The organism is Ruegeria sp. HKCCA4812, assembly GCF_013034245.1.
Lineage (GTDB): Bacteria > Pseudomonadota > Alphaproteobacteria > Rhodobacterales > Rhodobacteraceae > Ruegeria.
Map to the genome: position 1 here is coordinate 113827 of NZ_WQFQ01000007.1, position 54322 is coordinate 168148.

Sequence of the window (54322 nt, forward strand, 5' to 3'; positions counted from 1 at the left end):
GCGAAACGCTTTTTGGGCGGTATTGGGGCTGCATCGAACATCATGCCTGCCTGCATTTCGAACTGTGCTACTATAGGGCGATAGACTTTGCCATTGCCCACGGTCTGGCCCGGGTGGAAGCGGGCGCTCAGGGCGAACACAAGCTGGCGCGGGGCTATTTGCCGACGCGCACGCATAGCTTGCACTGGGTCGGCGATCCGGGTTTTGCCGATGCCGTCAAAAAATATCTGGACGCCGAAGGCCGCGCAGTGGGAGAAGAGATCGAGATTCTGACGGATTACGGCCCGTTTAGGAAATCGAACCCGGAGGAACAGCAATGACTGAACTTTTGTCCGCCGAGACCCGTGGCCCGCTGCTGGATCCGCTGTTCAAAAACGGCTGGACCATGGTCGAAGGCCGCGACGCGATCACCAAGACCTTCATATTCGACAACTTCGTGCACGCATTTGGCTGGATGACGCAAGTGGCGATCTGGGCCGAGAAATGGAACCATCATCCAGAATGGTCCAACGTCTACCGCACGGTCGAGGTGGTCCTGTCCACCCATGACGTAGGCGGCCTGTCGTCACTGGACGCCAAACTGGCCCGAAAGATGGACAGCCTGTGCTAGCGGTCGTTGCCTGACCCCTGGCCACCGGCAAGCGACGCAGCCGTGCCCATCTGCTTGAATTCCGCAGGTGTGACGGTGCCATCGCTGACATCGATGGACCGTGGGATGCCCGTGGTCTTGTTCCCGATCTGGCGCACGCTGCGCGCCGCCGGGTTGATATCCAGACACCGGTTTTCATAGCAGGTCAGGCCAGACGGATTGATCTGGATGCGGGCCTGTCCGTCCGGCCCCGTCACCACGGGAGCTTGCGGAACGTCACAGGCCGCGGCCAGTGCCAAAGCACCCATTCCGATCCATTTCTTCATAGCAAGCTCCTTCAAGCGGGCTTAGTCCAGTTGACCATTGCCGTTCTGGTCTGCCGCGCCGAAATCTTCATTCATCTGTGCATCATATTCCGATCTTGAGATAAAGCTGTCCTTGTTGCGGTCAACATTCTGGAACTGCTTTATGTCCAGAAACGGCTTGGCCTCGGCCTGACCCAGTGTGCCGTTCTTGTCTTCGTCCATGGCCTGAAACGCATAGTCCGAAAAAGCGTCGAACTCGTCTTTGGACAGGAACCCGTCATTGTTTGCGTCGATGGCATTCAATTCTTTTTCATGCAGCTCGGCCACGGTTTCGGCATTGGTGGCCGAGGCCAGGAATGCAGCTGTGAATACAAAAATCGCCCGTTTCATGTCCAATCTCCTCAGCATGCAAATCTTTGGCCTTCAATGCCACCGGCGGCAGCACCGGCTGCGGTCAGGATCGTCTTGCCCGATCCGCCGCCGAACTGGTTGCCGATTGCGCCGCCGATCAAGGCGCCGCCCAATGTGCCGCTGAGGCAGGCAATCTCGTGCTGTCGTGCGGCTTGCTGTTGCGGGGTTGGGGCCGGACCGCAGGCTGCCAAAAGCGCTGCGCCGGTCAGGATGGATGAAAATACCTTAAGTTTCATAAAAATCTCCCCAATTTTGTGCGACGAGTATTCGCGCATTGAGGCAGTGCTTCAAGTTAAATTGGGTTCACGCGGCCCCGGACAGACCGGGGCCGGCCAAATTCAGATCACCTCCAGCAGGCCTTCACCCGCCGAGATCCCGCAGGCACCGGGGTTTTCTTCCAGGTTCAGGGCCGTGATCTTGCCGTCCTCGACCAGCATCGCATACCGTTTCGAGCGCGCGAACAGGCCAACGGGCGGGGCGTCGAAATCCAAGCCGATGGCTTTAGTGAATTCTGAGGCCGCGTCTGAAACCATGGTCAGTCCGGCCGCGGTCGCGCCGGTGGATTCACCCCAGGCCTGCATGACGAACGGGTCGTTGACCGACAGGCACATGATCTCGTCCACGCCCTTGTCGTCGAACTGCTTTTTGGTGCGAATGAAGCTTGGCACATGTGCGGTGGTGCATGTGCCGGTATAGGCGCCGGGCACAGCGAAAATGACAACCTTGCGCCCTTTGGTCTTGTCTGAAATCCGAACTTCCTCCGGCCCGTCGGCCCCCATCTGGATCAGTGTTGCCTCGGGCAGAGTGTCTCCTGTTGAAATCATTTTTCAGCTCCTGTCGTTTGGATTTGCAGAATTGGGCTAAGCCGCAATATAGGTGGTCAAATCATAGAGACCACGGGAAAACTGCGGGGTGGGCAAAGCATGAGCCATATTGTCGTGATTGGCGCGGGTCAGGCCGGAGCGTCCTTGGTGGCGCGGTTGCGCAAGGACGGGTTCGACGGAGAGATTACTCTGATCGGGGCCGAGCCGCATCTGCCGTATCAGCGCCCGCCTTTGTCCAAGGCCTATCTTTTGGGAGAGATGGAGCTGGAGCGCCTGTTCCTGCGACCCGAAAGTTTCTATGCCGAAAACAACATCACTCTGCGGCTTGGCCAGCGCGTGACCGGCATCGACCCCAAGGCCAAAACGGTCACTGTTGGGGATGAAGTCATCCCGTATGACGAACTGGCGCTGACCACCGGGTCAGATCCGCGCCGCCTGCCTGCCGCCATCGGAGGCGATCTGGACGGTGTGCACGTGGTGCGCGACCTGGCCCATATTGATGAGATGGAACCCAAAGTGACCGAAGGCGCCCGCGCGTTGATCGTGGGCGGCGGTTACATCGGGCTCGAGGCCGCCGCCGTCTGCGCGAAACGCGGCGTCAAGGTCACCTTGGTCGAGATGGCCGACCGCATCCTGCAACGGGTCGCGGCGCCCGAAACCAGCGCGTATTTCCGCGCATTGCACAGCGAATACGGTGCCGACATCCGCGAAGGCGTCGGGCTGGATCGTCTGATCGGCGAAAATGGCCGGGTTGTGGGGGCCGTGTTGACGGACGGCACGACGCTGGACGTTGATTTCGTCGTGGTTGGTGTGGGCATCACCCCCTCTACCCAACTGGCCGAGATGGCAGGGCTCGAACTGGACAACGGCATCAAAACCGATGCCCATGGTCGCACGTCTGATCCGTCGATCTGGGCGGCGGGCGATTGCGCCTCTTTTCCGCATGGCGAAGGGCGTATCCGTCTGGAAAGCGTCCCCAACGCCATCGACCAGGCCGAAATCGTGGCGCAGAACATGCTAGGCGCGGCCAAGGATTATGTGGCAACCCCATGGTTCTGGTCGGATCAGTACGACGTCAAGCTTCAGATTGCGGGCCTGAACACCGGATATGACCGCGTGGTGACCCGCAAGGGCGAGGGTCAGACCGTGTCCTTCTGGTATTACAAAGGCGACAGGCTGATTGCTGTGGATGCGATGAATGATCCGCGGGCATACATGGTCGGCAAGCGATTGATCGAAATGGGCAAGACCGCTGATCCCGAAGTCGTGGCAGACCCGAACGCGGACCTGAAACCGCTGCTCAAGGCGTGAGGATCATAGCCGGAGAATTCCGGGGCCGCGCCCTCGCCCCGGTCGGCAAGGGTGATGCGGGCGCGCATCTGCGCCCCACCACCGACCGCGTGCGTGAAAGCCTGTTCAATGTGCTCAACCACCAGATCGATTTTGACGGTTTGCGGGTGCTGGATCTGTTCGCGGGAACCGGTGCGCTGGGGCTCGAGGCGTTGTCGCGGGGGGCGTCGCATGTCACCTTCGTCGATGACGGGCGGGTGGCCCAGGGGTTGATACGCAAGAACATCGACCTGACCCGCAGCGCCGACCGTACCGACTTGGTCCGCCGCGATGCGACCCGGTTGGGCGACAATCCCGGCGCGCCTTATGATCTGGTTTTTCTGGACCCGCCTTACGGGAAATCCATGGGGCAGAAGGCCGTTGCCGCCTTGGCCAATGGCTGGGTCGCGGATGATGCATTGTTGGTTTGGGAAGAAAACGCCCCGATGCAGGCGCCGGCCGGATTTAAATTGCATGACAGCCGCAAATATGGCGACACGCATATTTCCTTGATGTGGAAAGGCGTTCCAGATTGAAACGCGCTGCGCGGTTTGGTGCGGAACATGGGTGGACGATGACGGGAAAGCCTTGATAGGCCGAGCGCGAGGCAAATCAGGGATTCCATATGCACGATCTTGTCATTTTCGACTGCGACGGCGTTCTGGTGGACAGCGAGTTGGTCTCGAACCAGGTGCTGGTGGACAATCTGGCGCAACATGGCCTGCATCTGGCGCTGCATGAATGTATGTCCCTGTTCGTGGGCGGAACCATGGTGGGTGTGCGGGACAAGGCCTGCGCGATGGGTGCCGTTCTGCCCGAAGACTGGATAGATCAGATCTATGCCGAAACCTATGACCGCCTGCGCGCAGGTGTGCCATTGGTCCCCGGTATCGCAGACCTGCTTGCGGGGCTGGATCAAAAGGGTATCCCCTGTTGCGTCGCGTCGAATGGCAGCCCGGACAAGATGAAGATCACTCTGGGTCAGAACGGGCTTTGGGACCGTTTCAAAGACGTGATGTTCTCGGCCCATGTGCTTGGCACCGGAAAGCCGGACCCAAAGATGTTCCGCCTGGCCGCCGAGCACTTTGGCGCAACGGCTCCGGTGGTGATCGAAGACAGTCACAGCGGTGTCACGGCGGCGATCCGCGCCGGCATGCGTTGCCTTGCTTATGCGCCTCATGGAGGCGGTGAAAAGCTGGCGGATCTGGGGGCCGAGGTGATCACGGACATGTCACAGGCGCATGGGTTGTTGGGACTTTGACCCGCGTTTGTGCTAATGTGCACGCATGGACCGCACCCTGACACCTTTTGCCTGGACCTTTTCAAGCGACACCGAAGCCGCTGCCGGCCCCGAGCGCAAACCCATGCGCGCGCCGGTCTTCATCCACGACGCGGTCACGCCGTGGGCGGACGAAACGATCCTGCTGAAACTCCTCCGCGAACAGGCCGCGGATCAGGAGGAATAGGTCGGGTGAAACTTGCCAGCGGGTGACATGGTAAAGATATCGACCCCATCCGAGGTGACGCCCACAGAATGTTCGAACTGTGCCGACAGCGATTTGTCGCGGGTCACGGCTGTCCAGTCGTCGGCCAGAGTCTTGGTTTCGGGACGACCCAGATTGACCATCGGTTCGATGGTAAAGAACATACCCTCTTCCAGAACCGCACCGGTGCCCGGGCGACCATAGTGCAGCACGTTCGGTGGCGCGTGAAACACACGACCCAGACCATGACCGCAGAAATCACGCACGACGCTCATCCGATGTGCTTCGACATAGGACTGGATGGCATGGCCGATGTCACCAAAGGTATTGCCCGGCTTGACCATCTCGATGCCCTTGAACAGCGCGTCATGGGTCACCTGGATCAGCCGTTCCGCCTTGCGCGGCAGCTTGCCCGCCACATACATGCGCGAGGTGTCGCCAAACCAGCCATCGACGATGACGGTGACGTCGATATTCAGGATATCGCCGTCCTTCAGCTTTTTCTCACCGGGAATACCGTGGCAGACAACGTGGTTCACGCTGATGCAGCTGGCGTGCTGATAGCCTTTGTAACCTATGGTGGCCGAGGTCGCACCGGCGTCTTCGACCATCTGCGTGATCAACCCGTCAAGTGCGCCGGTGGTTTGACCGGGAAACACATGATCTGCAATATCATCCAGAATCCGCGCAGCCAGCGCCCCTGCCGCGTGCATCCCGGCAAAGTCACCTTGTTCATAGATGCGAATGCCGTCCTTGGTCAGGCGGCCACGATGCTCTTTCATCGACGCTAAGCTCCAAATGTTGCGCGCAGCATTCCTTTTACGCTGCTTGTGCAGAAAGTACCAGAGGGCGCGCGTTCAGACTGCGTAAACCATGCGAGAAACTTGGTTCCGTTGGCTCAGGATTCAAGAGTAGGGGCTGCATTGCAGCATCTCGGGCCCCACCGCCTCGACTGCAATCCGTACGGCTACTGGCTTGGACACTTTTCACGGCAGGCGGATCAGTATCTAATGATTGCACTTTTTCTTGAGAAAATCAGGGAACCGGATGCATGTCACAGAAACGAGAATTGATCTCTAACGGAAACCCCATGGAAAGCATCGTTGGGTTCAGCCGAGCGGTTCGGGTCGGGAACTTCATCGCGGTCGGGGGAACCGCACCAGTCGATGCTGAGGGCAACACAGTGGGTGTCGGCGATGTCTATCTGCAAACCAGACAGTGTTTCGAAATCATCAAAGATGCGCTTGAGCGTGCCGGGTCAGGGCTGCACGATATTGTCAGAACGCGTGTCATCCTGACCGAAATCGAAAACTGGAAACAGGCGATCGAAGCCCGAAAGCTGTATTGTCTGGATGCTCGCCCTGTAGATACTATCATGGCCATCGAACGATTTGTGAGTCCCGAGTGGCTGGTCGAGATTGAGGTTGATGCGGTCGTTTCGGACTGACTCAGCCGGCCAATATCCTCACCTCGGTCTGCACCCAAACCCCCGACGGCGTTATCCGCGTCCCGCAAACGATCCGTTCCACCCCCTGCGCCTGCGCGACCTCAAAGGCCGCCGCATAGGCCGGATCAATATCTGCGGCCAGCGCAAACCGGTCGCAATCGGTTCGCTGAACCAAATACAGCATGATCGCCCGGTGCCCTTGTGACGCCATCGCGGCCAACTCGCCCAGATGCTTGGTGCCACGGGCTGTGACGCTGTCGGGAAACTCGGCCAGTCCGGGCTGGCGTGACAGTGTCACGCTTTTCACCTCGACATAGGCATCCGGCAGGCCCGGCCCCGTCAGCAGGAAATCGATGCGGCTGTTGCCGCCGTATTTCACCTCGGGCCGGACGGTGCCATAGGCGGCCAGTTCGGGAATCTCACCGGCTTCCAAAGCAGCCCGCAGCGCCCGGTTCGGGACCGAGGTATCGACCCCGGTAAAATGCCCGTTTTCATGATCCACCAGCCGCCATCCGAATTTCAGCTTTTTCTTCGGATCGTCGTTGGGTTCCAGCCAAATCTTTTCGCCGGGCTCGGCCAGCCCCATCATCGACCCCGGATTGGCGCAATGGGCCGTTACCTCACTTCCATCCTCAAGCCTGCAATCAGCCAGAAAGCGTTTGTAGCGGCGGATCAGCCGGGCGGGGACAAGAGGGGTTTCAAATCGCATGGTTCAGGGCCTATACCTGCCCCTGAGGACGATCAAGAGGGGACAGTGCCATGGCCAATCCAACCGCAGCGATGCTGGTGATCGGGGATGAAATCCTGTCGGGTCGCACCCGCGATGCGAATATGCATTTTCTGGCGCAGGAACTGACCAAACACGGCATCGACCTGAAAGAGGTCCGCATTGTCAGCGATGACGCCCCTGCCATTGAAGCGGCCGTCAAAGCGCTGTCCGACGCCTATGACAATGTCTTCACCAGCGGCGGCATCGGCCCGACCCATGACGATATCACGGCCGATTGCATTGCCCGCGCTTTCGACACACCCATTGATGTGCGCGATGACGCGCGCGCGCTGTTGCAGGCCTATTACGACAAATCCGGGCTGGAACTGAATGCCGCCCGCCTGCGCATGGCGCGTATTCCGGACGGGGCGACGCTGATCGAAAACCCGGTTTCGACGGCGCCCGGGTTCACGCTTGCGAATGTGCATGTCATGGCAGGTGTGCCGTCGGTTTTTCAGGCGATGGTGGCGAGCGTTTTGCCAACATTGACCGGAGGCCGCCCTTTGCTGTCGCAAACTCTGCGTGTGGACCGCGGAGAAGGTGATATCGCCGCAAACCTGGCGGCCTTGGCCGAAGATTTCAGCGACCTGTCCATCGGGTGCTATCCGTTTCAGATCAACGGTGCCTTCGGGGCCAATGTGGTTGTGCGCGGCACCGACGGAGGCCGGATCGACGCGGCCACCACTCGCCTGGCGAAAGAGCTTGAGCTTTGAGCAATAACTGGGCGGAAATAGTCGACGGAACCTGGCCCGCCGCACGCTATCAGCGGCTTGGCCCGTTTCTGCTGCGTGAGGGGCAGGGCGGAGGGTCGCGCGTGTCTGCGGCCAGTGCATTGGGCCCGGCCGATGAAGACGATATCGACGCCGCCGAGGCCGCGATGCTGGCCATGGCGCAAAAACGCATCTTCTGCCTGCGGCCCGGGGATGAAGCCCTGGATGCAATGCTGGCCCAGCGGGGATACGACATTCTTGACCCGGTCAACATATATGTCTGCCCCGTCTCTCGGCTGATCGATCAGCCGATCCCACCGGTCATGGTGTTTTCAATCTGGGAACCGCTTGAGATCATGCGCGAAATCTGGGCCTCGGGCGGGATCGGACCCGAGCGGATCGCGGTGATGGAACGTGCCAAGGGCCCCAAGACAGGATTTTTGCTGCGTCACAACGACAAACCCAGCGGCGTGGCTTTTGTGGCGATGCATGCAGACACTGCGATGGTCCACGCGCTGGAAGTGTTGCCCGAACACCGTCGTCAGGGATTGGGCCACTGGACCATGCGCGCGGCGGCATTCTGGGCGCGTGATCACGGTGCGCAGAACCTCAGCGTGATCTGCACCAAGGCCAATGAGGGCGCCAACGGTCTTTATCGTGCCCTCGGGATGGAGATCGCGGGCGAATACCATTACCGTCATCTTGTCTGAACCGAAGAGGCCGCCGTGACACAAAAAGACATGCCTACCGCGCTGAACCTGCCCATGGTCGATCCGCTGCCGCCGGAAACGCAGAAATACTTTGATATCTGTGTCGAAAAACTGGGCATGGTGCCGAATGTGCTGAAAGCCAACGCATTCGATATCGACAAGCTGAACGCCTTCACCGCGATGTATAACGACCTGATGCTGGCTGACAGCGGGCTGACCAAACTGGAACGCGAGATGATCGCGGTCGTCGTCTCGTCGATCAACAAATGCTTCTACTGTCTGGTCGCCCATGGGGCGGCGGTGCGTCAGCTTTCGGGCAATCCGCAACTGGGCGAAATGCTGGTGATGAACTATCGCGTCGCCCCGCTGGTGCCGCGTCAACGGGCGATGCTGGACTTTGCCGCAAAGATGACTACCGCCAGCGCCGAGATTGAAGAGCCCGACCGCCAGCGCCTGCGCGATGCAGGCTTTTCCGACCGCGACATCTGGGACATCGCCAATGTCGCCGGGTTTTTCAACATGTCAAACCGGGTGGCCAGCGCGACGGCGATGGTGCCCAACGAAGAATATCACGCACAGTTTCGATGATCCGCGCCGCCGCCCTTGCTGCCCTGCTGATGACAGGACCTGTTGCCGCGCAGGACCTGACCCTGCCGGCCAGTGCCCGACAGATCAGCGACCGAACATCGCCACTGGACAGCTATGACCTGCCGACGGGGCCTTATGCAAATGGCTCGGTTCCCGCAGAAACGCGCGAAGGGCGCGTGGAACGCTATACGTGGCGGCTTCAGGCTGGGTCGAGCACGACATTGCAGCTGCTGGCACCGTTGCGGGATCAGATCGAGGCGCAGGGCTACAAGATCCTGTTCGAATGCGACGCGCGGGTTTGCGGTGGTTTCGACTTTCGCTTTGGCACCGAGGTCGTGCCAACCCCGGACATGTATGTCGCCATTCAGGATTACCGTTTTTTGTCGGCCACCAAGGGGCCGGTTGCCCTTAGCCTGCTGGTCAGCCGCAATCCCCCGGATGGCTATGTTCAGATGATCCGGGTCACACCCCAGGACGCGCCGGACCCGGACCCTGTGGTGGTCGAGCAAGCTGTGGAAGGCTCGGTCGGGGTGTTGGAGGCCTTGGCGACAACGGGCCACGTGATCCTGGATGATCTGCATTTTCCGACGGGCGAGGTTGCCCTGGGCGAAGGGCCGTTTGACTCGCTGACCTTGCTGGCCGGATACTTGACCGACAACCCGAACACACGCCTGGCGTTGGTGGGGCACACTGACGATACCGGTGCGTTACAGGCAAATATTGCGGTCAGCAAAAGCCGGGCCGAGGCGGTGCGAACCCGCCTGATCGATGCGCATGGCGTGGCACCCGCACGGATCGAAGCGCAGGGTGTTGGCTATCTGTCTCCGCTCACGTCGAATGCAACTCCGGAAGGGCGCGATCTCAACCGTCGGGTCGAAGCCGTATTGCTGGTCAACTGACCCACCACAGGTACAGCGGCAATCCGACGGTGATGTTGAACGGAAACGACACCCCCAGCGACAAGGTCAGATAGATCCCGGCCTCGGCCTTTGGAAGGGCGATCTTCATAGCGGCGGGAACCGCGATATACGAAGCCGAGGCTGACAGCACCATGAACAGGAACAAGCTGCCCTGTGGCAAGCCTATCACGGCACCTACCGCCCAGGCCATAAATGCGCCGATCAGGGGCATCAAAACACCAAAGGCGAACAGGCCAACCGACAGCTTGTCTCGGTTGCTGATCAGGCTGCGCCCTGCCGACAAGCCCATATCCAGCAGAAACAGGCACAGAATTCCGGTGAAAGGCGTCACGATGAAAGGCGCGATCATCTGCATGCCTTCACCACCGGTGATGGCTCCGATCAGGAAGGCACCGGTAAGCAGAACGATCGAGCCGTTGGCCAGCAGATCGCGCCACAGCTTGTCATCCTTGACGCCATTGCTTCCGGTCTTGTGTGCCAACCAAAGCGCCGACAGGATTGCGGGCACCTCCATCGCAGCCGCAACGGCCACCATGAATCCGTCATGGGTCAGCCCCACCAGATCCAGCAGGCTGGTGGCTGTAACAAAGGTGACGATCGAGATCGAACCATAGTGCCCTGCCACCGCCGCCGCGTTCAGCGCATCCAGGCGTGTCATCACCCTGAGCAGGCCAAAGGCCACGAAGGGGATGGCAAAGGACAAGGCGACACCGCCCAGCAGCGTCAGGAACAGTTGCAGGTGAATGCCATGCGCGGCCAGACTGGCACCGCCTTTGAACCCGATGGCCAGCAGCAGGTAAAGCGACATGAACTTGGCCGCGCCCGCCGGAATGGACAGGTCACTGCGCACAAAGGCCGCCAGAAGCCCAAGAGCAAAAAACAGTATGGTCGGCACCAGCAGGTTGCTGGACAGTGTCTCGATCACTCCGGGCATAATTAACTCCTGATCCCTCGTTTTCGGGTTAGGTGCCTTGCAAAACTGATTTCGCCAAATACTATCTTTCTAAGTTATAAATAGTTTTAGGCTATGCAATGCGCCCGACACTACGACAGTTGGAATACATCGTTACGGTCAGTCGCCTTGGGCGATTCAGTTTGGCAGCCGAGGTGCTGAATGTCAGCCAGCCCAGCCTGTCGACGCAAATTGCGACTGTAGAACAAGAGCTTGGCGTTCGGATCTTTGAGCGTAACCGTGGTGGTATCCAGGTGACGGCGAAGGGAGAAGAGTTCATCTTGCGCGCACAGAAGATCCTGGCAGAGGTCAAGGACCTGCGCCACGCCATGTCGAACGATATGCCCGTCGGAGGACGATTGCGACTGGGGGTTTTGCCTTCGATCGGGCCTTATCTGTTGCCGCAAGCCATCAAACAGGTGCACCGGATTCGCCCCGGATTGCGCATTGCGGTGCGCGAGGAAAACACACTGGATCTGGAACAGGGTCTGAAATCCGGTCGATTTGATCTGATATTGTCCACGCCCGAAGACCATCCGAATACCGTGCAACACCGGTTGTTCAACGAACCTCTTTGGGTCGCCGTTGCCGTCGATGACGTTCTGGCGCGGGATTTGCAGGGTGTCAGTGCCACCGATCTTCAGAACCGGATCTTCCTCACCCTGGATCAAAGCCACCGCCTGTCGCGCATCGTCTATGCATTGGCGGCGGAATGCGGTGGGGTTGTTTCGGATGAGTATGAAGGCACGACGCTTGATTCCATTGTTCTGATGGCGGCTTCGGGTGTTGGTGTTGCGGTACTGCCTGATCTTTATGCTCGCAGACAGGGGATCTACCGCGACGAGGTGCGCTTGCGACCGCTGTCCATCGCCAATGCAAATCGCGATATCGCCCTGTTGGCACGCAGTTCCGAAACCCCACCGCCGGGTCAGAATGTGCTGACGGACAGCTTGCGCACTTCCGCCCGGTCCATGGGACTGTCAGTAATCGACCCGTAAAAAAAGGCCCGCACATTTACATGCGGGCCAAAGGTTGGTCTTCAGGGAGAAATTACCAGTCCATCGGACCCTTCCCGTGGAAGGAATCAACGAGGAAATCGATGAAGGCCCGCACTTTGGGTTGCGTAAAGCGGCCCGGCGGGTAGACAGCGTAAACGCCTTGAACTTCGTCAGGCAGGGACGGCATTGCATCGACAACCAGCCCGGCCTTCAGGGCTTCAGCGTAAAGATAGCTGGGCAGATATGCGATACCCAGGCCGGAAACCGCTGCGTTCAACAGGGATTGGCCATCATTGACACTCAACCACCCGGCGGTACGAACCTGACGTTTTTCGCCGGAGGGCGCGGTCAGTTTCCAGACATTGCCCGAGGATTGGCTGGAATAATGCAGCAGCTTGTGTTCGTTCAGATCATCGATCTTCTGCGGCCGGCCGAACCTTTCGACATAACTGGGCGCGGCGACCATGCGTTTGACCGTCTCGGTCAGTTTGCGGGCGCGCAGTGTACTGTCTTCCAGCTCACCAATACGCACGGCCACGTCAAATCCTTCGGAAATCAGCTCGACATAGCGGTTGTTCAAAACCATGTTCACAGTGATGTCGGGGTAGGCTGCAAGGAACTCGGACAGAACAGGTGACAGGTGATTGACGCCGAAATCCGTGGCAACGCTGATGCGCAAAAGACCAGACGGGGCCGATTGCATTGACGTGACCAGTGAATCCGCTTCTCCGGCATCATTCAACACGCGCCGCGCGCGGTCATAATAGGCCAGCCCGATTTCCGTTGGTGAAACCCGGCGCGTGGTTCGGTTCAACAGCCGTGCTCCCAGGCGCGCCTCAAGGCTTGATACGTGTTTGGACACAGCTGATTTGGAGATGCCCATCTTTTTGGCCGCATCGGTGAAGCCACCCTGGTCCACCACATTGGCGAAGGCTTCCATTTCGGTCAGTCGGTCCATACTCGTTCCCCAGATCTTGATTTCCGTCCTGACTATGGCGCTGAATCTGGGCGGAAACGGGGCAGACATGGGATAATATCAGGGATTTGAATCGGATCGTTTGCGTATGGGAAACGTAGAAACAGTGGTTTCCAAACGCGCCTCAGGCATTGTGATGCTGTGTTTTTCAGACAATCGCGCTAAGATCTCACATTGAGAATGGCATTTTTGTGACCAGGGAGGAGATCATGAGAACCTTTTTCGCCATTGCTGCGCTTTGCCTTTCGGTGGGCTTTGCGCATGCCGGAGGAGAGACCCCATCGAATCCTGATGCAAAGGTCTATTTCGTCAACCTGTCGGATGGCGATACCGTACAATCACCGGTCACGGTTGTCTTTGGCCTAAGCGGCATGGGCGTCGCGCCCGCCGGAACCGAGAAAGAAAACACCGGGCACCACCACCTGTTGCTTGACCGTCCTCCGCTGGGTGAAGGCGAGGATGGCGCGGATGAGTTGGCCAATGGTTTGCCCGCCGACGATAATCACATGCACTTCGGAGGCGGTCAGACCGAAGTAACGCTGGATCTGGCGCCGGGCCAACACACCCTGCAATTGGTTCTGGGCGACGCCGGGCATGTGCCGCATTCCCCGCCGATTGTATCCGAGGTGATTACGATCACCGTTGAATAGCCGCAGGCCCTTGAAACCGTCCGTTCGGTTCATGTGAGGGAAAGGCATTTACATTTTCGGCGCACTTAGTGAATCTGCCTGCATTTGCAGGGGGTAATAATGTCGCTGGAATTCTTCATCACATCATTGATTGTTGTTTTGCTGCCGGGTACCGGCGTCATCTATACTTTGGCTGTCGGTCTTGGGCGCGGGTTTCGTGCAAGCCTTGCCGCAGCCTTCGGATGCACACTTGGGATCGTTCCGGCGGCCTTGGCCAGCATCATCGGACTTGCAGCCTTGCTGCACACCAGTGCCGTCGCGTTTCAACTCATCAAATATCTTGGCGTCTTGTACTTGTTCTACATGGCATGGGGTATCCTGAAGGACGGCGGTGCCATGGATGTCGCGGCGGAGAAATCCGCAAAAAGCGACTTTGGAATTGCCGTGACAGGAACGCTGATCAACGTTTTGAACCCAAAGTTGTCGCTATTCTTCCTGGCCTTTCTGCCTCAATTCCTGCCGGCGAATGCAGCAAATGCAGGAATGGAACTGGCCAAACTGGCGCTGGCCTTCATGGCCATGACATTTGTTGTTTTTGTCGGGTATGGCGCATGCGCCGCACTGGCGCGGGACTATGTGATCCGACGCCCTGCTGTGATGGCGTGGATAAAGCGGTGTTTCGCAACCGCTTTTGGTGCCTTGGGTGCAAAGCTCGCGCTGTCGGACTGAAGACACTCTGAACGAGTGGCTTCAGAACTCTGCGGCAAGGCGTGTGCCCTGATTGATCGCGCGTTTGGCGTCAAGTTCCGCGGCCACGTCCGCGCCGCCGATCACATGCGGGGTGATCCCGCGTTCGATCAGCGCGTCGGCCAGCGACCGCTCGGGCACCTGTCCTGCACACAGAACGATCGTATCCGCCTTGATGACGGTCGGATCGGCGCGCTCTTCTCCGAACGAGACATGCAGCCCCTCGTCGTCTATGCGTTCATAGTTCACGCCGCCCACGAAGTTGACATCCTTCATCTTCAGCGTGGCGCGGTGGATCCAGCCGGTGGTCTTGCCCAGCCCCTTGCCATGCGCCTGCTTCTTGCGTTGCAACAGCGTGACCTGCCGCTTGGGCGCCTCGGGCTGCGGGCCTTCGGGCGCCAGGCCTGCGCGGTGCTGCTCGGGGTCGGCGACGCCCCATTCCTTCATCCACAAGGGCAGGTCGGTGGTGGGCGAATGGCCTTCCTCCAGCAGGTATTCCGACACGTCGAAGCCGATGCCGCCCGCGCCGATCACGGCCACCGATTTGCCCACCGGGGCCTTGTCGCGCAGCACGTCGATATAGTTTACGACATTGTCGCTGTCCTCGCCCGGGATCTGCGGGTCGCGCGGGTTGACGCCCGTGGCGATCACCACCTCGTCGAACCCGACCAGATCGTTGGCGCCGACTTTGCGGCCCAGTTCGACCTTGACGCCCAGATCGTTCAGCATGGTGCGGTACCAGTCCACCAAGCCCCAGAACTCTTCCTTGCCCGGCACCTGCTTGGCCATGTTCAGCTGGCCGCCGATCTCGTCGGCTTTGTCAAACACGGTCACGTCATGGCCGCGCTCCGCCGCCGTCATCGCCGTGGACAGGCCCGCCGGCCCCGCGCCCACGATGGCCACGCGCTTGGGCGTGGCGGCCTTTTCGATCACCAGCTCGGTCTCGTGGCAGGCGCGCGGGTTCACCAGGCAGGAGGTCAGCTTGCCGCTGAAGGTGTGATCCAGGCAGGCCTGGTTGCAGGCGATGCAGGGCGCGATCCTGGCCGAGTCACCTGCCATCGCCTTGGCTACGAAATCCGCATCCGCCAGCATCGGCCGCGCCAGAGAGACCATGTCGGCACAGCCCTCGGCCAGCACCTGCTCGGCCACTTCGGGCGTGTTGATCCGGTTCGAGGTGATGACCGGAATCCCCACCTTGCCCATCAGTTTCTTCGTCACCCAGGCAAAGGCCCGGCGGGGCACCGATGTGGCGATGGTTGGAATCCGCGCCTCGTGCCAGCCGATGCCGGTGTTGATGATCGTGGCCCCGGCCTTTTCGACCGCTTGCGCCAGTTGCACCACCTCTTCGAAGGTCGAACCATTGGGTACAAGGTCGATCATCGACAGCCGGTAGATGATGATGAAATCGGTGCCCACCGCCTCGCGGGTGCGGCGCACGATTTCCAGCGGCAGGCGCATCCGGTTCTCATAGGACCCGCCCCAACGGTCTGTGCGCTTGTTGGTGTGGGTCACCAGAAACTGGTTGATGAAATACCCCTCGGACCCCATGATCTCGACCCCGTCATAGCCCGCCTTTTGGGCCAGCACGGCGGCGTTCACGATGTCGCTGATCTGCTTCTCGATGCCGTCCTCGTCCAGTTCGTTGGGGGGGAAGGGCGAGATCGGCGACTTCACCGGGCTGGGCGCCACGCATTTCGGCCCGTAGGCATAGCGGCCCGCATGCAGGATCTGCATCGCGATCTTGCCGCCCGCCTGATGCACACGGTCGGTGACGACGGAATGATTGGCCACGTCCTTGTCGCTGGTCATCATTGCAGCCCCCGGCAGGACCGAGCCTTCGAGGTTCGGCCCGATGCCGCCCGTGACCATCAGCGCCACGCCACCGCGCGCGCGGGCGGCATAGAACTCAGCCACCCGGTTCCAGTCGCCGGTTTCCTCCAGCCCTGTATGCATCGAGCCCATCAGGACCCGGTTCTTCAACGTGGTAAAGCCCAGATCCAGTGGTGCCAGCATGTTTGGGTACACAGTCATGGCAAAACTCTCCCTCCTGAATTTGCGTGATAGATTGACGTTCGCGTAAACTTTGTCACGCGAAACCCCACGTCACCCTCTTTGCTGTTGCGCCGGTGATTGCTAGAGGTGGGCGAAACAACACGATGAGGCCGCGCATGACCCCCGAAGAAATTGCCAAACTGCCCTATCGCCCCTGCGTCGGGCTGATGCTGATGAACGATCAGGGCCAGATCTTCGTCGGTCAGCGCAACGACCGGTTCGAGGACGCCTGGCAGATGCCACAAGGCGGCGTGGACAAAGGCGAAGACCCTCGTGATGCGGCCTTGCGAGAGCTGTGGGAAGAAACCGGTGTAACCGGCGATCTTGTGGAAATCGTGGCCGAGACCGAGGGCTGGCTGCCCTATGACCTGCCGCATGACATCGTGCCCAAGATCTGGAAAGGCCGGTATCGTGGGCAGGAGCAGAAATGGTTCCTGATGCGGTTTCTGGGAACCGACGACCAGATCGACATCCAGACGGATCACCCCGAGTTCACCCGCTGGAAATGGCAGGACTCCGATCGCCTGATCGCCGAGATTGTGCCTTTCAAACGCGAGGTCTACGAGCGCGTCATGGAGGCCTTTCGTGGGTATCTGCGCTAAAAAGGGCTGCGACAGCTCCGTGCCGGCGTCCCGACTCAGGCATTCTGTTTTGCGTAGACAGGCGTGCCGTCGGGCTCATAGCCGATGACCCCCGGCTCCCACCACCAGATCGGGTTTGCCTTGAAACTGTCGCGCGCATCCAGCCGGTCGAGCAGCGCCGAAACCTTGCCGTATTGGTCCAGTTTCAGGTCGACACCAAGCGGCCTTGCCTGCACGAAACGCACATGGGCGGCCAGAAAGATATCCTGCATCGACAGGTAGCCCGGCACGAAACCACCCTCGTCGCTCAGCCGGTCCTCCAGCCAGCCCAGGATGTGCGCCAGCTTTTCGGCCGACCGCTGAAGATGCGTGCTCTGGTCCACGCTCACGCCGGACCATTTCATTTGCGAGATGGTCGTGGCCGCGTTGCCGAAGGTCTGGATGGTCGAGAAAACCAGCTTGTCCTGCCACTGCGCGTCCGCGGGCCGAAAGGCAAAGGGCGCCAGTTTCGGCGCGGCCTGCGGCCTGTCCGGATAGGTCGACAGCAGGTATTCGACGATGGTGCCGCTTTCCCACAGCACAAGATCGCCGTCCCAGAATGTCGGCACCTGTAATGTCGGAGTCGCCTGCGCGCGTTGCTTGGCGCTGGGCGTGGTGATTTCCTCTCGTCTTTCGTAATCCAGCGAAAGTTCGTCCAGAACGATCCTGACCGCCCTTGCAAATGGCGATCCCGTCGTGAACAGCAGTGCTCTCATGACAGCCCCCCCTTTTTGATGCGAAAAGCATAACGCTGTCAGAGCTAGCCCTGCCAGCAAAAAAAAGGGGCGCCGCGGCCCGGTGTTCAGGCCGCGCTTACAGGGTCGAACCGCGTTTTTTTACCGGAGAAAGGCGCGTGAAACCCGCGTCCTCAAACCAACCCTTCTTCCCTCAGCAGCTCCAGCATGTTCGCCTCGGGGCGGGGGCCGATATGGCTGATGACCTCGCGGGCGCAGACATTGCCGATGCGGGCGCAGGTCTCGTAATCGCGTCCCGTCGCCATGCCGAACAGGAACCCGGCGGCAAACTGGTCGCCGGCACCCGTTGCATCAACGGGGACGACCTTCTCGACCGGTACGTCAATGCGAGCATCACCGTTCATAACCGTCACCCCGTCACCCGAGCGGGTGCAGACCACCAGCGGGCAGATCGCCGACGTGCGCCGCAGCGCCTCTTCCAGGTCGTCGGTCTCGAACAGGGATTTGATCTCGGCCTCGTTGCCGATCACGAAATCCAGCTCGTTTTCAATCAGCAGCAGGAAATCCACCCGATGCCGTTCCACGCAGAACGGGTCGGAAATGGCGATCCCGGCTTTGCCGCCACCCTTGTGACAGGCACGTGCGGCCTCAAGGAATGCCGCCTTGCCTTTTTCCTTGTCGAACAGATACCCCTCGAGAAACATGATCTGGCTGTTTCCTGCGACCTCATCGGAAACGTCCTGAGACGACAGTTCCGAGGAAATGCCCAGATAGGTGTTCATCGACCGCTCGCCATCAGGCGACACAAAGATCATCGAGCGTGACGTCGGCAATTCGCCACCCGGAACAGGCGGGTTCACGAAGTCGACGCCATCTTCGTTCATCGCATCTGCATAGAACCGGCCCAGAGCGTCATCGTGTACCCGGCCGATAAACGCTGCATCCAGCCCAAGAGCGCCTGCGCCCGCAATTGTATTAGCTACTGAGCCGCCCGGCGTTTGAACTCGGCTTTCCATCGAGGCGTACAGCACCTCGCCGCGTTCCTGTTCGATCAACTGCATGATGCCTTTTTCGATGCCCATCAGCTCCAGAAAGCTGTCATCGGCCTGGGAAATCACGTCCACAACGGCATTTCCGATGCCGGTCAGTTGATAAGTCTTCATAGGGTTTTGTCCTCGAATTGGCAGAGATCACGGATGATGCAGGTCGGGCATTGCGGCTTGCGCGCCTTGCAGTGGTACCGGCCATGCAGGATCAGCCAGTGATGCGCATGAAGTTGAAAGTCAGCGGGAATATTGTCTTCGATGGCGCGTTCGACCGTGTCCACATCCTTGCCGGGGCAAATACCGGTGCGGTTGCCGACGCGAAAGATATGGGTGTCCACCGCCTGCGCCGGTTGCCGCCACCACATGTTCAGAACCACGTTGGCCGTCTTGCGGCCCACACCCGGAAGGGATTGCAGGGCAGCCCGGGAATTGGGAACCTCGCCGCCATATTCGTCAACCAGGATACGGCTGAGCTTGATGACGTTCTTGGCCTTCTGGCGGAACAAGCCAATGGTTTTTATGTGCTCGATCAGGCCGTCCTCGCCCAGATCCAGCATCTTTTGCGGCGTGTCGGCGATCTTGAACAACTCGCGCGTCGCCTTGTTGACGCCCGCATCCGTGGCCTGCGCCGAAAGGGCCACGGCGACGACCAGAGTATAGACGTTCACATGCTCCAGCTCGCCCTTGGGTTCCGGGTCGGCCTCTTGAAAGCGCGTGAAAATCTCGCGGATCGTATGATAGTCGAGTTGCTTTGCCATCCGGGCCTTAATGCCGTCCACCGCGCCCTGACACAAGCACAAAGCCAATGCGCAAGTTCCGGGTCGCGGCAGCGTGGCCGTCGCGCTATGGTTTTGTCAGATGATGAGGTGGAACCATGAACGTCCAGACCCCAGAAAGCGGTTATCATTACAACGTCATGCGCCGGGCAATCGAGTTGATCGATCAGGGCGGTGAAGGCCTGAGCCTTGATGAACTGGCCCGCCAGATGGATATGAGCCCGGCCCATTTCCAGCGTTTGTTCTCGCGTTGGACCGGAGTGTCACCGAAACGGTACCAACAATACCTGACGCTGGGCCATGCGAAAGCATTGTTGCGTGAACGGTTCACGACATTGGAAACGGCCCACAATGTGGGCCTGTCCGGCAGCGGGCGTCTGCATGATCTGTTCCTGAAGTGGGAATCGATGAGCCCCGGCGAATATGCCCGCAAGGGCGAAGGCCTGACGATCTATTGGGGGTGGTTCGAATGCCCGTTTGGCCCTGCGCTGGTCATGGGGACCGACAAGGGCATCTGCGGCATCGCCTTCGGTGCCGAGACCGGCGAAGAGGCCGCGATGGAAGACATGATCTCGCGTTGGCCCAAGGCAACGTTTGTCGAAGATCCGATGCGCCTGCGTCCTTGGGCGCTGAGTGCTTTTGGCGCTGCCAGCGACCGGTTGGAGCCGACACCGCTTTTCCTGATCGGATCACCTTTGCAAATCAAGGTGTGGGAAGCGCTGATGCATATCCCGACCGGGCAGGTCACGACCTATTCCGAGATCGCCCAGCGAGTCGGCTCGCCGCAAGCCGTTCGCGCCGTGGGAACGGCAGTTGGCCGCAACCCGGTCAGTTGGTTGATCCCCTGCCATCGGGCATTGCGCAAATCAGGGGGTCTGGGGGGCTATCACTGGGGCTTGCCTGTCAAGCGTGCCATGCTGGCCTATGAGGCGGCGCAGGCAGACGCCTGATTGACATACGGCCCGGCCGCTGCCAAAAGGCACCTCAGGTTCGGGTCCCCTGCCGTTCGCGGCCATTGGCTTTGGTGAAACCCGGTTTGAAAAGCATCTGTTGCCCTTTCCCGGCGCGCGGATGGAAATGCGAGCCCCGTCCTGACTTCGCGCCCGTTCAAGGAAACGAGGCACATGATGACACGATCCCGAACCATTGCTCCGGTTGAAGAGCTGAAAGCGCAGGCGAAACGCCTGCGGGAAGAATTGAAAACGAAGGGCGTTTCGCTGTCGCACAGTGCGGCGTTGGAACTGCTGGCCCATCAGCATGGCGTTCGAGACTGGAACACCTTGCACGCAATTGCCGGAAACCGGATGCATCTGCGCGTGGGTGATCGGGTCGAAGGGCGCTATCTGGGTCAGGCGTTCACGGCCGAAATTCGCGGTATGACCATTCTTGGCGATGGCGCGCGTCGCCGAGTGACCCTGCATTTCGATGCGCCGGTAGATGTGGTGCGCTTTGACAGCTTTTCTGCATTTCGACAGCGCGTCACCGGCGAGATTGGGTGGGACGGTCAATCCCGGCGCCGCACGTCCGATGGCGTACCCCAGCTTGTGGTACGTCCCCTATAGGGGGTTGCGGGCGGGGCCAACCGCGTTGCCCCGCCCGATCTGTCTGCTTAGCAGGTAAAGTTACTCTGCCGCCCAACCACCGACAGCTTTGATCTCGAGGAAGTCCTCAAGCCCAAAGACGCCGCCTTCACGCCCGTTGCCGGATTGCTTCATGCCGCCGAACGGTGAGCCCGCGCTGCGCGATTGTCCGTTCATTTCGACCATGCCCGACCGCAGCGCCCGCGCCATGCGATTGGCACGCGCGCTGTCCTGCGTCTGAACATAGTTGGTCAGGCCATAGGGTGTATCATTGGCGATTTCGACAGCCTCTTCTTCGGTGTCGAAGGGGATCATGGTCAGAACCGGGCCAAAGATTTCTTCGCGGGCGATGGTCATCTGGTTGTTTGCATCGGCAAAGACCGTGGGGCGGACATAGTAGCCCTTGTTCAGCCCCTCTGGCCGTCCCGTGCCGCCTGCGACCAGCCGCGCCCCTTCATCGATGCCCTTCTGGATCAGGTCCTGAATCTTGGTCCACTGAACTTCATTCACCACCGGTCCGATATGGCGGCCTTCCTCTGAGGCAGGGCCAACCTTGACCATGTTTGCGACCTCGGCCGCGGTTTCCACAGCCTTGTCATAGATCGGGCGTTGCACCAGCATCCGGCTGGGGGCGTTGCAGCTCTGGCCGGTGTTTTGCATCATGTGCAGCACCCCACGCTTGACCGCCTTATCGTCCGCGTCCTCAAAGATGACGTTGGCGCCTTTGCCTCCAAGCTCAAGATGTACTTTCTTGAGGGTATCAGCCGCATTTTTGGAAATCGCGGTGCCTGCGCGGGTCGAGCCGGTGAAGCTGACCATGTCCACATCCGGATGGCCCGAAAGTTGCGAACCAACACCCGCGCCGTCGCCGTTGACCAGATTGAACACACCGGGCGGGAAGCCTGCCTCGTCCATCATCTCGGCAAAGATCATCGCGTTCAGCGGGCTTTGTTCCGACGGTTTCAGCACCATCGTGCAGCCCGCAATCGCAGCAGCCCCAACCTTGAGCGTGATCTGGTTCATCGGCCAGTTCCACGGCGTGATCAAAGCGGCAACGCCAACCGCCTCGTAAATGATGCGATCATTCGGCGCATGATCCCCCAGCGGGCGTTCAAATTCGAACGCCCTGGCGGCGCGGATGAAGTTCTTCAGGTGATAGATGCCGGCGCCCGCCTGCGCCGAACGCGCCAGATCGATCGGGGCGCCCATTTCCAGCGACATCGCCTGCGCCAGATCCTCTGCCCGGGTTGCATAGAGTTCGACCAGTTTTTCCACCAGCGCGATGCGGGTTTCCACTGGCGTGGCCATCCAGCCCGGTAGGGCGGCCTTGGCCGCGGCAACGGCCGCATTCGTGTCGGCTTCGGCGCCAAGCGAGATCACGGCGCAGGGGTCTTCGGTCGACGGGTTGATGACCTCGAAGTCATTGGGCTGCGATGGGGCCACCCACTGACCATTAATATAGAAATCCCGCTTTTCGATCATCCTGAGCCCTCCTGAAGGTCTGCCTGAAACCGGCTGTTCGGGGCCACTCTGTCACCCATGCACAGGCTGAGCAATAGTGAATTTGATCAAATTATTTTCGGGCAATGCCCACGAAATCCGTATCGCCAGGCGCGATGGACGGTTTAACCTGCACACAAAGTGATTAGGTTCCAAACAACCGATTCAGGTTTTTCACAGAGAAGGAGATGCCCCATGGGTTTGCGTATCAACGACACCGTTCCGAATTTCACGGCAGAAACGGATCAGGGCACCATTCAGTTTCACGACTGGATTGGCGATAGCTGGGCCATTCTGTTCTCGCACCCAAAGGATTTCACACCTGTTTGCACCACCGAGTTTTCGGCCGTTGCGCAGTTGAATGACGAATGGGCCGCGCGCAACACCAAGGTGATCGGCGTATCGGTCGATGGTGTCGAAGACCACAAAAAGTGGAAGAAGGACATCGAGGAATACGGCAAGGCCAAACCCGGTTTTCCGATCATCGCCGATGACGGTCTGGCTGTGTCCAAGGCTTTCGACATGCTGCCCGCCGAAGCATATCTGCCCGATGGCCGCACACCGGCTGACAGTGCCACGGTGCGTTCGGTCTTTATCATCGGACCGGACAAGCAGCTGAAGCTGTCGATGACCTACCCGATGACCGTGGGCCGGAACTTTGCCGAAATTCTGCGTGCGCTTGACGGTTTGCAGATGTCGGCCAAGGGCGTTGCGACACCTGCCAACTGGGTGCCGGGTGAAGACGTGATCATCCCGCCAACCGTGTCGAACGAAGACGCCAAGGCCAAGTTTGGCGAGTTCGAAACGATCTTCCCCTATCTGCGCAAGACCAAAGCGCCGTCGTAAGCCGGTTGCCGGGTCAGGGGGGCTGTCTGCCCCCCATCGTGCCCGCTGGCACGATTCCCCCCGAGGATATTTTTTCGCCAGATGAAGCAGGCGGTTGTTGCAGGTCGGGCGACCACTGAAATGTCCTGCGCGTGCTGTATTTTCGGGGTTTTCCGGGTGCCCCCGCGCCTGAGGCGCGAAGGCAAAGAGGGGCAGGAAACCGAAGAGAAACCTGACACCCGAAGCAATCAGAAATTATGGCGAAGTCCGAAATTGATGCTGAAAGTATCCAGATCGTCCTCGACGCTGCCGGTCAAAGCTCCGTTGGGGGCCAGGCGCTGCGACGAAACATCAAAGGCACGGGCGTAACGGGCATCAACGGTGAACGCTGTCGACGCGTTGATGTCATATGCCACACCGGCGATCAGCTGGGCGGCCAAGGTGGTGTCGGTGTCGTCCAGCGCCACACCCGGTCCGTAAGAAAAATCCAGATCCGAATAGGTGGCCCCCAGACCAAACCCGGCAAACGGTGTCAGCGCGCCGGCCTGTTTGAAATCGAACAGCAGATTGGCAAATAACGAGGTCTGCGTGACGTCGCCCGAGATATTGCCCTCGGGCCCCGGACCATTGCCGGTAAAGTTCACACCATCCACGTCACTGTCGCGATAAGACAGTTCCAGCTCGATCCGCGTTCCGATGATATCGTTGGACCATTGCGGGATTTCCTGGCCTATCGCGAGGCCCAGTCCGAAACCTGCGCCGAATTCGGCATCGACCGATTGCGTCGCGCCACCGATCGTCCCGGTGAAATCGCTGTCCTGTAGCTGGCTGTAGCCGATGAAGCCGTGAATATAGGTGCCGTCGCCCAGGCTCTGCGCGGCAAGCGCCGTTGCGCTGATCGCCAGAGCCGAAGAGGCGAGAATGAGGCGCGTGAACATAACCATCTCCAGTGTTCCAAAGTCCGCATGCCATGGATGTGGACGAGGCTGGCCCAAAAAGAAAGGCGCCGGGCCTTCACTTCGTTTCACAGGTTTTTAGGAATGTGTGAGTGAATAGACACGAGGTTCTGGCACTGTTTCAGGGCACATCCCTGACCAAGGGTTCTGACAGGAGTTCGTCGACAAAAAAACTGAGCAACTGCACCCTGCTGGAAACGCCCGCCTTTCGATAGACCGCAGCGCTTTGGGCCTTGATCGTCCCTTCTTTCGTCTGTCGCATTCCGGCGATTTCCGCGATGGAAAGACCCTTGATCGTCAGCATGGCGACGTCACGCTCAGCATCACTGAGCTTCCACTCGCTGAACTGGGTTTCGATGACCTGGGCAAAAGCCCCTTGCGCCACTTGCAGTTGCCGCTGCATGTCGCGCACCCGTCTGGACTGGGAGCGGATCAGGGCGATCGTGGCGCTCAGGCCGCCAACAAGCGCCAGCGACAGAAACAGCTCGAACGAATGAAGGTGACGAAACCCTGCGCCGTCGCCGCCTGTCCAATCCAGCACCGCATCCGTCATGAAAAAGGCGGCGCAGAGGGCCTGCACCACCAGAAGGAGCCAGAGCAAAGACGTTTGAGGTACTTTCATGCGGCCCCTTGGACGTTGCAGGTTCAGTCGTCGTCCTCTTCGAGCTCGATGGCCGTCACCACCCCGTCCGTGTCAGACAGAACCAGTTCAGTTTCCACGCCATCCTTGGTGAGTTCAACCTCGATCTTCCCACCTTCGAATTCGATCTCTTCGATCTGGTACCCCTGGGCTTCAAGCGCCGCGCGGATATCGGCTTCGCTTGTGCCCAGTTTGTCGCCCAGTCCGACATTGGCCAAAGCAAGAACCGGTGCGGTTGCGATCAATCCCGTCAGTGTCAGCAGTTTCAAGGTTTCCATATCGCATCTCCTTTTTTGCGTTGTGGCGATGCGGTCGAACTGGGGATGGCAGCGGACACCTGCGATTGGTTTTTGGTTGAAACAGGGCGAATGGAACCAAGGTTTATGCCATTTGCGGCCGTTTGCGCGCGTCAGGTTCAGATTGCAATCAAGTTGTGATAGTTTGTTTTGCGGAAACATACGGGCATGTGACCAACGATGTCGGGCTTTCTGACTGTCCTGAACAGGAGAAAACCATGGCTTTTACAGATTGGTACGTCGAGGGAGAAAGCTTCGGAAACTGCAACTGCGGCTATGCCTGCCCCTGCCAGTTCGAGGAATTGCCGACGCATGGCGATTGCCGCGGCTTCGAGGTGCTTGAAATATCCTCCGGATATTTTGGCGAAACGGATCTGAGTGGAACCAAGGCTGCGTTGATCTATGCATGGCCAGGGCCAATATTCGAGGGTGGCGGCGAAATGCAGGTGATCGTCGACCCCGCGGCGTCACCGGCGCAGCGCGATGCGCTGGAAAAAGTCTTTCACGGCGAAGAAACCGAAGAGATGGCAACCCATTGGTACGTGTTCCGGGCCATGTGTGAGACGGTGCACGACACGCTGTACCTGCCGATCGAGCTTGAGATGGATATCGAAGGACGAACGGCCAGTGTTACTGTTGGCGACGTTCTAAAGTCGACCGGGCGCCCGATTCAGGCCCCGCATGGTGGCGGCGAACACCGTGTACGTATCGATATTCCCGGTGGGATCGAATTCACCATTGCCGAGATCGGCAGCGCCTCGACCCGAGCCGATGCGGCGATCAAACTGGATCTGAAAGACAGCTACGGCCAGTGGCACCTGTTGAAACATGGCCCCGGTGGCGTCGCGCACTGACCTGCGGTCAGGCGGCTTTCGCGGATTCATTGGGGCGGACCTTCCAGCCCGGAACCGCCAGATCCGCCGACAGCACCCGGACTTCGAAAGGTTTGAGGACCGGCAATGCGGTCGAACCGTAACTGCCTTCACCATTGGCAAGTTCCGGGAACAGTTCGAACAGCTGGCTTCGGGTGGCGGGTGCCATTGCCCCAAGGCTGGTGTCGCCGGGGAAAAAGGACTCGGACCAGATTCCTTCGACATTCACCAACTCATGCTGATCAAAGAGGATATGAATGTACTCCACCCCAAGTGCGGGCGTTTCCTGAACGATGGTATGCCCATTGATCAGCCCCTTTGCGGGGGCCAGCATCGCTGCTTCGCAATGCATAAGCTCCATCATGGTCGACGTCACGGCAATCCGGTGCTGTGGGGAAATGACGAGATCGCGGCTTGGGCTGTTCGGCCCGAAACAGCCCGCCTTGATCCGTACAGGGGACAGGTGCGTGTTTCGCCGCAACTCAGCCGCGGACAACCGGCGCTTGCCGATCCAGCGGACCGGGCGGGCATGGCCGCCGGCGGTGATGACCGGGTCGCCGGGCTCCAGCGCCTCGACCCGGCGCAGCCCAGTCGGTGTCTGGATCAGAGATCCTGTGGTGAAACACACGAAAGAAGGCAAAGTGTCATACGCGGATGGCGGCGCGGTGCCGGCAAAACTCGTATCTGAAATCGTGTCGTTCAGTTCGGCCTGACCCGAAGTGACTATGATGTAACGCGGGTTTGAAAACTGGATCAGGATGAACGTGACCGGCGCGCCATCGACCGTTCCTGTGTAGTTTTCGAAAGTACTGAAATTCTGGGTCGAGCCGGAAAAGCCGGGAAGAGACCCGAGGTCAAGTTGCGAGCTGCCATCCGGGTCGGGATCTTGCAGCAGAGCGTCATTATCCGTGACGTCGACCGAATACGCAGCAGTAATATCAACACTGCGGTTGCTGAACGGGTCTGCGCTGATTTCGTAAACAGTAATCGATGCCACGGTCGAACAGCTTCCTTGAAAACGGCAATATCCCCCTTAAGGTTGAGCTAATACACGCAATAAGTGTTAATAATTGATTTACCAAAGTTGCGGCGCAGTTAACCGTCCTACTGCCGCGCAAACAAAAAGGCCCCGGATGAAACCGGGGCCTTCCGCTTTGGGTCAGAGGGGCAGATTACTCTGCGTTTTCCTCTTTCTTTTCTTTCTTTTCCGGAACGATCTCTTCGCCGGTCTCCTGATCGACGACTTTCATCGACAGGCGCACCTTACCGCGATCGTCAAAGCCCAGAAGTTTGACTTTGACTTCCTGACCTTCTTTCAGAACATCCGACGGATGGTTCAGGCGGCGGTTTTCGATCTGGGACACGTGGACCAGACCGTCGCGCTTGCCAAAGAAGTTCACGAAGGCGCCGAAATCGACGATCTTGACGACTTTGCCGGTATAGATCTGACCTTCTTCAGGTTCTGCCACGATCGAATGGATCATGTCATAGGCCTTCTTGATCGACTCACCATCGGGCGAGGCGATCTTGATCACGCCATCGTCGTTGATGTCGACCTTGGCGCCCGAAACCTCGACGATCTCGCGGATGACCTTGCCGCCCGAGCCGATCACTTCGCGGATCTTGTCGGTCGGGATGTTCATGGTCTCGATGCGCGGGGCATGGACAGAGAAATCGTTGGTCTCGGACAGGGCTTTGCCCATCTCGCCCAGAATGTGCATCCGGCCTTCCTTGGCCTGTGCCAGGGCGGTTTCCATGATCTGCGGCGTGATGCCGGCAACCTTGATGTCCATCTGGAGCGAGGTGATGCCGTTTTCGGTACCCGCAACCTTGAAGTCCATGTCGCCCAGGTGGTCTTCGTCACCCAGGATGTCGGTCAGAACAGCGTATTCACCGTCGTCTTCCAGGATCAGACCCATGGCCACACCGGCAACCGGCGCTTTCAGCGGAACACCCGCATCCATCATCGACAGCGAACCGCCGCAGACAGAGGCCATCGAGGACGAGCCGTTGGATTCTGTGATCTCGGACACCACGCGAATGGTGTAGGGGAAATCGGTCGGCGCAGGCAGAACCGCCTGAAGCGCGCGCCATGCCAGTTTGCCGTGGCCGATCTCGCGACGGCCGGGCGAACCAACGCGGCCAACTTCACCCACCGAATACGGGGGGAAGTTGTAGTGCAGCAGGAAGTTCGATTTGAAGTTGCCGTGCAGCGCGTCGATGAATTGCTCATCGTCGCCGGTGCCCAGCGTGGTCACGGCCAGCGCCTGTGTTTCACCACGGGTGAACAGGGCAGAACCGTGGGTCCGGGGCAGAATCGAGGTTTCCGCAACGATCGAGCGGACATCGGTGGTCGAACGACCGTCGATCCGCTTGCCGCCCCTGACGACGTCGCCGCGCAGAATGCCGGCTTCCAGCTTTTTCATCGCGGAACCGAGATTGCCGTCTTCCAGCTGCTCTTCGGTCAGCGCTTCTTTGATCGCTTCGCGGGCGGCGGCAACGGCGGCGGTGCGCTCTTGCTTGTCGGTGATCGCGAAGGCGGCGCGCATCTGCTCTTCACCGGCGGCCTTAACGGCGGCATAAAGCTCGGAGTAATCCGGCGCCTGGAAGTCAAACGGCTCTTTCGCGGCTTCTTCCGCCAGCGAGATGATCAGGTCGATGACCGGTTGGATCTGCTCATGCGCAAAGTTCACCGCACCCAGCATTTCCGCTTCGGACAGTTCGTACGCTTCCGATTCCACCATCATCACGGCGTCTTTGGTGCCGGCCACAACCAGGTCCAGACGCTGTTCGGGGTTCAGGCGCAGGTCCTGCATGTCGTCCACGGTTGGGTTCAGGACATATTCACCGTCGGTGTATCCCACGCGGCAGCCCGCGATCGGGCCCATGAACGGTGCGCCCGAGATGGTCAGAGCAGCCGAAGCAGCAATCATCGCAACGATGTCGGGATCGTTGACCAGATCGTGGCTCAGCACGGTACACATCACCAGGACTTCGTTTTTGAAGCCGTCAACAAACAACGGACGGATCGGACGGTCGATCAGACGCGCGGTCAGCGTCTCTTTCTCGGTCGGGCGCGCTTCGCGCTTGAAGAAGCCACCCGGAACCTTGCCGGCGGCATAGTATTTCTCTTGGTAATGCACGGTCAGCGGGAAAAAGTCCTGACCGGGCTTCTGTTCCTTGGCGAAGGTCACGTTGGCCATGACGCTGGTTTCGCCCAGGGTGGCAATCACGCTGCCGTCAGCCTGACGGGCAACCTTGCCGGTTTCCAGTGTAAGCGTTTCCTCGCCCCACTGCATCGATTTCTTCGTTACATCAAACATATGCGTATCCTAGATGGGAGCACTCCCGCCCCTGCGGGTCTCCCGTTTTGCGTGGCGGCCCCATTGCCGCCGACCCCAATTTATCTTCCATTCGAGTGCCGGGGTCAGGGCACAACGTCTCAGATACCGCGCGCATACATGAGAATGCGTTGGAAGGAAAGCGAAACTGCATCGGATGGCCGTTTCATGCCGGGACTGGCTAATGCTGCCACCGGGTGCAAAAGTTTCAAGCCCGAACAACGATCAACTTATCAAGTCGCTGTTGGTTCTTCAGGTCCGGGGTTACGGGAACCCGGAACAGCATGTAGCGCTAACATATCCGCAATCGAATGCATTTTGTAAAAATATGAAGGCAGTATAAGCTCTTATCACTAAGCCTGCGGTCGAAATGACGGAAACGCGCCAAGGGGGTTAACTAACTCATTCCCGTCCGCCGACCGAATACCTTGGCGTTTGCAGACAGCGAACAGAAGGGCAATCGAATGGCACAAACAAAGAAGATGCTGGATCCGGACCCCCGGATTTACGACTTCGAAACGGAATATGAACTGGGGCAGGATAACGTCCGGCCGTTTGGCTTGGACATTCACAACCCGGTCTTTCTGATCTCGAGTATCATGATCTTTGCGTTCGTTCTGATCGCATTGGCCAACCAAGAGGCCGCAGCTACGTTTTTCGGCTGGCTCCGGCCTTGGCTGACCAGCACGTTCGATTGGTTTCTGGTCCTTTCGGTAGATGCAATCACCCTGTTTTGCCTCGTTCTGATCATCCTGCCCGTCGGCAGTGTGCGGATCGGCGGCAAGGACGCCAAGCCTGATTATTCCTACGCTGGATGGATCGCGATGATGTTCGCCGCCGGTATTGGTATCGGTCTTTTGTTTTTCGGTGTGATGGAGCCGGTCTACTACAACTTTGCCGAAGACGGGAATGCGCGCCCACTGGGTATCGATATCGCTGTTCCGGGCAATGAGTATATCGGCGTTGTTGGAACCATTCACCATTGGGGGCTGGAAGGCTGGGCGGTTTACGCCGCAGTCGGCCTGAGCTTGGCGATCTTCAGCTATAATCTGAACCTGCCCCTGACTTTGCGTTCGGCCTTCTATCCAATTCTGGGTGAACGGGTCTGGGGCTGGTGGGGTCATATCATCGACACGTTGGCGGTTTTTGCCACGTTGTTCGGATTGACCACATCGCTCGGTCTGGGTGCTCAGCAGGTTGCCGCTGGCCTTTACGAGGTTTTTGGCATCGAACCCAGCCCCACCGTCGTGGTTCTGCTGATCATTGGCATTACGTTGATCGCGCTGGGCTCGGTTTTGCTGGGCATGGATGCGGGCGTCAAACGGCTGAGTGAGATCAATATGGTCATGGCCGTGGGGCTGTTCCTTTTCGTCATCGCTGTAACGGGCATTGGCACCGCCATCGCGCGGTATTTCAACGTGATGACTGATTACGTGCTGCACCTGCCCGCGCTGTCGAACCCGTTCGGACGAGAAGACACCAGCTATTTCCACGGTTGGACGACCTTCTACTGGGCGTGGTGGATCGCATGGTCACCGTTTGTTGGCATGTTCATTGCCCGCATTTCAAAGGGCCGTACGGTGCGCGAGTTCGTAATCTGTGCGCTGCTGGCGCCAACAGCCGTCTGTGCCCTGTGGATGTCGACCTTCGGTGGCGCGGCCATCGACATGTTGAACGCAGGCGGAGCAGAAGGTGTGCGCGCGACCGTGATCGACAGCTACGCCCCCGAGGGAGCGCTGTTCGGTTTCCTGAAGGAGCTGCCGCTTTACGGCATCGTAGCCCCGATCGCCTTAGTCCTGATCGTGATCTTCTTCGTCACTTCGTCTGATTCCGGATCTTTGGTGATCGACACGATCACCGCAGGCGGCAAGATGGACGCACCCGTGGTTCAGCGCGTGTTCTGGTGCACTTTGGAAGGCTTGGTTGCCATCGCATTGCTGTTGGGAGGCGGTCTTTCCGCATTGCAAGGCGCGGCGGTTTCAACCGGCATCCCCTTTACGCTTGTGGTTCTGATAATGTGCTACTGCCTGTGGCTGGCGTTGAAATCAGAAAAGGCGAAAATGTAGAGCCGAAGATTTTCCATCAACGAGACGCCCGCCGATTGGTGGGCGTCTTCGGTTTTGTGGAGCCTGCATAAAGTAAAGAGATCTGCGCGAAGTCTTGACCGGAATTTTACACCCGTCAGCGCGAAGAAAACCGCAAGGGCCGGGCGCTGCGCTTGATGCCGGATGCCGAACACCCGGGCGCAGGATGTCAGCAAGGCAGGGAAGCTGCCAACTTTACGCTGGCCTGGAAACTTGCCCGCTTTGCCGCATGTTCCGGAATATTGCTATTGCGTTGACATTGAATACGCAGAATAGGACGTTCACGCGAAGAAAACCGCTTTGGACCACCCTTCGGAGGAATGAGTGTCAATTGTTGATGTCCTGGCTGCGCGACTGATCGAAGATGTCAAATCCAATGACCTGTCAGGTAGCTTTCTGATGCTTGGGCGGCAGGATTGGATTGGTGCGCGCCGGTCTGCGTCCGCCGCATTGTTCAGGGAAACCTTGCAGAAATACCTGCCCGGAGTGGCCGAAGCTGACCTTTGCAACCCGGATGATGGATATTCGGAAACGTTCTTTCGAAAGCTTGGGTTCTCGGAAGTGGATTCGCTGGATTTTTCGGATTTCGAAGGTGCGAGCATCGTTCAGGATCTCGCGGGGGACTTGCCTGAAAATCTGGTTGGTCGGTTTGACGTTATCTATGACGGTGGAACATGCGAGCACGTGTTCGACTTGCCGACCGCCTACCGGAACATCGACAAGATGCTGAAGCCCGGGGGTGTGTTTATCGCGCATTCGCCATCGAACAACTGGATCAATCACGGCTTCTATCAGATTTGCCCAGAGATCGTGTACGGCTTTTGGGTCAACGCCATGAACTATGAGGCTCTGAAATGCGTGTGGCAGCCATTGAGGCCATACGCCGCCCGTGACGTGGTGAAGATGACGGATCCCAACAAGACAAAGAAACGTCCGCGACCGCTGGGAACTTTTGGTCCGGGATTGCCTGTTCTTCTGGATTATGTGGTTCGAAAACCTGTTGCCGGCACCAAGACAAGTGCAAGTGTGTCGCAAAGTGACTATGCCACGCGCTGGGAAAACACGCAGAAAGCTTAGAACCAAGTGCCGCAACGGACATTCCCTGACGGCCACGGAATGCTCAGCTGCTCTGGCAAGTTAAGAGGGATGTATCGCTTACGGCGGATCCAACGGAAAACGCCCGCCGGTTGGCGGGCGTTGAACCGGAAAACCCGGTTTCAGGTCATTTGCAAAAAAGCGTTTAGCGGCGGATGCCCAGCTTTTTGATCAGGTCCTGGTAACGCGCTTCTTCTTTGCCTTTCAGGTAGTCCAGCAGCTTGCGGCGCTGGGCAACCATCTTCAGCAGACCGCGACGACCGTGGTTGTCTTTCTTGTGGGTCTTGAAGTGCTCGGTCAAAGTGGTGATGCGCGAGGTCAGGATGGCAACCTGTACTTCAGGCGAACCGGTGTCGCCCTCTTTGGTTGCGAATTCTTTCATGACGCGTGCTTTTTCTTCAGCAGTGATCGACATCGGGGTCTCCTTCAAAGGTTAGAGTTAATGGCGCAGGCCGGGATGTCGTCCAGCACAGGCCCATGGAGAAAACCGCACCGATTCCGATGCGGATGGGCGCGTATAAGCGCATTTTCACCAAATGGCAAAGGGAATTTGCGGGCTCAGACCATCTGCCCGTACTGGGCCAGTTGCGCTTCGGTGATCAATTGTATGTCGGCCACCGTCATGCCTTGAGCCCCGTATACCTGCGCCACTTCCTGACCGTTGATCATGACCCGGGTCAAGTTGGCGTTTTCAGCGTCGGGTTCCACCTCGATCTCCGGGTCAGCCTCATCCTCCCAGGTGACAAGCAGCTTGTCCTCACCGGGTTGGAATCCCATGACGGTCACGTCTTCGTCACCCGGGCTCAGCACGATGTCATCAGCGCCCTGCCCACCGTTAACCACATCCCCGCCGCCTGCCACAATGGTGTCGTCACCGGCGCCCCCATTCAGGAAGTCTTTTTCGGCTGCGCCTTCTTCGAGGCCAAAGACAAAGTCATCGCCGTCGCCGCCAAAGACCGTATCTTCACCTGCGCCACCGTTCAGGGCATCGTCTCCGAACCCGCCCTGCAACGCGTCATCATCGGCCCCGCCCGTCAGAGTATCGTCGCCCTGACCGCCATAAAGTTCGTCTTCGCCTTCGCCGCCATCCAGGGTGTCGTCCCCGAAATGGCCGAACAGGGCGTCGTCCCCCTCATTGCCGAACAGAAAGTCTTCATCCGCCTCTCCGTGCAGAACATCATGACCCTGACCGCCCGAAATCGTGTCTGCATCTTCGCCCCCGTGCAGAACGTCATCGCCCTTGCCGCCGTCGATGGTATCATCGCCGCCAAACCCGTTGATCTGGTCGACACCGTCCTGCCCGGTGATCTGGTCAGGGCCATCGCTGCCGGCAATCACCAGGTCTCCTTCGAATTCAGAGATTACGGTGCCAGTGGACTGGGTTTCGATGTCGGGATTTACCGGGTCTTCGACGTTTTCGCCAATCTCAAGAAACTCTCCGGTGTCGGGTTCCGTTTCCGGGTCCTCGTTGGGGCCGTCCTCTGAAACGTCGTCGTCTTCGATCAGCATGTCGCTCATCGCGTATGCGGCACCGCCGATGGCGGCGAGTCCAATCAATCCGGCCAGAAACATGACACCTCTCCGATCGCAGAATGCTCCGAGGGTGAACATCCCATGCAATCGGCAATCGGGTCAAATCTAAGTTATTGAAATGGTTAATACTTTATCACCATTGCTCGGGCTGTTGGCTGTAGGCGATATAAAGCGGGTGCTTGGGGTGACCGTCTTTGGTCAAACCCAGATGGAACAGCGGCTGGCCGGTGTTGCGCAGCAGGGTTTCCACCGCCGGGCCCCGATCCAGATGCGCACCATGGGTGCCCCAGGCGGCGATGACCTGATCGGCCCACCGAACACCTTCCAGAATGGCGGCGTCATTTTCCGGGCCTACCGGATCGGCAGCAGCGCGCATCTTGCGCGGATCGGTGTCGCGCCAGGCAAAGATGTTGGTCACCTGAAACGCGCCGAACCCCAGCGCCCGGGCACGACGTTCGCAGCGTTCAACCGTCGGGTCGTTCTGCACTTCGGTCGCGGTTGACGGGTTCAACATGACAAACAGCGCCTTGCGCCCTGCCGGGTCCCACACGCGGGTCAGACTATAACGGTATTTTTCGCAGTCGGAGTAGATGGCGGTCGAGGGCGCATCGCCCTTGGTGTGCGTTCGGGTGATCATGCCTTTCGCCTAACACGTGGTTCAGGCGGCGAACACCCGGCTGGGATGCAATTCGCCCGATTTGTAAACCCCCACGGCCACGGCCTTGCCATCCAGCGAGGCCCATGCCTCGTCGCCGTATTCAACATCCGAGGCCAACACCATGCCCGGGTTGCCATTGCGCAGGCGGATTGCGCCGTCGGGGGTGCATTTGAGCTCTGGCAGGTCGGACAGGCCGGCTTCCAGCGGGTGCAGATAGTCGTCCAGCGCCGTGGTCTTTGCCATTTCGTCGATCTGTTCGATGCTCAACCCGTTTTCGGCCTCGAACGGTCCGGACCAGATCCGGCGCAGTTCCCGGACGTGGCCGTGGCATCCCAGCGCTTCACCCAGATCGCGGGCGATCGAGCGGACATAACCGCCCTTGCCGCAGGTCATCTCCAACACCACGTGATCCGGGTCGGGGCGATCGACAAGGATCAGTTCCTCGACCCAAAGAGGACGGGCTGTCAGTTCCACGTCTTCGCCGTCGCGGGCCAGTTTATAGGCGCGCTGGCCGTCGATTTTCACGGCGGAAAACTTGGGCGGAACCTGCATGATGTCGCCCAGAAACGGGGTCAACGCCCGCTTGATGTCTTCGTCTGACGGGCGAGCATCGCTTTCGGCAATTACTTCGCCCTCGGCATCGTCAGTGTTGGTGGCCTGGCCCAGACGGACAGTGAAGGTGTAGGCTTTCAAAGCATCCGTGATGTAGGGAACGGTTTTGGTCGCCTCACCCAGAGCCACGGCCAGAACGCCGGTCGCTTCGGGGTCAAGCGTGCCCGCATGGCCCGCCTTTTTGGCATCCATCGCCCAGCGCACCTTGTTGACCACAGCGGTCGACGTCATGCCTGCGGGTTTGTCCACCACCAGCCAGCCGGAAATGTCGCGACCCTTGCGTTTGCGTCCCATATAGCACCTTCAATCTTGCTGAGGCGCGCGACCTAGCGGATCGCCATCGTCCTGTCAATTTCAAGGTGCGTCTTCGACCACACCCACGATCGGCCCCAGCGAAAACCCGACATCGGACCGATTGTTCGCGCGGTCATACATGCGAGAGATATTGCCATCGAAGAACAGCGCATTCGGAGTTTCCAGCACGTCGCGGAACAGACGGCCGAATTCGTGGAATGTGACGTAATCTTCGGAAATCGCAAACACCGCACGGGTGCCATCGGCGCTGGTGCCCACCCCGTTGCGCACATAGAGCGAGGTCGAATCGGGCAGGAACCGGGGGTGCAGTTCACCATCGATCACCAGCATCGGGCCGGATTGGCTGGCGAACCGGCAGTCGGGGGCCCGATCGATGAAATCCAGCGTCTCGAACACGTCAGCGCGGCCCTCGCGGATGCAAAACACGCCGTTGGGCAGCAGGCCAAAATTGCCGGGGCCGGGGTTGGAGATAACCCGCATGACCTCTTTGCCGTTCTCGACATAATGGCCGACGGGCGAACGGTCATCGTGGTACATGCCCGCGTTCATTGCAAAGGCCAGACGCTTGCCGCTGGGGGCCAGCGCCTCGTTCACCGACGAGAAATGCCCCAGCAGATCCCCGTTTTCGTCGTTGAGAAACAGGCGCAGGTCTTCGTTTTCCGCGTCGACCTCGCAGACGGTATAGCGCTTGTCATCATGGGTCAGCTTTTCGCAAGTGACCGCAGAGGCTTGCGCGGCCCAGACAACCGCGCCCAATGTAACGAATGCCCGGATCACTCGTCCAGATCGCGGCGCACCGCGTCCTGTTCGAACATGCGGCGGGTGTCGTCCAGACGATCGAACGTGTCATCAAGGCGGAACCGAAGATCGGGCGAGAATTTCAGGCCGACCTTTTTGCCAACCATGCGCCGCAGTTCACTTTTGTTGCGGGCGAGCAGATCGATCACGTCCTCCTGCCCTTTGCCGCCCAAGGGCAGCACATAGGCGGTGGCGATTTTCAGATCGGGCGAGGTGCGCACCTCGCCCACTGTGATCGACATGCGGTTCAGGTCGGGGTCGTGGACATCTCCGCGCGCCAGAACCTCGGACAGGGTGCGGCGGATCAGTTCGCCGACGCGCAGCTGTCGTTGGGACGGGCCGGGGCCATCGTGGAATTTGTTCTTTGCCATAATCCCCGATCTAAGCGCAAACCGGGGCTTTGCCAAGCGGGCGCGAACGGGGTAGGAGGCTTTGAGCAGTTTGCAGCAAGGGAATACCGCCATGACCCATATTCCGGGTATCGTCATCACAGGGGCTTCGGGCCGTATGGGGCAGATGCTGATCAAGACCGTAACCGACAGTGATCAGGCACGTCTGGTCGGCGTGGTCGAGCGCACGGGGCATGACTGGGTCGGTCAGGATGTGGGCGAAGCCATGGGTGGCCAGGCGCTGGGCGTCAAAGTTACCGATGACCCGCTGGAAGCTTTTGCGCAGGCACAGGCGGTGATCGACTTTACCGCGCCCGAGGCGACGCTGGACTTTGCCGCTTTGGCCGCGCAGGCGCGTTGCGTGCATGTGATCGGCACGACCGGCATGACGGATGAGCAGATCGCCGCGCTGGAACCGGCCTCGCGCCACGCGGTGATCGTGCGGGCAGGGAACATGAGCCTTGGCGTCAATCTGCTGGTGCAACTGACCAAGAAAGTCGCGGTTGCACTGGATGAGGATTTTGATATCGAAATCATCGAAGGGCATCACCATCACAAGGTGGACGCACCATCCGGCACCGCGCTGATGTTGGGCGAGGCCGCCGCGGAGGGGCGCGGCGTCAAACTGTCGGATGTGGCCGACCGGGGGCGGGATGGCATCACCGGTGCGCGCAAGCGTGGTGACATTGGCTTCCACGCCATTCGCGGCGGCGACATCGTTGGTGAACATGACGTCCTGTTCGCCGCGCCCGGCGAGCGCATCGTCCTGCGCCATCTGGCCAGCGACCGCGCGATTTTTGCCCGTGGCGCGCTGAAGGCGGCGCTGTGGGGGCAGGGGAAGGCACCCGGCCAATATGACATGGTGGATGTGCTGGGTCTGTGAGCCATAGACGAAGCGGTCGCCGACGCTAAGCTTTGATTCATGAGGATTCGGCGCTCTGGACTGGCAACCGGCATTTTGCTTGCGGTGTTTTACCTGACACTGTTGCCATTCGTTGCGCATGGCGTTGGATTGATCGGCAAAGGCCTGTCGCAGGACGCCGCCCGGCGCAGCTATTTGTTCGCTGATGGTGAGAATGTCGGCAATGCCGCGATGTTGGTACACATTCTGGCAGGAACTTTTCTGGTCGCACTCGTCCCGCTTCAACTGTTGAAGGGGCTGCGGCTCAAGTACAATCGATTTCACCGTATGATGGGAGCCTGTCTGGTGGCGCTGGCTTGGATCACCGGGCTGGCGGGCATGATCTATATTCCCCTGCGCGGAACCATCGGTGGGCCGCTGATGTCTGCCGCCTTTTTTCTGTACGGGCTGTGTCTTTTCACGGCTGCGCTGATGGTGGCGCGCAGGGCTTTGGAAGGGGATCGCGCAGGCCATTGGGCATGGGGATTGCGGCTGTTCTGGCTGGCGTTGGGGTCGTGGCTTTACCGAGTCCACTATACGCTTTGGTACCTGCTGACCGGAGGGGTGGGGTCAGAGCCCGATTTCTCGGGCCCTTTTGATCTGGTGCAGAATTTCGCTTTCTTTGTGCCTTATCTGCTGGCCGTGCAGATCTGGATTGCGCGCCGGCGCCAGAGGCATCAGGGGGCGTTGGTCACAAATCCCTGACTTTGTCCGCCCGCAGCGGGCAGGCCAGATAAACGCCGAACTCTTTGCCGATATCGGCGCTGACCCGCGCGTGGACCCGGCCCTGACGATCCAGAAAACGCTGGTTGTCCTCGACTGGGAAAATCCCCTCGTGCCAGATGCCGGGATGGATATAGAGCCCCTTTGACCCGTCACACCAGAATGCCACCACCTTGTCCGGGGTCAGATTGTCGCCAGGCAGGGCCGCGGGCACGATGAAGGGCTTGTTGTCCAGCGGCCAGAACATCTGGCCGCCATCGGGGTGATAGTTCATATGCCACAGCAACACCTGATTCCGCGGGGCCGTTTGTCGGTCGGTTTGCGCCTGCTGAGGGTCGGCGGACCAACCCAGCACGTAATGGCCTTTGACCGCCTCGTTCTCACCGTAAAGCACGTCACCCTGCCAATCGCATTTGAACGTGCCTTCAACCCAGCCGCCTTCGTCACCCGTGCCGTCGTCAATCGGTCGCCAGCCCTGCTGCGGCCAGCGTACGATCTTGATTTCAAAGGTTTCGGGGTCGCCGACCAAACAGCCGTACCCCCTTACCGTGCTGTCCGTCGCCCGGATCAGGGGAACCTCGTGCCACGGCAGGGATGGCTTGGAACTGGCCTCGAAGATGTACTCGGGTGCGGTCATGATGCCCCCAGGTGTTTGTCGACCATGCGCTGCACCATCGGTGCGAAATGGGCGAAATCCGGTGTCTCCATATCCGCCCGTTTGCCGGCCTCATCCAGATACCGGACCTGAATGATTTCTTTCAGGTTCGGATTGGATTCGAAGGCGGCGACTTCTTCGGCGCTCATCGGGCCGCCTTGCAGTTTCAAGGTATGGACCGAGGCGGCAGAGAGGCGGTTGAAATATTCGGGCTTGGTGGCGCAGAGATACCGTTTGGCGGCCACGTGATAGCGGCAGCAATCGGTGATGACCGAAGGGAAGAACTGTTCCAGCACCTCAGCACCCGCATCTTCGTGGTGGCGATCTTCGGTATCATCGGGGTGGTAGGTCCCGAATTCGGATGTGAAATGGCCGATATCATGCAACAAGGCGCCGACGATGATCTCTTCAGGCTGGCCGTTCTGTTCGGCGATGGTGGCGCCTTGCAGCATGTGCTGGGCCATGGTGACGGGTTCTCCAAGATATTCCTCACCACCACGGCGTTCGAAGATATCCCCGATGAAGGCGACGATATTGTCCCGGTTCAGGGTCGAGAAATCGGGCTTCATTCCGCTGCCTCCGGCTGCGTCATCTCCATCGCCGCCAGTGTGGACAGCAACCCGTCCTTGTCGGCATAGCATCCCTGCAACCAGCGCGAACCGGCACCGGAATAGCCCAGCCGTGCATGCAGGACACGGGTGTTGTCGACGATGAAGCTTTCGCCCGGCTCCAGTTTGAACGACACGCCCATGGCCGGGTCGTCGATGATCTCGCCCAGTTGGCGGTAAGCTGCGTAATAGGCTTCCATCCTGTCGAAAGGCACGTCCACGAAAGGCGCTGAGGAACGGTTGTTGAAGCGGATGCCAACCAGTTCGCCATCCGGCGACAATTCGATCATCGGACGGCGGGACCGCAGGCAGACACCGTCTGACCCCTTGTATTCAAACCGCGCCGGGTAGCCTGCCAGCAGCGCAAAACCTTCGGGGTTCTGCGCACGCAGCTTTTCGGCAGCGCGAAAGCCATCGACCACGATCGAGTCGCCCCCTTCGGCGCTGTTTTCCAGACAATAGAGGATTTGCAGCGTCGGCACAGGGTCGCGATAGGGGTTGTCGGTGTGGGCCTGCAAGCCAAGCCCGGTATAGGCGAGGTTGGTCGGGTTCACTTCCGTCCGAACCTCGAAATAAGGGCCATAGTTGGTTTCGCGGACATAGCCGAACAGGTCGGCCACTTTCAAAAGCGATTCCGGTTCGGTTGGCCCGCCCGTCAGCTTGGCAAAGCCGTAACTCGCTACAGACGCCAACCAGTTGCGTTTGGCCGCAGGGCTGGCATGAACCTCGTTCCAGTCGCCAGAGGGTGCGGCGATCCGGCCTTCCCAGGTGATGATGCCGGGGCCGGTGCGGCCCAGCGTGTCGTCCCGTTCGCAATCATAGTTGTGTTCGGCCAGCCATTCGGCCGGGAAAGTAACGGTTTTGTCTTCGGGCTGGAACGTGACCTGAAGGCCGCCCGCGACAACCTCGGCTGAACTGACCGAGATGTCAGCAGGGATATCGCCGATGGTGATCAGCCGCTGGCCGTTGCCCGGGGCCCGGGTTTCCGGGTCCAGCGCGTTGTCGCGCAACCAGACGGCGTGAAAGCGGGCTTGCGTTCCTGTGTCGAACGCGACGGTGACGACCGAAGTGTCATGGGTGGCGGTGCGCAGCATTTGGGGTCTCCTGTTCGGCGCGAGCTTTGGTTGAGCAGATACGCTGTTCATGGCATTACGACAATTAATCCTTATTTCGGCTGAGGCTTGGAAAATCTAATGGCTAAGAAAAAGATCGGGCTACCGCCACTGGACTGGCTGCGCGTGTTCGAGGCCGCCGGGCGTCTTGGTGGGTTCTCGGCGGCAGCCAAGGAGTTCGGGCTGACGCAGGCCGCTGTCAGCCAGCGGATCGGCAACCTCGAAGCCTGGCTGGGCCGATCCTTGTTCGTGCGCGAGGCGCGGGGCGTGTCACTGACGGTCGAAGGTGAAAGCTATCTGCCCTTGGTGCAGGACAGCCTTCGCGCGCTGGAGCGCAATACCGAGGACCTGTTTGGCAAATCCCCGCGTGAGCTGCGCGTGGCCGGCTTGTCGTCGAACATCCACGCACTGGTTCTGCCTGCGCTGACCCGGTTTCACGAGATGCAGCCAGAGGTTCGGGTGATGACCGACTCGGTCGCGCGCCGGTCGTCTTTGGACGAAGAACGAACCTGGCTGCAAATCCGATATGGTCGGGGCATCTGGGCCGGGCGTGATGCCGACCTGATCGCGCCTGAGGTCCTTGCCCCCATGGCGCCGCCGGGTGTCGACTGGGGCGCTCCATTGATTGACCTGCGCGGAGAACGCCCCGGCTGGAGAGAATGGAGCCAGAAAAACGGCCAGCTGGACCTGCCGCAATCAAAAATCAGCTTTGATTCGATGGAACATGCGATTTCGGCTGCGCGGCGCGGCATGGGTGTGGTTTTGGGATCTGTTCCCTTGGCCCTTGCCGACCTGCAAGAGGGGCGGTTGCGGCGGCTGGACTTACCCGAATTGCACACCAAAGACGGGTACTGGCTGACCTGGCCTGAAGACCGGGCGAAGTCCAGAAAACAGCGTGCCCTGATCGAGGATTTCCTGAATGCGCTGCGTGGTTGACCGTTCAGAAATCGATGGCGATGCCCTTCTTTTCCCAGTCACCATAGCGGGCCGGATCCGGTCCGTCTCGGCCACCCAGCTCTTTCGGCAATTCCCGGGCCTCGGCTTTGGCTTTGCGGCGGCGTTCTTCCGCTTCGGCCAGGGCGCGCTGGGCGGCGGGGGGCAAGTCTTTGCGGTCGTCACTCATGACATCGGGTTCCTTTCCTTGCGCAGTCTTGATATACGCCCGCGTCCGCCATTGGCAATGCGGACGCAGGTCACATGAAGGCGGTACAATGTCTAACAGCGCGACAGCAGCACGGCGCAGCGCAATCTATCTTTTGGATCAGGTTCTGGGCGAAGGTCGCCTGCTGGCCGAGTGTCTGGCGGCGGGCGCAGTGGATCGGTTGGAACCCGAGGATCGCGCGCGGGCCCAGCGACTGGCGTTGGAAACACTGCGTGGGCTGGAACGGGCCGACCGCCTGCTGGCCAACCACCTGAACCGAACACCCGCTCTGACGGTCCACAACGCGCTGAGACTGGGTGCGGTCGAGCTTTGCAACGGCGAAGCCGCCCATGGCGTCGTCAATTCCATGGTCGAGATCGTCAGCCGTTCGCGCAAGCATGGTCGCCTCAAGGGGTTGGTGAATGCCGTTCTGCGCAAGGTTGCGGCAGAAGGCCCCGAGGCGTGGCCGAAGATGCGCGTTCCGCGTTTGCCGGACTGGTTGCGTGAACCGCTGATCGCAGCGTGGGGCACGGATGCCGTAACCGGAATCGAGCAGGCACATTTCGCGGGTGCGCCACTGGACCTTAACTTGAAACCCGGGGCGGAAGGCCCTTCAGGCGAGATCCTTCCGACCGGGTCGGTGCGGTTGCACAATGCGGGTCAGGTCTCGACCCTGCCGGGGTACAAGGCCGGAGACTGGTGGGTGCAGGATGCGGCGGCCGCATTGCCGGTTCGCCTTCTGGCCCCGAAGGCGGGCCAGAAAGTGCTGGATCTGTGTGCGGCGCCGGGTGGGAAAACGATGCAGCTTGCGGCCGCAGGGGCTGATGTCACGGCACTAGACGTATCGGACTCACGGATGGAACGGGTGCGCGAGAACCTTGCAAGGACCGGCCTCAGGGCAAAGGTCATCGTGGGCGATGCGCTGGAACACGAAGACCGGTACGACGCGATCCTGCTGGACGCGCCGTGCTCGGCCACGGGTACGATTCGCAGGCATCCTGACTTGCCGTTTGCCAAGGACGGTTCGGAATTCGGCGGCCTGATCGAGCTCCAGTCGCGCATGTTGGCCCATGCGTGGGGCTTGCTCAAACCCGGTGGGCGTCTGGTCTATTGCACGTGTTCCCTGCTGCCGGACGAGGGGGAAGTTCAGGTGGAAGAGGCGCTGGACATGTATTCGGACATGAGCGTGGATCGCGACGCGCTGAACTTACCCGGTGTCGAAACGGATTGGATCACCGAAGAAGGCGGCTTGCGATTGCGCCCGGATTATTGGCCGGATCGAGGTGGTATGGACGGGTTCTATATCGCGTGTCTGACCAAAACCGTCTGAACGCACGCTTTTCGATGACTTGACGATCGGCGCGGTCTATCGTTGGGTCTCAAGCGCCAGCAGAGCGCAAGGGGCAGAGTAACACGCGTCATGTCGAAATCAGACACCATGGCCAGTCGGTGGATGCGGTTTCAGAACCGTTTCTATGCGCGCCTGAGCCAACGGCAAAAGGCGGTCACAGGGTTTGTTGCGCAACCGGATCCGCGCTCGGTGGGTTCGTTCGCACGTGGCCGGCAACTGGTTGCCGGAAATCTGTTGTTCGCCGGCTATCTGGTCGAGGCCGAAGATACCGGGCTTTGGGATGTCACCGCCCCCAGTGCCGGCTTTGACGAAGAACGTCACGGCTTTGCGTGGCTGGATGATCTGGCCGCGGTCGGAGACATGCGTGCGCGGGAAAAGGCGCAGCGCTGGGTCTGGGGATGGATAGAATCTCATGGCCGCGGGCAAGGGCCCGGCTGGGCGCCTGATCTGACCGGACGTCGGGTGATGCGCTGGATCAACCACGCACTTTTTCTGCTGCGAGGGGCGGATGAAAAACAAAGCAAACTGTTTTTCCGCTCGCTGGCCCAGCAAACATGGTTCCTGTCCAAACGCTGGCATGCCGCAACCCCGGGACTGCCCCGGTTCGAGGCGCTGGCCGGACTGGTACAGGCCGGGCTGGCGCTGGAGGGTCTGGAGCGGATGGCCGACCCGGCCCTGCGCGCCCTGGCCGGGGAATGCGACCGTCAGGTGGATGCGCAGGGCGGAATACCAACCCGCAATCCGGAAGAATTGCTCGAGGTGTTCACGCTGCTCAGCTGGACTTCGGCGGCGCTGAATGATCTTGGTCGCGGGACGCCTGCCGCCCAGGCCAATGCGATCAAACGGATCGCGCCGACCTTGCGCAGCCTGCGCCACGCGGATGGGGCCTTGGCGCGGTTTCATGGTGGCGGGCGCGGTGTCGAGGGGCGACTGGAACAGGCCCTTGCCCAAAGCGGCGTCAAACACAAGGCGGCCACCGAATTGCCGATGGGCTATGCCCGTCTGTCGGCTGCACGCACCACGGTGATCGTGGATGCCAGCATACCGCCGTCGGGGGCGGCCTCTTACAATGCGCATGCCTCTACTCTGGCGTTCGAGTTGACCTCGGGGCGGCGGCCGCTGATCGTGAATTGCGGGTCGGGGGCCAGTTTCGGGCTGGAATGGCGCCGCGCAGGACGGGCGACGCCGTCGCACTCGACGCTTTGCCTGGATGGGTTCTCAAGCGCCCGGCTGGCCAACCCGGTGCCGGGGCGTGAAGCGCAGGCGCTGGTGGACGCACCACAGGAGGTGCCCGTTGATTTCGAGGATGCGTTCGAGGGGATCCGCTTTATGGCGGGGCACGATGGATACGCAAAGGTCTTTGGTCTGACCCATGCGCGGACCTTTGAGTTGCGATTTGACGGGCGCGAGCTGACGGTCGAGGATATTCTGCTGACGGCGACCGACAAGGCAAAGCGTCAATTTGACAAGGCGATGGACGCTTCGGGCCTCAAAGGCATTGGCTATGACATCCGGTTTCACCTGCATCCGGATGTCGATGCGGCGCTGGATTTGGGCGGTGCGGCGGTATCGATGGCGCTCAAAAGCGGTGAAATCTGGGTTTTCCGCCATGACGGCGTTGGAAAATTGTCCGTCGAGCCAAGCGTTTACCTTGAAAAAGGGCGTTTGAAGCCACGCGCGACAAAACAGATCGTTCTATCCGGGCGCGCAATGGAGTATGCGACGCGCACCCGGTGGACTCTGAGCAAGGCACAGGACACAGCCTATGCCGTGCGCGATACGCATCGGGACGAGCCCGAGTTAGACTGACGCCAAAAGGACCTTTGGACCCATGACCGATCTTCACCCCGTGCGCCGCGCGTTGCTTTCCGTATCCGACAAAACCGGGCTGATCGAGCTGGGCAAGGCGCTGGCCGAGCGCGGGGTCGAACTGCTGTCGACCGGCGGCACGGCCAAGGCGCTGCGCGATGCAGGGCTTGTGGTGAAGGATGTCAGCGAGATCACCGGTTTCCCCGAGATGATGGATGGCCGGGTCAAGACCCTGCACCCGATGGTGCATGGCGGGCTGCTGGCCCTGCGCGACAACGACACCCATGTCGCAGCCATGAGCGAACACGGCATCGATGCAATCGATCTGCTGGTTGTGAACCTGTATCCGTTTGAAGCAACCGTGGCCAAAGGCGCAGGTTACGATGAGTGCGTCGAGAATATCGACATCGGCGGTCCGGCGATGATCCGCGCGGCGGCCAAGAACCATGCGTTCGTAAACGTGGTCGTGGACGTTGAAGACTACGAAAAACTGCTGGGCGATATGGATCAGCACGAAGGCGCGACCTGTCCGAAATTCCGCCGCAAGCTGGCGCAGAAAGCCTATGCCCGTACGGCTGCCTATGACACGGCAGTGTCCAACTGGCTGGCCGATGCGCTGGAGCTTGAAGCCCCCAAGCGCCGCGCGTTTGCCGGTGAATTGAAACAGACCTTGCGCTATGGCGAGAACAGCCATCAGCAGGCCGCGTTCTACACCGACGGCACCAATCGGCCCGGTGTGGCGACCGCGATCCAGCATCAGGGCAAGGAACTGAGCTACAACAACATCAATGACACGGATGCGGCCTTTGAACTGGTGGCCGAGTTTGACCCCACCGAGGGCGCCGCCTGTGCCATCATCAAACATGCCAACCCCTGTGGCGTGGCCAGGGGTGCAACCCTGCTTGAGGCCTACAAGGCTGCCTTCGACTGCGACCGCACCTCGGCCTTTGGCGGGATCGTGGCGTTGAATCAGCCCCTGGACGCCGAAACCGCGCAGGAGATCACCGGGATTTTCACCGAAGTCGTGATCGCTCCGGGCGCATCGGATGAGGCCAAGGCAATCTTTGCCGCCAAGAAAAACCTGCGCCTGCTGACGACCGAAGCTCTGCCGGATGTGACCGCCGGTGGGAAAACCGTGCGTCAGGTGGCCGGCGGGTTGCTGGTGCAGGACAAGGACAATGGCTTTGTCGGTTTGGATGATCTGAAAGTCGTGACCAAGAAGGCCCCGACCGACGAACAGATGCGTGACCTTTTGTTTGCCTGGAAAGTGGCAAAGCACGTCAAGTCCAACGCCATCGTCTATGTCAAAGACGGTGCCACGGTGGGCGTCGGCGCGGGCCAGATGAGCCGTGTGGACTCGGCCCTGATCGCCGCCAAGAAAGCCGAACGCATGGCCGATGCGCTGGGCTTGGCCCAACCGCTGACCATCGGTTCGGCCGTTGCGTCGGACGCGTTTTTCCCCTTCCCTGACGGCCTGATGGAAGCGGCCGAGGCAGGTGCAACCTGTGTGATCCAACCGGGTGGGTCCATGCGGGATGACGAAGTCATCGCCGCCGCGGATGAGGCGGGCCTGGCCATGGTCTTTACCGGCATGCGCCATTTCCGTCACTGATGCGGTCACGCCTGCTTCTCTGGGCGGCGCTGGCCGCCTTTGCGATCGACCAGATCAGCAAATATCTGGTCGTTCATGTCATGCGCGTGGCCGATCAACCCGGCGGCATTGATGTTGTACCGCCGCTGCTGGTGTTCAAATACGGCGAGAACCGGGGAATCAATTTCGGCCTCTTCCAAGGAAATTCAGAGGCTGCGCGCTGGATTCTGATCGGTATTTCCGTGGCGATCTGTGTCGGCGTGCTTGTTTGGCTGGGCCGTGCAGCCCATTCAGGTCTGATGCTGTTTTGTGGCGGCCTGCTGATCGGCGGTGCGCTGGCGAATGTGGTGGATCGGGTTCTTTACGGCTTTGTTCTGGATTTCCTGAACATGTCCTGTTGCGGCATCAACAATCCGTTTGTTTTCAACCTCGCAGATGTCTTCATATTTGCAGGAGCCATCGGGCTGGTGCTGTTTGACGGCAAAAAGGCCTCGTGACGCGCGGAATGATATGCGATAAAAGCGCCTGAAAAAGGCTGGAGACACCAATGCGGATGCCGCGCGCCCTATTTGTTTTGACTGTTGCCGCTGCGGTTGCGGCGTGTTCGAATCCCGGTCTGCGGGATCTGGAGGCTCCGGGCCCGGGGCCGGATGAGTTTTCGGTGCTGCCGGTCAAGCCGCTGACCCAACCTCAGGACTATGCCTTCTTGCCTGCACCCACGCCGGGTGGCGCGAATCTGACGGATCCGAACCCAAATGCCGATGCGGTGGCTGCGCTGGGCGGAAATGCTGCTGCGCTGAACCCGAACGCGGCTGTGCCATCCTCGGATGCAGCGCTTGTCACGGCCTCCAGCCGCTATGGTGTTTCCCCCGATGCGCGGCAGGTGGTCGAGGCTGATGACGCCGCGTTCCGCAAACGCCGGGGGCGCTGGACCGGCCTGCGTCTGTTCCCGGTCGACCGCTATGGGCAAGTTTACGAAAAACAATCGATCGATCCGTTCGCGGAAACAGAAGCCGCCCGTCGGGCCGGCATCGAAACTCCTTCTTCGCCGCCGGGTGAATAATTCTTAACTTTCCGTCATCGGGCTTGAACCCGGGCCGCGTCACCGTAGTTTGAATACCAGAAACGAAACGGAGGATGCCCTATGGTTCGGGCCCTGGCCTTGTCGGCTGCCCTGATCGCTGCCGCCCCGGTATTTGCCGAGGATGGGAAAGAAGCGGTTACCACATTCACATTGGACAACGGCATGGATGTCGTCGTGGTCGAAGACCACCGTGCCCCAGTCGTGCAGCATATGGTCTGGTACCGGGCCGGATCCGCTGATGAGCCGATCGGATCATCCGGCGTGGCGCATTTCCTGGAACACCTGCTGTTCAAAGGCACCGACACGCTGGCCCCGGGAGAGTTCTCTGCCACCGTCGCTGCCAATGGAGGTAACGACAACGCCTTCACTTCGTATGACTATACAGCCTATTTTCAGCGTGTCGCCGCCGACAGGCTAGAGCTGATGATGCGGATGGAATCCGACCGGATGCGGAACCTTCGGCTGAGCGAAGAGGACATTCTGACCGAACGGGACGTGATTCTCGAGGAACGCAACCAGCGCACCGAAAACAACCCGCGCGCCCTGTTCGGCGAACAGATGAGTGCGGCCCAGTATCTGAACCACCGCTACGGCGTGCCGATCATCGGCTGGATGCACGAGATGGAGGATCTGGACATGGAGGACGCGCTGTCGTTCTACCAGACCCATTATGCGCCCAACAACGCCATTCTGGTGGTCACAGGTGATGTCGATCCCGCTGAAGTCCGCGCGCTTGCCGATCAGTATTACGGTGTGATTCCCGCCAACCCGGACCTGCCCGAGCGGGTTCGGTCCCAAGAGCCGCCGCAAACGGCCGAACGTCGCCTGACCTTCAAGGACCCGCGCGTCGCCCAGCCTTACGTTCAGCGCAGCTATCTGGCCCCGGAACGCGATCCGGGCGAACAGGAAAAAGCGGCGGCTCTGTTTCTGCTGGCCGAGTTGCTGGGCGGCAGCACGACGTCTTACCTGAACGAAAAGTTGCAGTTTGATCAGCGAAAGGCCGTCTATGCCGGTGCGTTCTATCGCGGTGTTTCGCTGGATGACACGACCTTTGATCTGATCGTCGTTCCGGCCGAGGGTGTTTCCCTGCAAGAGGCTGAAGACGCCATGGACCAGGCCGTGGCCGACTTCATCGCCGAAGGTGTGAACGAAGACGATCTTGAGCGCATCAAGATGCAGCTGCGCGCCGCCCAGACCTATGCGCGCGACAACGTGGACGGCATCGGCAACCGCTATGGCCGGGCCCTGACCAGCGGCCTGACGGTCGAAGATGTTCAGGCCTGGCCCGACATCCTTCAGGCCGTGACCGGGGATGAGATCATCGCCGCGGCCCGCGAAGTTCTGCAACCCGAGGCGTCGGTCACCGGTTGGCTGATGCGCGATGACGAGGTGACGCAATGAAACGGTTTGTTGCAACGCTGATTGCCTGCCTGGTCGCCCTGCCGGCTTTGGCCGAGATCGAGATCGAAGAAGTGACCTCGCCCGGCGGCATCAAAGCCTGGCTGGTCGAGGACCATTCCATCCCATTCACCGCGCTGGAGTTACGCTTCCGTGGTGGCACGTCGCTGGACGACCCTGACAAACGCGGCGCGGTCAACCTGATGAGCGGGCTGATCGAAGAAGGCGCGGGCGACATGGATGCGCGGACCTATGCCCGCGAGCTGGAAGCTCTGGCGGCTTCGTTCCGATACAATGCCGGCGACGATTCAGTCTCGATTTCCGCGCGTTTTTTGTCCGAGAACCGGGATGAAGTGGTCGATTTGCTGCGCACGACGATCCACGAACCGCGTTTTGATCAGGATGCGGTTGATCGGGTGCGCGCCCAGATTCTGTCGGGCCTGCGCTCGGACCAGACTGACCCGAACGAAATCGCAGGCCTCACCTTTGCGCAGATGGCCTACGGCGATCACCCCTATGGATCCGAAGGGAAAGGCACCATCGAAAGTGTCTCGGCTCTGACCCGCGATGACGTAGTCGCGGCTTACGAAGGCGTGTTCGCCAAAGATCGTCTGTACGTGGGGGCCGTCGGCGATATCACGGCAGAGGAACTGGGTACCCTGCTTGATACCCTGCTTGGCGACTTGCCGGACACCGGCAAGCCCATCCCCGGCAAGGCCGAGGTGAACATTCCCGGCGGCGTCAGTGTTGTCGAATTCGACACGCCTCAGTCCGTGGCCTTGTTCGGTCAGGCCGGGATTGATCGGGATGACCCGGATTTCTTTGCGGCCTTTGTTCTGAACCATATTCTTGGCGGCGGCGGGTTTGAGAGCCGGCTGATGCAGGAGGTGCGCGAAAAGCGTGGCCTGACCTATGGGGTCGGGACCTATTTGGTGCCCAAGGATCTGGCTTCGGTCTATCTTGGGTCCGTGTCCTCGGCCAATGACCGTATCGCCGAAGCCATCGACGTAATTCGCGATGAATGGGCGCGCGCGGCCACCGAGGGTGTGACGCAAGAGGAACTTGACGACGCCAAGACCTATCTGACCGGCGCCTATCCGCTGCGGTTCGATGGCAATGGTCAGATTGCCTCGATCATGGTCGGAATGCAGATGGAAGGCCTGCCGATTGACTATATCGCCACCCGCAATGACAAGGTGAACGCGGTGACATTGGAAGATGTGAACCGCGTTGCTGCCGAACTGCTTGACCCGGACGGTCTGCACTTTGTCGTCGTTGGCAAGCCGGTGGGCCTGGAAACAACGAACTGAACCTTTTGGGGTAAGCTGCGGCTTACCCCTTTTTCATGCTGCGCAGCATGTCTCCCATCATCTGGCCGAACTGGCCCGAGCCGCGCTGATACAACGCCCCGTCCACTGCCAGAACGGTACCGCTGATATAGCTGGCCATGTCCGAGGCCAGAAACAGGCAGGCATTGGCCACGTCTTGCGGCGTACCCCAGCGGCCCAGCGGCACGTCCCTGCGCAGCTGCTCGCCCGCGTCGGGGGTGGGGGCCAGCCGTTTCGCGCCTTCGGTGCCCTCGATGAAGCCCGGCACCACCGAGTTCACCCGGATGCCTTCCACGCCCCACTCCATCGACAGGGTACGGGTGATCTGATCGACCCCCGCCTTGGCGGCACAGACATGGGCCTGGCCCTCGTAGGGCAGATAGGATTGCGGGGCTGAGATGTTGATGATGTTGCCGCCGGGCCGTTTCAGATAGGGATAGGCGCCTTTCAGAACATGCACGGTGCCCATCAGGTCGATCTCAACCACGGTGCGGAAGGCGTTGGCCGACATCTCCGCCATCAGCGCCGGGAAGTTGCCCGCCGCCCCCGAAACCAGCACGTCGAAATCGCCGAGCGCCGCTTGGAACTGTTTCAGCCCCTCGGCGACCGCATCGGCGTCGCGCACGTCAAAGGCCGCGCCGACCGCCTCGGCCGCGCCTGCCGCCTTCAGCGCGGCGACGGTGTCATCCACCTTGTCCTGCGAGCGGCTGGCCGCGGCCAGTTTGGCGCCCGAGGCCGCGAAGGCCTCGGCGATGCCCCGGTTGATGCCACTGGTGCCACCGATGACGATGACGGTTTTTCCCGAAAAATCCATGTAGGCCTCCCTTGAAGGGGAGCCCTACTCGCCGTAGGGCACCCAGATGTTTTTCACTTCGGTCGAAGCCTGAAGGAAGCGGCGGGAATGGTCCATGCCCCAATCGAATGCCGTCGCGTTATTCACCCAGGTCCGTTTCAGGTTCCCGGCCGAGACGACCTCGATCTGCGCCGACAGGTCCGTCGATGAGAACGACCACACCGCGTCCACGTTCAGGTGCGAGGCCAGCGGTTTGGCCAGTTCCTCGTGGCTGCCGGTCAGGATGTTGACCACGCCTGCGGGCACGTCCGAGGTGTCCAGCACCTGATAGAAATCGGTGGCCGCCAGCGGATAGGGCTCGGACGCCACCAGGACCACCCGGTTGCCCATCGCGATCGCCGGCGCCATGGCCGAGACCAGACCCAGCAGCGGTGCCTCGTCCGCACAGAGCGCGCCGATCACGCCCACCGGTTCCTTCATCGCAATCGCCACGCCCCGGATCGGAACGCCATGCACCTGGCCGTCATACTTGTCGGCCCAGGCGGCGGCGGTGAACAGGCGCTGGATTGCGGCGTCGACCTCTTTCGCGCCGTCCTTGCGGCCGGTCATCGCGTCGATGCGATGCGCGAACTCGTTGGAACGGGCCGAGAGGTTCTCGCCGATATAGTACAGGATCTGCGCCCGCAGATGGCCGGTGGTCTTGGACCAGCCATTGGCCCCCGCCGCAGCCTCGACCGCGTTGCGCACATCCTTGCGGTTGGCCTGACCTACAAGGCCCAGCAGCCCCGCCTTGCCCCAGACCGCGCGGGAATAGCCGCCATCGGGCCGCTCCTGCTTGCCACCGACATACAGTTTGGCGGTTCGGTCGATCGGGTCGACCGGGCCGCCTTCGCCCACGACGGGTTCGATCTTGGCCAGCGGCTTGGCCTTGCCCTTGGGCTTGGTATAGGCGCTCAGCCCTTCCCAGCCGCCTTCGCGGCCAAAACCGCTTTCGCGCAGGCCGCCAAAGCCCGCGGCCGCGTCGAACAGGTTGGTGGCATTGACCCAGACCACTCCCGCGACCAGCTTGGGCGCGATGTCCAGCGCAAGGTTGACGTTTTCGGTCCAGACCGTGGCCGCCAGCCCATAGCGGGTGTTGTTGGCCAGTTCGACGGCCTCGGCCGGGGTGCGGAAGGTCGACGAGACCAGAACCGGGCCGAATATCTCCTCCTGCATCAACGGGTCCGAGGTTTCGAGCCCGGTGATCAGCGTCGGGGGGTAGTAGCAGCCATTTGCGGGCAATTCGCAGGCAGCCTGATGCACATGACCCACCGTATTGCTGTCGACCATGGAAGTGATCGTCTGCAACTGAACCGGATCCACCACGGCACCTACGTCGATGCATTTGTCCAGCGGGTTGCCGATGCGCAGCGTGTCCATGCGGGCGCGCAGCTTGGCATAGAACCGTTCGGCGATGCCTTCCTGCACCAACAGGCGCGAGCCCGCGCAGCAGACCTGGCCCTGGTTGAACCAGATCGCATCGACCAGACCTTCGATGGCACTGTCGATGTCGGCATCGTCAAATACGATATAGGGCGACTTCCCACCCAGCTCGAGCGTCAGGGCCTTGCCAGACCCGGCGGTGGCCTCGCGGATGCGGCGGCCCACTACGGTCGAGCCGGTAAAGGCGATCTTGTCCACGTCCGAGGCCACGATCATCTCACCCACTGCACCGTCGCCGGTGACGATGTTGACCACGCCCTTGGGCAGACCGGCCTGCATGCAGATATCGGCAAACAGCAGCGCCGTCAGCGAGGTGTATTCGGCGGGCTTCAGAACCACCGTGTTGCCCATGGCCAGCGCCGGGGCCACCTTCCACGCCAGCATCAGCAGCGGGAAGTTCCACGGGATGATCTGGCCGCAGACCCCCAGCGCCTGTGCGTCGGGCAGCTCGGTTTCCATCAGCTGGGCCATGCCCGCGTGATAGTAGAAATGCCGCTGCACCAGCGGAATGTCGATGTCGCGCGATTCCCGGATCGGCTTGCCGTTGTCCAGCGTTTCCAGCACCGCGAACAGGCGGGCATGCTTCTGGATCAGCCGCGCGATGGCATAGAGGTATCGGGCGCGGGCGGGGCCGCCCAGCTTTTCCCATTTGGGCTGGGCCTTGCGGGCGGCGGCAACGGCGGCGTCCACATCGGCCTGTGTGGCTTGGGTCAGCTTGGCCAGAACCTCGCCCGTGGCCGGGTTGCGGCTTTCAAACCCCTTGCCCGGCTTGGTGAAGGCCCCGTCGATGAAATGGCCAAACGTGTCGCCCTGATCGACCAGCCATGCCAGGGCCTCGGCGGCGCTTTCCGGGGCGGGTCCGTATTCCATGGTCTCGAAAATCTCTTTGACTGTCATTGTTGATCCTTAGTCGTTTTCCGCACGGCCTTGTTCGCACCAGAACTTCGTCTTTACGCCTGGTTGGTTTTGGAAAAGCTCAGCAGCTAGTTGACAGTTTTCCAAGTTGTAGTCGCCGCCATTCGATGTGTCGAATGTGGCGATGTGAACTTTGGAAACTCCTTCGACGAGTGACGTTCTGTATAGCGAGTAAGTGCCTTCCGTTGCGAAAGCAGAGCTAGCCAGAGTGACTGCAATCGAAAAAGTAACGATGAGCTTCATACATCACCCCATAGAATGCCGGTAGCCGGCCGAGTATGCCCCGGTGACGAAATGTTCCAACTGCCGCTCGATATCGCCCAGCAGGGACGAAGCGCCGAACCGGAACAGGTCGGGTTG

At 60.1% G+C, this 54322-nt stretch carries 61 protein-coding genes and 1 pseudogene (2 of these 62 running past the window's edge); 31 read left to right on the plus strand and 31 right to left on the minus strand.

Going from position 1 to position 54322, the window contains the following annotated elements; all coding sequences use genetic code 11:
- A protein-coding gene (locus tag GOW04_RS17395) for a GNAT family N-acetyltransferase (RefSeq protein WP_171233426.1) crosses the window boundary here: on the plus strand, positions 1–320 show its final stretch. It extends 868 nt beyond the left edge of the window; only the last 320 of its 1188 coding nucleotides appear in the window; the start codon falls outside the window, past its left edge; the stop codon is at positions 318–320.
- Entirely contained in the window at positions 317–610 is a 294-nt protein-coding gene (locus tag GOW04_RS17400; protein ID WP_152459417.1) for a 4a-hydroxytetrahydrobiopterin dehydratase, read from the plus strand. The genes GOW04_RS17395 and GOW04_RS17400 overlap by 4 nt, the downstream gene beginning before the upstream one ends.
- Here the strand turns inward: GOW04_RS17400 and GOW04_RS17405 are convergent.
- The 4 genes from GOW04_RS17405 to GOW04_RS17420 all read right to left on the minus strand — a co-directional run bounded on the left by GOW04_RS17405 (position 607) and on the right by GOW04_RS17420 (position 2129).
- Entirely contained in the window at positions 607–915 is a 309-nt protein-coding gene (locus GOW04_RS17405) for a hypothetical protein (protein ID WP_171172040.1), read from the minus strand. The two genes, GOW04_RS17400 and GOW04_RS17405, sit on opposite strands and share 4 nt — an antisense overlap.
- A 21-nt stretch (positions 916–936) precedes the next feature.
- Complete coding sequence (locus tag GOW04_RS17410; protein ID WP_170346724.1) at positions 937–1284, minus strand: hypothetical protein; 348 nt, start codon at positions 1282–1284, stop codon at positions 937–939.
- 11 nt (positions 1285–1295) lie between these two features.
- Positions 1296–1541 (minus strand): glycine zipper 2TM domain-containing protein, encoded by a 246-nt coding sequence (locus GOW04_RS17415; RefSeq protein WP_152459414.1) that lies wholly within the window; start codon positions 1539–1541, stop codon positions 1296–1298.
- Positions 1542–1643: 102 nt separating this feature from the next.
- Entirely contained in the window at positions 1644–2129 is a 486-nt protein-coding gene (locus GOW04_RS17420; protein ID WP_171233427.1) for a peroxiredoxin, read from the minus strand.
- 99 nt (positions 2130–2228) lie between these two features.
- Between GOW04_RS17420 and GOW04_RS17425 the strand changes: the two genes are divergently transcribed.
- The 4 genes from GOW04_RS17425 to GOW04_RS17440 all read left to right on the plus strand — a co-directional run bounded on the left by GOW04_RS17425 (position 2229) and on the right by GOW04_RS17440 (position 4924).
- On the plus strand, positions 2229–3440 hold the full coding sequence (locus tag GOW04_RS17425) for an NAD(P)/FAD-dependent oxidoreductase (RefSeq protein ID WP_171233428.1): 1212 nt from the start codon (positions 2229–2231) through the stop codon (positions 3438–3440).
- On the plus strand, positions 3437–3994 hold the full coding sequence (rsmD, locus tag GOW04_RS17430; RefSeq protein WP_171233429.1) for a 16S rRNA (guanine(966)-N(2))-methyltransferase RsmD: 558 nt from the start codon (positions 3437–3439) through the stop codon (positions 3992–3994). Before GOW04_RS17425 ends, rsmD begins: the two co-directional genes overlap by 4 nt.
- 89 nt (positions 3995–4083) lie before the next feature.
- On the plus strand, positions 4084–4719 hold the full coding sequence (locus GOW04_RS17435) for an HAD family phosphatase (RefSeq protein ID WP_171233430.1): 636 nt from the start codon (positions 4084–4086) through the stop codon (positions 4717–4719).
- A 25-nt stretch (positions 4720–4744) separates the two neighbouring features.
- Positions 4745–4924 carry a hypothetical protein gene (locus GOW04_RS17440; RefSeq protein WP_171233431.1) on the plus strand — a complete coding sequence of 60 codons (180 nt, stop codon included), beginning with the start codon at positions 4745–4747 and terminating at the stop codon, positions 4922–4924.
- On the opposite strand, the gene map is transcribed toward GOW04_RS17440, so the two are convergent.
- Positions 4912–5724, minus strand: a complete 813-nt coding sequence (gene map / locus GOW04_RS17445; protein WP_171233432.1) for a type I methionyl aminopeptidase — start codon at positions 5722–5724, stop codon at positions 4912–4914. The two genes, GOW04_RS17440 and map, sit on opposite strands and share 13 nt — an antisense overlap.
- A 269-nt stretch (positions 5725–5993) precedes the next feature.
- On the opposite strand from map, the gene GOW04_RS17450 reads away from it, so the two are divergent.
- Positions 5994–6389: a RidA family protein gene (locus GOW04_RS17450; RefSeq protein ID WP_253282521.1), complete on the plus strand. Its 396-nt coding sequence runs from the start codon at positions 5994–5996 to the stop codon at positions 6387–6389.
- Between the two features lies 1 nt (position 6390).
- On the opposite strand, the gene sfsA is transcribed toward GOW04_RS17450, so the two are convergent.
- Positions 6391–7098: a DNA/RNA nuclease SfsA gene (gene sfsA / locus GOW04_RS17455; protein ID WP_171233433.1), complete on the minus strand. Its 708-nt coding sequence runs from the start codon at positions 7096–7098 to the stop codon at positions 6391–6393.
- Positions 7099–7148: 50 nt separating this feature from the next.
- On the opposite strand from sfsA, the gene GOW04_RS17460 reads away from it, so the two are divergent.
- Genes GOW04_RS17460 through GOW04_RS17475 form a run of 4 tightly spaced genes read left to right on the plus strand, consistent with a single transcriptional unit; the run spans position 7149 to position 10065 of the window.
- Positions 7149–7871 (plus strand): molybdopterin-binding protein, encoded by a 723-nt coding sequence (locus tag GOW04_RS17460; RefSeq protein ID WP_171233434.1) that lies wholly within the window; start codon positions 7149–7151, stop codon positions 7869–7871.
- Positions 7868–8578 (plus strand): GNAT family N-acetyltransferase, encoded by a 711-nt coding sequence (locus GOW04_RS17465; protein ID WP_171233435.1) that lies wholly within the window; start codon positions 7868–7870, stop codon positions 8576–8578. Before GOW04_RS17460 ends, GOW04_RS17465 begins: the two co-directional genes overlap by 4 nt.
- A gap of 30 nt (positions 8579–8608) precedes the next feature.
- Entirely contained in the window at positions 8609–9166 is a 558-nt protein-coding gene (locus GOW04_RS17470; RefSeq protein WP_171233479.1) for a peroxidase-related enzyme, read from the plus strand.
- Entirely contained in the window at positions 9163–10065 is a 903-nt protein-coding gene (locus GOW04_RS17475) for an OmpA family protein (protein ID WP_171233436.1), read from the plus strand. The genes GOW04_RS17470 and GOW04_RS17475 overlap by 4 nt, the downstream gene beginning before the upstream one ends.
- On the opposite strand, the gene GOW04_RS17480 is transcribed toward GOW04_RS17475, so the two are convergent.
- A complete protein-coding gene (locus GOW04_RS17480) occupies positions 10058–11020 on the minus strand; it encodes a sodium-dependent bicarbonate transport family permease (RefSeq protein WP_171233437.1) in 963 nt (320 codons plus the stop codon). The genes GOW04_RS17475 and GOW04_RS17480 overlap by 8 nt on opposite strands.
- A gap of 98 nt (positions 11021–11118) precedes the next feature.
- Here GOW04_RS17480 and GOW04_RS17485 point away from each other — a divergent pair, with 98 nt between their 5' ends.
- Positions 11119–12036: a hydrogen peroxide-inducible genes activator gene (locus GOW04_RS17485; protein WP_171172024.1), complete on the plus strand. Its 918-nt coding sequence runs from the start codon at positions 11119–11121 to the stop codon at positions 12034–12036.
- A gap of 52 nt (positions 12037–12088) precedes the next feature.
- Here GOW04_RS17485 and GOW04_RS17490 read toward each other — a convergent pair whose 3' ends face one another.
- Positions 12089–12994, minus strand: coding sequence for a LysR family transcriptional regulator (locus GOW04_RS17490; protein WP_152459401.1), 906 nt, complete (start codon positions 12992–12994; stop codon positions 12089–12091).
- Positions 12995–13221: 227 nt separating this feature from the next.
- Here GOW04_RS17490 and GOW04_RS17495 point away from each other — a divergent pair, with 227 nt between their 5' ends.
- On the plus strand, positions 13222–13662 hold the full coding sequence (locus GOW04_RS17495) for a DUF4399 domain-containing protein (protein ID WP_152459400.1): 441 nt from the start codon (positions 13222–13224) through the stop codon (positions 13660–13662).
- A gap of 99 nt (positions 13663–13761) precedes the next feature.
- Positions 13762–14370, plus strand: coding sequence for a LysE family translocator (locus tag GOW04_RS17500; RefSeq protein WP_171233438.1), 609 nt, complete (start codon positions 13762–13764; stop codon positions 14368–14370).
- Between the two features lie 21 nt (positions 14371–14391).
- On the opposite strand, the gene GOW04_RS17505 is transcribed toward GOW04_RS17500, so the two are convergent.
- Complete coding sequence (locus tag GOW04_RS17505) at positions 14392–16419, minus strand: NADPH-dependent 2,4-dienoyl-CoA reductase (protein ID WP_171233439.1); 2028 nt, start codon at positions 16417–16419, stop codon at positions 14392–14394.
- Between the two features lie 137 nt (positions 16420–16556).
- Here GOW04_RS17505 and GOW04_RS17510 point away from each other — a divergent pair, with 137 nt between their 5' ends.
- Positions 16557–17042 (plus strand): RNA pyrophosphohydrolase, encoded by a 486-nt coding sequence (locus GOW04_RS17510; RefSeq protein ID WP_171233440.1) that lies wholly within the window; start codon positions 16557–16559, stop codon positions 17040–17042.
- Positions 17043–17077: 35 nt separating this feature from the next.
- Here GOW04_RS17510 and GOW04_RS17515 read toward each other — a convergent pair whose 3' ends face one another.
- The 3 genes from GOW04_RS17515 to nth all read right to left on the minus strand — a co-directional run bounded on the left by GOW04_RS17515 (position 17078) and on the right by nth (position 19559).
- Entirely contained in the window at positions 17078–17776 is a 699-nt protein-coding gene (locus tag GOW04_RS17515) for a glutathione S-transferase family protein (protein ID WP_171233441.1), read from the minus strand.
- Between the two features lie 152 nt (positions 17777–17928).
- Positions 17929–18918, minus strand: coding sequence for an adenosine kinase (locus GOW04_RS17520; RefSeq protein WP_171233442.1), 990 nt, complete (start codon positions 18916–18918; stop codon positions 17929–17931).
- The gene (gene nth, locus GOW04_RS17525) at positions 18915–19559 is read right to left on the minus strand and encodes an endonuclease III (protein WP_171117154.1); all 645 of its coding nucleotides are present in this window, start codon (positions 19557–19559) and stop codon (positions 18915–18917) included. Before nth ends, GOW04_RS17520 begins: the two co-directional genes overlap by 4 nt.
- A 116-nt stretch (positions 19560–19675) precedes the next feature.
- Here nth and GOW04_RS17530 point away from each other — a divergent pair, with 116 nt between their 5' ends.
- Complete coding sequence (locus GOW04_RS17530; protein WP_171233443.1) at positions 19676–20527, plus strand: bifunctional helix-turn-helix domain-containing protein/methylated-DNA--[protein]-cysteine S-methyltransferase; 852 nt, start codon at positions 19676–19678, stop codon at positions 20525–20527.
- Positions 20528–20704: 177 nt separating this feature from the next.
- Positions 20705–21139: a glyoxalase superfamily protein gene (locus GOW04_RS17535; protein ID WP_171233444.1), complete on the plus strand. Its 435-nt coding sequence runs from the start codon at positions 20705–20707 to the stop codon at positions 21137–21139.
- Between the two features lie 60 nt (positions 21140–21199).
- On the opposite strand, the gene GOW04_RS17540 is transcribed toward GOW04_RS17535, so the two are convergent.
- Complete coding sequence (locus GOW04_RS17540; protein WP_171233445.1) at positions 21200–22639, minus strand: aldehyde dehydrogenase family protein; 1440 nt, start codon at positions 22637–22639, stop codon at positions 21200–21202.
- Between the two features lie 213 nt (positions 22640–22852).
- Here GOW04_RS17540 and GOW04_RS17545 point away from each other — a divergent pair, with 213 nt between their 5' ends.
- The gene (locus GOW04_RS17545) at positions 22853–23503 is read left to right on the plus strand and encodes a peroxiredoxin (protein ID WP_171117162.1); all 651 of its coding nucleotides are present in this window, start codon (positions 22853–22855) and stop codon (positions 23501–23503) included.
- A 227-nt stretch (positions 23504–23730) separates the two neighbouring features.
- Here GOW04_RS17545 and GOW04_RS17550 read toward each other — a convergent pair whose 3' ends face one another.
- The 3 genes from GOW04_RS17550 to GOW04_RS17560 form a co-directional block, all read right to left on the minus strand.
- On the minus strand, positions 23731–24420 hold the full coding sequence (locus GOW04_RS17550) for an outer membrane protein (RefSeq protein ID WP_171233446.1): 690 nt from the start codon (positions 24418–24420) through the stop codon (positions 23731–23733).
- 139 nt (positions 24421–24559) lie between these two features.
- Positions 24560–25060, minus strand: a complete 501-nt coding sequence (locus tag GOW04_RS17555) for a helix-turn-helix transcriptional regulator (protein ID WP_171233447.1) — start codon at positions 25058–25060, stop codon at positions 24560–24562.
- 23 nt (positions 25061–25083) lie between these two features.
- Positions 25084–25356 carry a PepSY domain-containing protein gene (locus tag GOW04_RS17560; protein ID WP_171233448.1) on the minus strand — a complete coding sequence of 91 codons (273 nt, stop codon included), beginning with the start codon at positions 25354–25356 and terminating at the stop codon, positions 25084–25086.
- 236 nt (positions 25357–25592) lie between these two features.
- Here GOW04_RS17560 and GOW04_RS17565 point away from each other — a divergent pair, with 236 nt between their 5' ends.
- Positions 25593–26228 carry a DUF1326 domain-containing protein gene (locus GOW04_RS17565; RefSeq protein ID WP_171206719.1) on the plus strand — a complete coding sequence of 212 codons (636 nt, stop codon included), beginning with the start codon at positions 25593–25595 and terminating at the stop codon, positions 26226–26228.
- 214 nt (positions 26229–26442) lie between these two features.
- Here the strand turns inward: GOW04_RS17565 and GOW04_RS22300 are convergent.
- A pseudogene (locus GOW04_RS22300) lies at positions 26443–27243 on the minus strand (Hint domain-containing protein); the annotation flags it as partial.
- A 175-nt stretch (positions 27244–27418) separates the two neighbouring features.
- Positions 27419–29569, minus strand: coding sequence for a polyribonucleotide nucleotidyltransferase (gene pnp / locus GOW04_RS17575; RefSeq protein ID WP_152459385.1), 2151 nt, complete (start codon positions 29567–29569; stop codon positions 27419–27421).
- A 482-nt stretch (positions 29570–30051) separates the two neighbouring features.
- Between pnp and GOW04_RS17580 the strand changes: the two genes are divergently transcribed.
- Positions 30052–31653: a BCCT family transporter gene (locus tag GOW04_RS17580; RefSeq protein WP_171233450.1), complete on the plus strand. Its 1602-nt coding sequence runs from the start codon at positions 30052–30054 to the stop codon at positions 31651–31653.
- A 342-nt stretch (positions 31654–31995) separates the two neighbouring features.
- Positions 31996–32748, plus strand: coding sequence for a class I SAM-dependent methyltransferase (locus tag GOW04_RS17585; protein WP_171233451.1), 753 nt, complete (start codon positions 31996–31998; stop codon positions 32746–32748).
- A gap of 163 nt (positions 32749–32911) precedes the next feature.
- Here the strand turns inward: GOW04_RS17585 and rpsO are convergent, their stop codons facing one another.
- The 6 genes from rpsO to rbfA form a co-directional block, all read right to left on the minus strand.
- On the minus strand, positions 32912–33181 hold the full coding sequence (gene rpsO / locus GOW04_RS17590) for a 30S ribosomal protein S15 (protein ID WP_152459381.1): 270 nt from the start codon (positions 33179–33181) through the stop codon (positions 32912–32914).
- 143 nt (positions 33182–33324) lie between these two features.
- Positions 33325–34338, minus strand: a complete 1014-nt coding sequence (locus GOW04_RS17595; RefSeq protein WP_171233452.1) for a calcium-binding protein — start codon at positions 34336–34338, stop codon at positions 33325–33327.
- Positions 34339–34432: 94 nt separating this feature from the next.
- On the minus strand, positions 34433–34936 hold the full coding sequence (locus tag GOW04_RS17600) for a DUF1643 domain-containing protein (RefSeq protein WP_171233453.1): 504 nt from the start codon (positions 34934–34936) through the stop codon (positions 34433–34435).
- Between the two features lie 21 nt (positions 34937–34957).
- Complete coding sequence (gene truB / locus GOW04_RS17605; RefSeq protein WP_171233454.1) at positions 34958–35863, minus strand: tRNA pseudouridine(55) synthase TruB; 906 nt, start codon at positions 35861–35863, stop codon at positions 34958–34960.
- 60 nt (positions 35864–35923) lie between these two features.
- Positions 35924–36661: a phosphodiester glycosidase family protein gene (locus GOW04_RS17610; RefSeq protein WP_171233455.1), complete on the minus strand. Its 738-nt coding sequence runs from the start codon at positions 36659–36661 to the stop codon at positions 35924–35926.
- On the minus strand, positions 36658–37053 hold the full coding sequence (gene rbfA / locus GOW04_RS17615) for a 30S ribosome-binding factor RbfA (RefSeq protein WP_152459376.1): 396 nt from the start codon (positions 37051–37053) through the stop codon (positions 36658–36660). Before rbfA ends, GOW04_RS17610 begins: the two co-directional genes overlap by 4 nt.
- A gap of 91 nt (positions 37054–37144) precedes the next feature.
- Between rbfA and dapB the strand changes: the two genes are divergently transcribed.
- On the plus strand, positions 37145–37954 hold the full coding sequence (dapB, locus tag GOW04_RS17620) for a 4-hydroxy-tetrahydrodipicolinate reductase (protein WP_171233456.1): 810 nt from the start codon (positions 37145–37147) through the stop codon (positions 37952–37954).
- Positions 37955–37993: 39 nt separating this feature from the next.
- A complete protein-coding gene (locus GOW04_RS17625; RefSeq protein ID WP_171233457.1) occupies positions 37994–38677 on the plus strand; it encodes a DUF2306 domain-containing protein in 684 nt (227 codons plus the stop codon).
- On the opposite strand, the gene GOW04_RS17630 is transcribed toward GOW04_RS17625, so the two are convergent.
- Genes GOW04_RS17630 through GOW04_RS17640 form a run of 3 tightly spaced genes read right to left on the minus strand, consistent with a single transcriptional unit; the run spans position 38664 to position 41052 of the window.
- Positions 38664–39332: an ureidoglycolate lyase gene (locus GOW04_RS17630; RefSeq protein WP_171233458.1), complete on the minus strand. Its 669-nt coding sequence runs from the start codon at positions 39330–39332 to the stop codon at positions 38664–38666. The genes GOW04_RS17625 and GOW04_RS17630 overlap by 14 nt on opposite strands.
- Complete coding sequence (locus GOW04_RS17635; RefSeq protein ID WP_171233459.1) at positions 39329–39919, minus strand: HD domain-containing protein; 591 nt, start codon at positions 39917–39919, stop codon at positions 39329–39331. The genes GOW04_RS17630 and GOW04_RS17635 overlap by 4 nt, the downstream gene beginning before the upstream one ends.
- Positions 39916–41052 carry a TauD/TfdA family dioxygenase gene (locus GOW04_RS17640; RefSeq protein WP_171233460.1) on the minus strand — a complete coding sequence of 379 codons (1137 nt, stop codon included), beginning with the start codon at positions 41050–41052 and terminating at the stop codon, positions 39916–39918. Before GOW04_RS17640 ends, GOW04_RS17635 begins: the two co-directional genes overlap by 4 nt.
- 99 nt (positions 41053–41151) lie before the next feature.
- On the opposite strand from GOW04_RS17640, the gene GOW04_RS17645 reads away from it, so the two are divergent.
- Positions 41152–42006: a LysR family transcriptional regulator gene (locus GOW04_RS17645; protein ID WP_171229914.1), complete on the plus strand. Its 855-nt coding sequence runs from the start codon at positions 41152–41154 to the stop codon at positions 42004–42006.
- 4 nt (positions 42007–42010) lie between these two features.
- Here GOW04_RS17645 and GOW04_RS17650 read toward each other — a convergent pair whose 3' ends face one another.
- Positions 42011–42193: a DUF1674 domain-containing protein gene (locus GOW04_RS17650; RefSeq protein WP_152459369.1), complete on the minus strand. Its 183-nt coding sequence runs from the start codon at positions 42191–42193 to the stop codon at positions 42011–42013.
- A gap of 88 nt (positions 42194–42281) precedes the next feature.
- Here GOW04_RS17650 and GOW04_RS17655 point away from each other — a divergent pair, with 88 nt between their 5' ends.
- The 7 genes from GOW04_RS17655 to GOW04_RS17685 all read left to right on the plus strand — a co-directional run bounded on the left by GOW04_RS17655 (position 42282) and on the right by GOW04_RS17685 (position 50754).
- On the plus strand, positions 42282–43541 hold the full coding sequence (locus tag GOW04_RS17655) for an RsmB/NOP family class I SAM-dependent RNA methyltransferase (protein ID WP_171233461.1): 1260 nt from the start codon (positions 42282–42284) through the stop codon (positions 43539–43541).
- 90 nt (positions 43542–43631) lie between these two features.
- Positions 43632–45371, plus strand: a complete 1740-nt coding sequence (locus GOW04_RS17660) for a heparinase II/III family protein (RefSeq protein WP_152459367.1) — start codon at positions 43632–43634, stop codon at positions 45369–45371.
- A 22-nt stretch (positions 45372–45393) separates the two neighbouring features.
- Positions 45394–46983 (plus strand): bifunctional phosphoribosylaminoimidazolecarboxamide formyltransferase/IMP cyclohydrolase, encoded by a 1590-nt coding sequence (purH, locus tag GOW04_RS17665; protein ID WP_171233462.1) that lies wholly within the window; start codon positions 45394–45396, stop codon positions 46981–46983.
- Positions 46983–47459, plus strand: a complete 477-nt coding sequence (lspA, locus tag GOW04_RS17670; protein ID WP_171233463.1) for a signal peptidase II — start codon at positions 46983–46985, stop codon at positions 47457–47459. The genes purH and lspA overlap by 1 nt, the downstream gene beginning before the upstream one ends.
- 50 nt (positions 47460–47509) lie before the next feature.
- On the plus strand, positions 47510–48025 hold the full coding sequence (locus GOW04_RS17675; RefSeq protein WP_152459364.1) for a DUF3035 domain-containing protein: 516 nt from the start codon (positions 47510–47512) through the stop codon (positions 48023–48025).
- A gap of 81 nt (positions 48026–48106) precedes the next feature.
- Complete coding sequence (locus GOW04_RS17680) at positions 48107–49447, plus strand: pitrilysin family protein (RefSeq protein WP_171233464.1); 1341 nt, start codon at positions 48107–48109, stop codon at positions 49445–49447.
- On the plus strand, positions 49444–50754 hold the full coding sequence (locus tag GOW04_RS17685) for a pitrilysin family protein (protein ID WP_171233465.1): 1311 nt from the start codon (positions 49444–49446) through the stop codon (positions 50752–50754). The genes GOW04_RS17680 and GOW04_RS17685 overlap by 4 nt, the downstream gene beginning before the upstream one ends.
- 22 nt (positions 50755–50776) lie before the next feature.
- Here the strand turns inward: GOW04_RS17685 and GOW04_RS17690 are convergent, their stop codons facing one another.
- The 3 genes from GOW04_RS17690 to deoC form a co-directional block, all read right to left on the minus strand.
- Positions 50777–51586 carry an SDR family oxidoreductase gene (locus GOW04_RS17690; RefSeq protein WP_152459361.1) on the minus strand — a complete coding sequence of 270 codons (810 nt, stop codon included), beginning with the start codon at positions 51584–51586 and terminating at the stop codon, positions 50777–50779.
- 24 nt (positions 51587–51610) lie between these two features.
- Complete coding sequence (locus GOW04_RS17695; protein ID WP_171233466.1) at positions 51611–53944, minus strand: aldehyde dehydrogenase family protein; 2334 nt, start codon at positions 53942–53944, stop codon at positions 51611–51613.
- A gap of 264 nt (positions 53945–54208) precedes the next feature.
- Positions 54209–54322, minus strand: the final stretch of a protein-coding gene (deoC, locus tag GOW04_RS17700; RefSeq protein ID WP_171233467.1) for a deoxyribose-phosphate aldolase. Its footprint extends 885 nt past the window's final position; 114 of the gene's 999 nt are visible here — the last part of the coding sequence; its start codon lies beyond the right edge, outside the window — the gene reads right to left on this strand; the stop codon is at positions 54209–54211.

Excerpts from the sequence above, each read along its gene's own strand:
- GOW04_RS17550 (WP_171233446.1), bottom strand. The coding sequence starts at position 24,420 with ATGTTCACGCGCCTCATTCTCGCCTCTTCGGCTCTGGCGATCAGCGCA.
- lspA (WP_171233463.1), top strand. The coding sequence starts at position 46,983 with ATGCGGTCACGCCTGCTTCTCTGGGCGGCGCTGGCCGCCTTTGCGATC.
- GOW04_RS17485 (WP_171172024.1), top strand. The coding sequence starts at position 11,119 with ATGCGCCCGACACTACGACAGTTGGAATACATCGTTACGGTCAGTCGC.
- GOW04_RS17505 (WP_171233439.1), bottom strand. The coding sequence starts at position 16,419 with ATGACTGTGTACCCAAACATGCTGGCACCACTGGATCTGGGCTTTACC.
- GOW04_RS17420 (WP_171233427.1), bottom strand. The coding sequence starts at position 2,129 with ATGATTTCAACAGGAGACACTCTGCCCGAGGCAACACTGATCCAGATG.
- GOW04_RS17530 (WP_171233443.1), top strand. The coding sequence starts at position 19,676 with ATGAACGTCCAGACCCCAGAAAGCGGTTATCATTACAACGTCATGCGC.
- GOW04_RS17685 (WP_171233465.1), top strand. The coding sequence starts at position 49,444 with ATGAAACGGTTTGTTGCAACGCTGATTGCCTGCCTGGTCGCCCTGCCG.
- GOW04_RS17480 (WP_171233437.1), bottom strand. The coding sequence starts at position 11,020 with ATGCCCGGAGTGATCGAGACACTGTCCAGCAACCTGCTGGTGCCGACC.
- GOW04_RS17450 (WP_253282521.1), top strand. The coding sequence starts at position 5,994 with ATGTCACAGAAACGAGAATTGATCTCTAACGGAAACCCCATGGAAAGC.
- GOW04_RS17640 (WP_171233460.1), bottom strand. The coding sequence starts at position 41,052 with ATGCTGCGCACCGCCACCCATGACACTTCGGTCGTCACCGTCGCGTTC.
- GOW04_RS17600 (WP_171233453.1), bottom strand. The coding sequence starts at position 34,936 with ATGATCACCCGAACGCACACCAAGGGCGATGCGCCCTCGACCGCCATC.
- truB (WP_171233454.1), bottom strand. The coding sequence starts at position 35,863 with ATGGGACGCAAACGCAAGGGTCGCGACATTTCCGGCTGGCTGGTGGTG.
- GOW04_RS17520 (WP_171233442.1), bottom strand. The coding sequence starts at position 18,918 with ATGAAGACTTATCAACTGACCGGCATCGGAAATGCCGTTGTGGACGTG.
- GOW04_RS17535 (WP_171233444.1), top strand. The coding sequence starts at position 20,705 with ATGACACGATCCCGAACCATTGCTCCGGTTGAAGAGCTGAAAGCGCAG.
- dapB (WP_171233456.1), top strand. The coding sequence starts at position 37,145 with ATGACCCATATTCCGGGTATCGTCATCACAGGGGCTTCGGGCCGTATG.
- pnp (WP_152459385.1), bottom strand. The coding sequence starts at position 29,569 with ATGTTTGATGTAACGAAGAAATCGATGCAGTGGGGCGAGGAAACGCTT.
- GOW04_RS17650 (WP_152459369.1), bottom strand. The coding sequence starts at position 42,193 with ATGAGTGACGACCGCAAAGACTTGCCCCCCGCCGCCCAGCGCGCCCTG.
- GOW04_RS17425 (WP_171233428.1), top strand. The coding sequence starts at position 2,229 with ATGAGCCATATTGTCGTGATTGGCGCGGGTCAGGCCGGAGCGTCCTTG.
- GOW04_RS17510 (WP_171233440.1), top strand. The coding sequence starts at position 16,557 with ATGACCCCCGAAGAAATTGCCAAACTGCCCTATCGCCCCTGCGTCGGG.
- GOW04_RS17475 (WP_171233436.1), top strand. The coding sequence starts at position 9,163 with ATGATCCGCGCCGCCGCCCTTGCTGCCCTGCTGATGACAGGACCTGTT.
- GOW04_RS17630 (WP_171233458.1), bottom strand. The coding sequence starts at position 39,332 with ATGACCGCACCCGAGTACATCTTCGAGGCCAGTTCCAAGCCATCCCTG.
- GOW04_RS17460 (WP_171233434.1), top strand. The coding sequence starts at position 7,149 with ATGGCCAATCCAACCGCAGCGATGCTGGTGATCGGGGATGAAATCCTG.
- GOW04_RS17690 (WP_152459361.1), bottom strand. The coding sequence starts at position 51,586 with ATGGATTTTTCGGGAAAAACCGTCATCGTCATCGGTGGCACCAGTGGC.
- GOW04_RS17515 (WP_171233441.1), bottom strand. The coding sequence starts at position 17,776 with ATGAGAGCACTGCTGTTCACGACGGGATCGCCATTTGCAAGGGCGGTC.
- GOW04_RS17490 (WP_152459401.1), bottom strand. The coding sequence starts at position 12,994 with ATGGACCGACTGACCGAAATGGAAGCCTTCGCCAATGTGGTGGACCAG.
- GOW04_RS17635 (WP_171233459.1), bottom strand. The coding sequence starts at position 39,919 with ATGAAGCCCGATTTCTCGACCCTGAACCGGGACAATATCGTCGCCTTC.
- sfsA (WP_171233433.1), bottom strand. The coding sequence starts at position 7,098 with ATGCGATTTGAAACCCCTCTTGTCCCCGCCCGGCTGATCCGCCGCTAC.
- rpsO (WP_152459381.1), bottom strand. The coding sequence starts at position 33,181 with ATGTCGATCACTGCTGAAGAAAAAGCACGCGTCATGAAAGAATTCGCA.
- purH (WP_171233462.1), top strand. The coding sequence starts at position 45,394 with ATGACCGATCTTCACCCCGTGCGCCGCGCGTTGCTTTCCGTATCCGAC.
- GOW04_RS17405 (WP_171172040.1), bottom strand. The coding sequence starts at position 915 with ATGAAGAAATGGATCGGAATGGGTGCTTTGGCACTGGCCGCGGCCTGT.
- rbfA (WP_152459376.1), bottom strand. The coding sequence starts at position 37,053 with ATGGCAAAGAACAAATTCCACGATGGCCCCGGCCCGTCCCAACGACAG.
- GOW04_RS17580 (WP_171233450.1), top strand. The coding sequence starts at position 30,052 with ATGGCACAAACAAAGAAGATGCTGGATCCGGACCCCCGGATTTACGAC.
- nth (WP_171117154.1), bottom strand. The coding sequence starts at position 19,559 with ATGGCAAAGCAACTCGACTATCATACGATCCGCGAGATTTTCACGCGC.
- GOW04_RS17645 (WP_171229914.1), top strand. The coding sequence starts at position 41,152 with ATGGCTAAGAAAAAGATCGGGCTACCGCCACTGGACTGGCTGCGCGTG.
- GOW04_RS17500 (WP_171233438.1), top strand. The coding sequence starts at position 13,762 with ATGTCGCTGGAATTCTTCATCACATCATTGATTGTTGTTTTGCTGCCG.
- GOW04_RS17540 (WP_171233445.1), bottom strand. The coding sequence starts at position 22,639 with ATGATCGAAAAGCGGGATTTCTATATTAATGGTCAGTGGGTGGCCCCA.
- GOW04_RS17625 (WP_171233457.1), top strand. The coding sequence starts at position 37,994 with ATGAGGATTCGGCGCTCTGGACTGGCAACCGGCATTTTGCTTGCGGTG.
- GOW04_RS17410 (WP_170346724.1), bottom strand. The coding sequence starts at position 1,284 with ATGAAACGGGCGATTTTTGTATTCACAGCTGCATTCCTGGCCTCGGCC.
- GOW04_RS17435 (WP_171233430.1), top strand. The coding sequence starts at position 4,084 with ATGCACGATCTTGTCATTTTCGACTGCGACGGCGTTCTGGTGGACAGC.
- GOW04_RS17440 (WP_171233431.1), top strand. The coding sequence starts at position 4,745 with ATGGACCGCACCCTGACACCTTTTGCCTGGACCTTTTCAAGCGACACC.
- map (WP_171233432.1), bottom strand. The coding sequence starts at position 5,724 with ATGAAAGAGCATCGTGGCCGCCTGACCAAGGACGGCATTCGCATCTAT.
- GOW04_RS17495 (WP_152459400.1), top strand. The coding sequence starts at position 13,222 with ATGAGAACCTTTTTCGCCATTGCTGCGCTTTGCCTTTCGGTGGGCTTT.
- GOW04_RS17470 (WP_171233479.1), top strand. The coding sequence starts at position 8,609 with ATGCCTACCGCGCTGAACCTGCCCATGGTCGATCCGCTGCCGCCGGAA.
- GOW04_RS17565 (WP_171206719.1), top strand. The coding sequence starts at position 25,593 with ATGGCTTTTACAGATTGGTACGTCGAGGGAGAAAGCTTCGGAAACTGC.
- GOW04_RS17680 (WP_171233464.1), top strand. The coding sequence starts at position 48,107 with ATGGTTCGGGCCCTGGCCTTGTCGGCTGCCCTGATCGCTGCCGCCCCG.
- GOW04_RS17415 (WP_152459414.1), bottom strand. The coding sequence starts at position 1,541 with ATGAAACTTAAGGTATTTTCATCCATCCTGACCGGCGCAGCGCTTTTG.
- GOW04_RS17545 (WP_171117162.1), top strand. The coding sequence starts at position 22,853 with ATGGGTTTGCGTATCAACGACACCGTTCCGAATTTCACGGCAGAAACG.
- GOW04_RS17595 (WP_171233452.1), bottom strand. The coding sequence starts at position 34,338 with ATGTTTCTGGCCGGATTGATTGGACTCGCCGCCATCGGCGGTGCCGCA.
- GOW04_RS17695 (WP_171233466.1), bottom strand. The coding sequence starts at position 53,944 with ATGACAGTCAAAGAGATTTTCGAGACCATGGAATACGGACCCGCCCCG.
- GOW04_RS17400 (WP_152459417.1), top strand. The coding sequence starts at position 317 with ATGACTGAACTTTTGTCCGCCGAGACCCGTGGCCCGCTGCTGGATCCG.
- GOW04_RS17555 (WP_171233447.1), bottom strand. The coding sequence starts at position 25,060 with ATGAAAGTACCTCAAACGTCTTTGCTCTGGCTCCTTCTGGTGGTGCAG.
- GOW04_RS17655 (WP_171233461.1), top strand. The coding sequence starts at position 42,282 with ATGTCTAACAGCGCGACAGCAGCACGGCGCAGCGCAATCTATCTTTTG.
- GOW04_RS17560 (WP_171233448.1), bottom strand. The coding sequence starts at position 25,356 with ATGGAAACCTTGAAACTGCTGACACTGACGGGATTGATCGCAACCGCA.
- GOW04_RS17660 (WP_152459367.1), top strand. The coding sequence starts at position 43,632 with ATGTCGAAATCAGACACCATGGCCAGTCGGTGGATGCGGTTTCAGAAC.
- GOW04_RS17675 (WP_152459364.1), top strand. The coding sequence starts at position 47,510 with ATGCGGATGCCGCGCGCCCTATTTGTTTTGACTGTTGCCGCTGCGGTT.